Raw genomic sequence first — 56,075 nt, 5'->3', positions numbered from 1 at the left:
GGCGCCGATGATCGACCTGCCGGGCCACACCACGTCGTTTCCCGTCCGTGCAATGCTGAAGACGATGCGCCTGCTCGGGCAGGGTGGCCGCTACGTCCCCGGCGGCAGTGACCGTCTCACCGGGCTCGACCCTTTCATCAACAATCCCCTGACCAGCGATCCCGTGCGCTATGCGCGCAATGCCGCGATCCTGGAGGAGGATCCGACGCTCGGACTGGCGTCACCGACGGTCGCCTGGGCCGATACCGCCTTCCGCGCGATGCACACCTTCAAGCGCGTGAACTACCCTTCCCAGATCCGCCAGCCGATCCTGATGCTGGCGGCCTCCAACGACACCGTGGTCTCGACCGCCGCGATCGAGGAGTTCGCCTATCATCTGCGCGCCGGCTCCCATCTTGTGATCGCGGGCGCCAAGCACGAGATCCTGCAGGAGCAGGACCGCTACCGCTCCCAGTTCTGGGCGGCCTTCGACGCCTTCGTCCCGGGCACGCCGCTGTTCAAGTGAGGCAGCAGTGACTGTTTGGCTCGCGGAGAGTCCTCATTCGTCGTCATTGCGAGGAGCTCTTGCGACGAAACAATCCAGGCTGCTTCCGCGGAAAGAGTCTGGATTGCTTCGCCTCGCTCGCAATGACGGAGCAGGAGTCCGCTACAACGTCTTCAGATACTCGATCAGATCGTAGCGCTCGGCATCGTCCTTGAACATGCGGCCGATGACGCCCGGCCGTTTCGGCTCGCCCTCCCTAAGCTCGAAGGAATGGCCGAGCACGCTGTTGCCCTGGATTGGCTTGCCGTCAGATCCCGTCGCGGAGAACTCCGTCTCACCCGTCTTGCAACGGTCGTTGGCGATGACTGCGAAGCCGACGGTGTCAGGGTCATAGTCGCGGCGGCCCATACAGAATTTTTGCGGGCGCTCGCTCGCCGGCTTCAGCAACCAGTACAGCGAAGGCACCGAACCGTTGTGCAGGTAAGGCGCCGTCGCCCAGATGCCGTTCAGCGGGCGCGCGCGATAGCGCGGATCAGGCGCGGGATTGAGGCAGTTCTTGCGTGCGAGATTCCATATCTTCCCCCGCTCGGCCTCCGGGATTTTCTCGTCGTCCATCCATTTGCGCGCGACGAGATCGACCACCGTCATCAGGCCGAGCGCATAGACCATCTCGTTGGGCGAGGTGCTGGCGGTCGGGACATCGCATTGCCACCATTTCTGCAGGTCGGCCGTGTTCACCTTCAGGAAGCCGGGCACATCGACGGTCCTCTTGCCGAGAACAAGCGATTGTTCTGGATCCGTCTTGATCTCGTCGAGAGGAATCGTCACCGCGTTCAGAACCCTGCTGTCGCCGCTCGGCTCCCAGCGCTTCGACGACCAGAAGGCCGGGGTGTCGATGGCCGGCAGGTGGCAGCCGGAGCACATCTCGGCGTAGACGGCGCTGCCGCGCTCGACGCGATCGGGCTTGAGCTTCCATGCGTCGCCGAGGATCTGCGAGGGCCATTTCGGCGCGAGCAGGCCGCCGAACCTCGGTCCGCTGGAAGGATCGGCCGCCTTGAACGGATCGGGACCTCTCAGCATGTCCTCGATCCAGCCGAGCGTCCTGATGTTCACCGAGGAGCGCCACAGCCTGTCCTCCGGATAGGCGTCGGACAGGTTGAGGAGCGCCGTCACGCCGAGGGCTTCGCCGGCGTTGCGGATCAACGGCTGCTCGATCGAGGCATCGTATTGGGCGAACTTGAACCACGGCACGGTCCAGATCGCGGGGTAGCTGACCGGCGCGTCCTGGGCATGCAGGTTCTTCTCGAATCCCTTGACGCCGCTCAAAGCAAGGTCCTGCGAAAAGACCTGGTTGCCGATGCGGTTGAGAGCGTCGAGACGGCCGAACCCTTCCTCGGTGTCCTGTTGCTGCTTGCCGTCCCAGGTCTTCTTGCCCTCGATCGTCTTCTCGTAGTTCTTGGTCCAGTCGATCAGGAAGCTGCCGATCGCGCCGAGCTTCTGCTTGAGCGCGGCGCGGTCCGTCTTGCTGGCCTCAGGACCGAGCACGCGATCGGCAAAGCGCTGGAAGCGGAATGGGACGTACAGGGTGTAGGCGATCGACAGACCGGTCGCGAGCTCGAGCTTCTTCAGGTCGGTCATCGCCGCGCCGCCGTCGAAGCGGACATCGACGCCCTGATAGTGGATATGGCCGGTATGACATGCCGCGCAGGTCAGTCCGATCTTGTCCTCTTCGCGGCGGCCCGTCGCGGGATCGACGACACCGGTCATCCGTGCGAAGCCGACCGGCAGGCCGTCGACGTTCTCCGCCGGCGTCCATCTCGTCGACCAGTCCGACACCTGTGTCGTCTCGTAGACATTGGCGTAGCCGAAGCGGCGCAGCGTCGCCGTGTCGGTCTGGATCGTCTGCGGGCTCGGGATGAAGCCGAAGCGCTCGAGATAGGCGCTGTCCTTGACCATGCCCGGCTTCGAGAACAGGTGAAGCTGTGGCTGCTCCAGCGCCACGAACCACTCATAGGGCACCGGGAACGTCGCGGTGCCCTGGCTGGCATGGTGGAACCAATGCCGGTCCTTCAGCGACCAGTTCTGCTCGAGCCAGTAAGCTGCCTTCGTTTCAGGGACTGCAGGCAAGGGCGGCGGCAGCAGGTTTACAAGCACGCCCTTCTGGGGCAGCATGGCGCGGACCTGGTTGGGGAATTCGGCGACGGCCACCAGGGCGACCAGGCCAAGGCCGATGACGAACGCCGTGAGCGCGAACGCCCAGCGAAAGCGGAGCTGGCAGGCCGACAGCAGCGGCTGCGACAAGATTCGCTGGTTGATGCGGTCGGGGAATTTGCGCTGCTCGAACAGCGTGCGCACGTCGGCCACGCTGAGATAGCGCTCCTCATCCCGCTTGCCCTTGCCGATGATCTTCAAGAGGATGGGCCATTCGAATTTCATCAGCAACGGGTAGTACCAGCGTGCGGCGCTGCCGGCGCGCATGAGGTTGTCGCGCATGAAAGTCTTGATTTCCGCGGCGTTGAGGCCGGGCTCGCTGCTGCCGGTGTTCGGGTCGGTGTAGGTCCGGCCGAAGCTCGCGAGCCGCGCGATCTCGTCCTCGTTGACCTTGCCGTCGACGCCGAGGATGCGCGAGCCGGCGCCGCGCTTGTCGAGCGGGCCGCCGCGAAGCGCGTCGAGCTGCGCGCCCGACCAGATGCTCTTCAGGACGTGACGGAAGCCGTTGGCGATGAGCGCAACGCCGCGGACCTGGATGCGGGCCGAGACCTTCTTCAGCCCGGTCTCGCCGGTCGCATTCGCGATGGTCTGCGACAGCGTGTTGAGCGGGACAGTCCCGCCGTCGACGAAGCCTTCGCCGACGAGGCCGCGCAGGAACGGGCAGGGATTGTTCGGCGAGACCGGGATCGAGGGATCGAAGGGCGGCTTCGAAGCGGGGTGATGCATGGCCCAAATCCTGAAGACAGCGAATCGTGCAAGGCAGAGGCGCCGATCAAGCGCAAAAAGTCCTAACAAATCGACAGCAGACCATACTACTTCAGCGTGTGGCGAAGTGTGGCGGAATTCACTGTCGTGTCAATGAAGGCGGTGCGGGGCCCCAAGAGGCCACGCTTGAGGCTGCTGAGGAACCGCGATCTGCCGTTCAGGACTCGGCTGCGCGTTTGACGTCGCTCTGCACCAGGGTCAGCTTGCCGAGCGGCACGCCGGCCTTCAGCAGACCGTCGCGGTAATGGGCGATGTCCTCGGGCCGCTTCCAATGGAAGTTGCGCAAGTGCCTGTCGACATTCAGGGTTGGATAATTACCCATCAGCACGCCGACGGCCTCGCTCGCCTCGCCGCTTCGTCCCATTTGGGCCAATGCCGCGGCGCGGATCGCCAGCGCCTGCATGTGATTCGGATTGATGTAGAGCTGCTCGCGGGCCCACGACAGGGTCGCGTCATATTGGCGCAACAAGTAATGGCTGAACGCGTTCAGCGCGGCCCATTGGTAGCGCGGGTCGCTGTTGTCGCGTTGCGCGGCCATCGAGAACAGCTCGATCGCCTCGCGGTGCTCGCCGATGACGAAATGGCAGATGCCGAGCACGCCGCGTGCGCCATTGTCGTAAGGGTTGAGCGCGACCGCGCGCTTGGCCGCATCCATCGCCGCGTCGTAATGCCCCTCCATTGCATGCGCCCAGGACAGGATCGAGAACGCAAAGGAGGAGCGCGGGTCGAGCCGGACGCTGGTTTCGGCGAGGTTCATCGCCTCAGCCCACATCTCGCGCGTACCCTTGACCCAGCCGAACTGGATGCTCTGGATCTGGATCGTTGCCAGATAGGCGTGTGCGATCGACAATTTGGGATCGAGCCCGATGGCCTCCCGGAACAGGTCGACGGCGGCGGCCAGATCCTCCTTGGTCTGCCGGTAGTAATGCGACAGCCCCTTGAGGAAACGGTCCCAGGCGCTCACGTCGGTCGAGAGCCGCGCCGGCGCCGAGGCCTCGGCACGGACGATCTCGGTGGCGATGGCGGCGGACAGGTTGGTGGTGATCTCGTCCTGCATCGCGAACAGGTCGCCGATGTCGCGGTCGTAGCGGCCGGTCCAGAGCTGCTCGCCGGTCTCCGGCGCGATCAGCTCGGCGGTGACGCGAATCTTGGCGCCCGCGCGCCGCACCGAGCCCTGGATCAGATAGGTGGCGTCGATCTCGCGCGCGATCAGCCGGGTGCTTACGTTCTTGCCCTTGAAGGCGAAGGTCGAGTTGCGGCTCAGCACCCGATAGAAGGATTGCAGCGACAGCGCGTGGATCAAGTCCTCGGTGAGGCCGTCGGAGAAATATTCGTCCTGGGCGTCGCTGAGATTGGCGAAGGGCAGCACGCCGACGATCGCGGTGCGGTATTGCTGCGACAGCGCCGAGGCCTCCCGTAGCTCGGGGGCAAGCGCCGGCGCACCGTCGGGCATCCAGGTCCAGACCCCGATCGCATCCTTGATGTTCTTGAAGCGATGGTTGCCGGCATCGATCAGCGGCACCGAGAGATGCTTGCTCGCCTCCCGGTAGGCCTTGGCCGAGATGGCGAAGCCGCCGGGGCTCGCCACCGATTCCAGGCGGACGGCAATGTTGACATCGTCACCGAAGACCTCGTCCTCATCGGCGATGACATCGCCCATGTGGATGCCGAGTCGGAACTGCATGGCGCGATCGCTCGGCAGATGCCGGTTGCGCTCAGCCATCAGCGTCTGCATCGCCATCGCAGCCTCGGTGGCGCCGACGATCGAGGGGAACTCGAGCAGGAAGCCATCGCCGGTGTTCTTCACGACGCGGCCGCCGTGATTGAGGATGATGGGATGGATCGCGCTGCGATGGGCCTTGAAGGCGGCATGGGTGCCGGCCTCGTCGCTACCCATCATGCGCGAATAGCCGGCGACATCGGCGCAGACGATGGCGGCCAGACGTCTTTCCATATCCGCGAAGCTCCAAGGGACTTGTAAGGGACCTACGACCGGCCACGGCGTGGCAGTCGCCTCGAATCCTGGATTTCAAGAACCCTGCCTTTATAGAGCAGATAAGGCCAAGCGGAAGCATGATCCGCATTGCAAATTCGAGGTAAATCCTACGCAATCCCGGCGGTGGACGGGGACGGGCGAACCGTCTAAGCGGAACCAAGACCGCCCGGACGGGCCGCGGGGGCACTTTGCATGCTGGGCATTCACGAGATCGAACTTTTCATCCTGGCGGGCGTGCTGCTCAACATCACGCCGGGTCCGGATTCGGTCTATGTGATCGGCCGCAGCATGCAGATGGGGTGGCGGGGCGGCGCCGCGGCCGCCTTTGGCATCAGCTGCGGCTGCTTTGTCCATGTCGCGGGCGCGGCGATCGGGCTTTCGGCCCTGCTGATGGCCTCGTCGACCGCGTTCTCGATCCTGAAGCTGGTCGGCGCGGCCTATCTGGTCGTGACCGGCCTTCAGATGCTGTGGTCGCGCCCGGTGCTGGCGTCGGCGATCGACGAGCCGGTGCGGAGTTCCCTGCGGCGGGTCTTCCTCCAGGGTGTTTTCACCAACGCGCTCAATCCCAAGGTCGCGCTGTTCTTCCTGGCCTTCCTGCCGCAATTCGTCGCAGCCGATGCGCCGCACAAGCCGCTCGCCCTCCTGACGCTCGGCCTGATCTTCATCTCGACGGGGACGCTGTGGTGCCTGGTGCTCGCCGCGTTCGCCGCCAAGGCCGCGCACCGGCTGCGGCAGTCGGAGGGCGCCATCGCCTGGGTCAATCGTGCGCTTGGCGGCCTCTTCATCTATCTCGGCATCCGCGTTGCCATGCTGGAAAGCCGGTAAACCCATTCGAACGAATGAGGAGCGGCCCGATCGAGGCCGCGCTGGGGAGGGTTCGATGATTCGTGGCAGCTGTCTGTGCGGCGCCGTGCGTTTCGAGATCGACAAGGTGCGTGCGATGACGCACTGCCATTGCGCCAATTGCCGCAAGCTGACCGGCGCGGCCTTTGCCACCTACGCCCATGTCGACGCCGACAAGTTTCGGTTCGTCGCGGGCGAGGACATGACGGTGTCTTACGAATCCGCGCCGGGCAGTTTCCGCCATCGCTGCAAGACCTGCGGCTGCCTGACGCCGGGCAAGGCGAGCTACCTGCCGACCGTCAGCATCCCCGCCGGCCTGCTCGATGACGATCCGCAAGTCAGGCCGCGCCTTCACGTGTTCACCTCATCACGCGCGCCATGGTGGACGATCAGGGACGACCTGCCCCAGCACGAAAAATGGGTGCCGGGTTACGAGCCGAGATCGTAGGTTCTCAGGCGAATTCCTTCACCAGCGCGCTGCCCGCCAGATAAAGGCCGAGCAAAATCATCGCGATCAGGAGCCAGCGGCGAAACGCTTCCGCGGGCATCCGCGCCCGCACCGATTGGCCGATGAACATGCCGGCGAAGGCCATGGCAAGGCCCACGGTGCCCGGCACGGCATTGGCCGGTGTCAGCAATCCGGCGCCGGTCAAGTTGAAGGCGAGCGCCAGCGTTGCGGTCGTGAAGAACACGCCGAGCGCCTGCACCAGCTCGTCCTTTTCCATGCCGATCGCCTGCATGAACGGCATCGAGGGGATCACCTGCACGCCGGTCGAGGCCGAGATCACGCCGGTGACGACGCCGACCACGCCGCCGACCCACTTCTCGTTCCCAGGCGCGACGCGGAACTGGAATCTGTTCAGACCGATCACGGCGTAGATGACGAGCAGAGCGCCGAGCACGATCGTGCCGTAGCGCGCATGGGGACCGGTCAGCGCGCCGGCATTGAGCCAGCATCCGATCACGGTGCCGATCATCAGCGGCCACAGTCGCCTCAGGATGTCGCGCAAATAGGGGCCGACGAAGGTCTGCCAGATGTTGGTGACGATGGCGGGCACGATGACGATGGCAATGGCGCGGCTTGGGGTCATGCTGACGGCGAGCAGGCCCATGGAGACGGTCGGCAGGCCAAGCCCGACCACGCCCTTGACGAATCCGGCGATCAGAAAGACGGCAGCGATGAGAATGAGAAAAGGGTCGATCATGCCGCGCACATTGACCGATGCCGCGATCAGGCACAATCTGGAGGTTACGGAGAGAGCCTTCGTGAAGGACGAAGGCTAAGGGGACAAGGCATGCGCTTCGACCTCGTCGACCTCCAGCTCTTCATCGCGGTCGCCGACCAGCGCAGCATCACACGCGGTGCCGAGCGGTCGCATCTGGCGCTGGCCTCGGCCAGCGCGCGCATCAAGGGGCTCGAGGACGCGCTCGGCGTCGCGCTACTCAAGCGCGGGCGCCGCGGCGTCGAGCTGACCGCGGCCGGCGAGAGCCTGCTCGATCATGCGCGGCTCGTCATCCACCAGATCGACGCCATGCGCGGCGATCTTGCCGGTTTCGCCAGCGGCGTGCGCGCCAGCGTGCATTTCCTCGCCAACACCTCGGGGCTGTCGGAGCATCTGCCGAGGGCGCTCGCCGGCTTCCTGCGCGCCAATCGCGACATTGCCGTCGACATTGAGGAGCGCGAGAGCACCGACATCGCGGCGGCGATAACCGCCGGTGCGGCCGATCTCGGCTTCGCCGCCGAGCACGCGCTGCCAGACCATATCGAGCGCTTCATCTTCAGCGAGGATCGCCTGACGCTGGTCACCTCGCGCCGCGGCCCGTTCGCCGGCCGGCGTCAGATCGATTTCCAGGAGGCTGGGTCTTGCGACTTCGTCGGGCTGACCAGCGCCACCGCGCTCCAGGTTCACATCTCGAAGCATGCCGCGCGGCTCGGCATGCGTCCGCATTTCCGCGCGCGTCTGCGCGATTTCGACGCGATCTGCCAGATGGTCGCCGCCGATGTCGGCGTTGCGCTGGTGCCGGAGGCCGCCGCCCGCCGCTGTGCCAAACTGATGCCGCTCGCCATGGTCCGCCTGCGCGATGCCTGGGCCAACCGGAGGCTCGTGATCTGCGCGCGCAGCTTCAAGACGCTGCCGCGGCCGGCGAAGCTGCTGGTGGAGCATCTAAGGGCAGAGGCGGTGTGAAATAACTCAACGCCACCGCATCCGTGGTGCGCACCTCTCCCGCCCGCTATTGGTTCAAAAGCCTCAAGGCCTCTTCGTGAACCCGCGCGTCGCCGGCCGCGATGATGCGGCCGCCGCCCTGGGCCGGCTTGCCTTCCCACGTGGTGACGACGCCGCCGGCGCCGGTCACGATCGGGATCAGCGCCGCGATGTCGTAGGGCTTCAGTTCGGTCTCGACCACGAGGTCGACGTGGCCGGCCGCCAGCATGCAATAAGAGTAACAGTCGCCGCCGTAGCGCGACAGCCGCGCGCCCTGCTCGATGCGGCCGAAGATGGCGCGGTCGCTCTCGTTCATCAGCAGGGGGCTGGTGGTGTAAGTCGTGGCTTCCGAAAGCGAAGCGCAGCGGCGGACCTGGAGTCGGCGCTCGCCGGAGGGTCCCTTATAGTTGGCCGAGCCGTTGTCGCCGGCAAAACGCTCGCCGATGAAGGGCTGGTGCATCATGCCGTAGACTGGTGCGCCCTTGTGCAGCAGTGCGATCAGCGTGCCCCAGATCGGAAAGCCGCCGATGAAGGATTTGGTGCCGTCGATGGGGTCGAGCACCCAGACATAGTCGGCATCGTCCCGTTCGTTGCCGAATTCCTCGCCGACGATGCCGTGCTGGGGGAAATTGGCCTTGATCAGCCGCCGCATCACCGCCTCCGCTGCGCGGTCGGCCTCCGTCACGGGGTCGAAATCCTTGGTCTTGCTCTTGTCGTCGATCGACAGCGAGGTGCGGAAGAACGGCAGGATGGTTTCGCCGGAGGCGGTGGCGAGCCGTCCGATGAAGGCGGAAAAGTCGATCACCGTCACGGGAATCCTCGAAGCGAAAGTTTGGATGAAGCTCGCCTCCTGCCTAGCTCAATTCGCCTCCCGCGTGCAGCGCTGTCTTGATTTGCACCCTGGTATTTTGGATGCCGAGCGCTTTGCCTCGTCCCAGTCATCTGCTGGCCAAATATCGATCACAGAGTTGAAAACTTAGTTCCGAAGTTGCCTTGTTCGTATGCAAATGACTATCAACCCATTGAATTTCCTTATCAAAGGAACTGAATCTGGGTTTCTCTGGAAGCAAATGAGCCATGTGTGAATTGCATGGGAAACGGCTCAAAAGCTCTTGCACTTTGTGCGGCGCGGTCGCATATTGTTGCGGTGCGGTAGCGCTTGGCGTTACCGCTGCCCTCCTTGGGCGTTTCCTCCCTAGACTTGGGCCGCTTCTTCATCAGAAGCGGCCCTTTTTTCTTTGCACCTCTTTTTTCCGCTTCGAGGTGCACAGTGAGGCGAAGATGCGTTCGCACCAATCGCAGACGACGTGATCGTGCGAGAAAAGCCGGCGCCTATTCCGCCGCGGCCTGGAATGGGCCGAGATCGGCGAACGGAATCGTGGTTGCCAGCACGTCGGCGAGAATGCCGAAGTCCGAGGCCACTTGCGCAAAGCGTGCACTTCGCTCGCGTCGCCGCTCGTCCATGTAGATCGCGCGATTGAGCTCGAGCTGCACCGCGTGCAGCCCGCTTGCGGGATTGCCGTAATGTTCGGTGATGAAGCCGCCAGCATAGGGCTTGTTGCGGCCGATCGAATAGCCGAGGCCTGTCATGGTCTCCTCGACCCTGTCGGGAAGCAACGGCGTGCAGCTCGTGCCGTAGCGGTCGCCGATCACGACGTCGGGCCGGCGCGGCTCGTCCCTGCTGACGCCGACCGAGGGCATCGAGTGGCAGTCGACCAGCACCACGGTGCCGAACATCTGGTGCACCTTGTTGATCAGCCGGCGCAGCGCGCGGTGATAGGGCTTGTACAGCGTCTCGATCCGCCCCAGCGCGTCGTCGACCAGGATGCGGTCGCGGTAGATCTCCTGGCCGTCACCGACCACGCGTGGAATGGTGCCGAGGCCGCCGGCGACCCGCATCGAGCGGGTATTGGCAAAGCTCGGCAGCCGTCCGCTGAACATGCGGGGGTCGAGCTCATACGGCTCGCGATTGACGTCGACATAGGAGCGGGGGAAATTGACCCGCACCGTCGGAAAGCCACGATCGCTCAAATGGCCGATCAGTTCGTCCATGAACGAATCTTCCGACCGCCGCAGCGTCGGCAGGTCGATCCGTGAAGCGGCCAGGAATTCGTCCGGATAGGTCGAGCCGGAATGGGGCGAATTGAAGATGACAGGCGCGCGCCATTCAGCGGGCTCGAAGATCTCGAAGGCTGGCGACATGTCGCCGTCAAACCGGGTCATCTTCTCAGGCTTCGTCCCTTCGTGCCGCAGGACCCGGACAAGCTCCGGATCCAATGATTCGGCCGGTCGAACGGCTCTTATGTGTCGTCATTGTCCGGAATCGCAACCATTCTGCCAAGCGAAAAGATGTGATGGACGCTGGAACACGTCTTAACCGTGCGGGCATCGCGGCGAGGACCAGTCAGCCCGGCTCGATTGATTCGGAGCCCATTCCAGTCCACAAGGAGCTGGCAGCGCGGCCGGCGCAAGGTAAAGATTTTCACCCCAAATTTACCCTCTGTCGGGCTTAGTGACGTCTGCTGATATCCTCTGGGGATTCGACGTTTCCTGCCATGCCAAAGATCCTGCTCGCCGAAGACGACAACGACATGCGCCGTTTCCTGGTCAAGGCGCTGGAAAACGCCGGTTTCCAGGTCTCGTCCCATGACAACGGCATGGCCGCCTATCAGCGCCTGCGGGAAGAGCCGTTCGAGATGCTGCTCACCGACATCGTGATGCCGGAGATGGACGGCATCGAGCTCGCCCGCCGAGCCTCGGAACTCGATCCCGACATCAAGATCATGTTCATCACCGGCTTTGCCGCGGTCGCCCTGAACTCGGATTCGGACGCCCCCAAGAACGCCAAGGTGTTGTCCAAGCCCGTGCACCTGCGCGAGTTGGTCAGCGAAGTGAACAAGATGCTGGCGGCCTGAATCGGCCCCCTTCCGTCCTTGCGCCGGGTCCGCTGAGCCGTTATAGGGACCCCACCGATGAAATGACCTCTAGGGCACGTAGCTCAGCGGGAGAGCACTACCTTGACATGGTAGGGGTCACAGGTTCGATCCCTGTCGTGCCCACCATCTTCTTCAATGACTTAGGCACCCTGCGCCCGAGGCCTGAAGGGGTGGTTTCCACGAGGTTTCCACCGAAGGCCCGTTTTGGCGTGGGCTGCCCCCAGATTGGGACGGCCGCCGAAATGCTGCGCTCGATTTCCTGGTTCTCGGGAAGCGATACCGAAGCAAAGCCGGGCAGGGCAGAAGCAGTACGGCGTCGGGGCTCAACGGTAGTTGCGTTTGCCGGAAGGAAGCCAAAAGCGAGCGGGTTTCGACGTTCGTTGCTTGGCGTTCGCTAGTCGAGGCAAGTCGCGTCCCCCAAATCAGCGATCGTCCAAAGCAGGCAACCGCCTAGCTGGAGGAGTGCTCTTCTCGGACTTGCGCTCGGTCCATGGACGCGCGCCCCGGTTGCCACGGCCAGCGGCCCTCGATTTCGAGCGTCAGTGTCCAGCTCAGGAAGGTGCGGACCAAAACCAGTCCGGCGAGAAGGCCGAGGCTCACGAAGGTGAGTTCGATGGCGATCGTTTTCACGATGTCCGCCGCCACGAGCACCTCAAGGCCAAGCAACAGCGATCGACCGATGCTGATCTTGTAGCTGTCGTAGCGGGACGCGACGTTTCGTTCAAAAATGTACCGGGCGGACCAGATGATTCCCGCGACGATGATGAACACGCCGAAGATCTCGATCCCGACGCCGACAAGGTGAATCCACTGGCTAGTGGCGCTCTCGAAGGAGGGCGAAGGATCGGCGGTGGAATTCATGATTCGGAATCTTCGTTGCGCGCACAGCGCACCGTCACGATGGGTGTGGCGCGTCCACCCAGTGATCTATCATTGATCCACGGGTGCTGTACGCACCATTGATCAAGATCAACAAACCGCTCGCGATCGCGAAGATGCTGTCGCCTGCCGAGTGGACTGATCGGAATCCGGGCATTGTGAAAGGAAGTGGCATGCAGCTCTGGCTGATACCCACGCTTTACGCGATTGCGAGCGTCGCTGCCGGTTTTCTGGTGCCGCGCCTTGAATCGACGTTCCTGGCCGTCAGTCTCAATCTGTCGACGTCCTCCGCCCAGGCCTACCTCTCGGCAGTTGCTTCCGGCATGATGGCGCTGACCGGCATCGTGTTCTCGATCGCCTTCGTGCTCGTGCAGTTCAATGCCGTGGTTTATTCGCCCCGTCTCGTCGTGTGGTTTGCACGCGATCGGCTGCTGTTTCACTCGCTCGGCATGTTTGTCGCGACCTTCATGTACAGTCTCTCCACGCTGGCCTGGGTCGATCGTGAGGGTGCTCAGGGCGTGCCGTTTCTGTCGGCAGCGATCGTGGCAGCCATGCTGGTGTCCAGCGTGTTGATGCTTGCGCAGCTCGTCCAGCGTCTCAACAATCTTCAGATCATGCGGGTGCTGCAGGCGCTCGGCGATACGGGACGGCAGGTCATCGTCAGCACCTATCAATCCACCCCCTGGCCGACGTCGGGCAAAGCAGCGCGAGCGCAAGAGCACGGCTATTCGGCGGAGCTGACCGTCAAACATGTCGGGAAGCCGCAGTCGGTGACATCGATAGACATCGCCAAGCTGGTCGACCACGCCCGCCGGTTGAACGGTCTCATCGTGATCGAGTGCGGTGTCGGGGACACGCTGCTCGAAGATAGTGTGATCTTACACGCTCAAGGTACGACCACTCTCGTTCCCGAGAAGGAGCTCAGTGCATGCGTTCATCTCGACGAGCAGCGGACTTTCGAGCAAGACCCGAAATATGCAGTGCGGCTTCTCGTCGATGTTGCAATCAAGGCATTGTCTCCGGCCATTAACGACCCCACGACTGCGGTGCAGGCCATCGACCAGATTGAGGATCTGTTGCGCCGGCTGGCAAAGTGTGACCTGGAGGCCCGTCGGGCCTTCGACGAGGGCGGCATTCTGAGGGTAGTTTATCGGATGCCGACCTGGGAGGATTACCTCTCGCTCGCCTTCGACGAAATCCGGCAGTTCGGATCGACCTCCATCCAGGTGATGCGCCGCCTGCGCGCTGCTCTCGTTGAACTCGCCGAGTGCGTTCACGGGGAGCGTGCGAAACTCGTTCGCGCCTACCTCAATCATCTCGATTCCGGGATCGAGCGGTCGAGCTTCGATCCTCAGGACCGTGCGGCGGCCCGTATCGAGGACCGGCGGGGGCTGGGCCTGCCGCACCATCACGGGGCGGGAGCGGCAAGTCCGGCAGGCTCAGACGAGAAGGGGCGGGCGGTCTCGTGATCACGCAAGCAATCGGATTGACGCGCGCGAAACTGCGAGCCCCGCGCGTGGCGGCGGCGGCGGGGATCCTGTTTTCGATCCTGCTTCTCGCGGTATTCTGGTTGATGCGTCGGTCCGTGCCGGCCGATCCGCTCGAACCAGGTGCATGGCTTCACGGGGGGGCCAGCAACGTGGCCTTGGCATTGAACCTCGTGCCCTTTGCCGGCGTGGCATTCCTGTGGTTCGTCGGCTTTCTGCGCGACCGGCTCGGCACGCGCGAGGACCAGTTCTTCGCAACGATCTTCTTCGGCAGCGCTGTGCTGTTGCTCGCCATGTTGTTTGCCGCCGCCGCCGTCATCGGTGCCGTCATTCTTGCCTTCCACGCTGCGCCGAACGTGCTGATCAATTCCGCGACATTTCATTTTGGCCGCGGCCTCGCGTACGGAATGGTCAACATCTACCTCGTCAAGACCGCCTCCGTGTTCATGATGACGACGTCGACCATCGCCCTCTACACGGGGCTTACGCCGCGCTGGCTCGCCTTTGGTGGATACGCGGTCGCCGCCATTCTCCTCATCGGAAGCTACTACATCGACTGGAGCCTCGTCGTCTTTCCCTTCTGGGTGCTGTTCGTGAGCATCAACATCTGGCTCAAAGGAGATGAGCGAGAGGTGTGCCCGTGAAGACACTACGCCAGCTTCTCACTGGAGAGGAGTTGATCCGGCTCGTCATCCGCCTTGGATTGCTGGCTCTGCTGATCGTGTGGACGCTTGTTCTGATACGCCCGTTTTGGACGATCCTCGCCTGGGCCATCGTGCTTGCGGTCGCCTTCAACCCCGTTTTCATCAGGCTGGCGAAGACCCTCGGGGGCCGGCCAAAACTTGCGGCCGGACTTCTCACTGCAGTCAATCTTGCGGTCCTCATCGGGCCGGCCGCCTGGCTCGGCGTCGGCGCGGTAGAGGGGATCAAGGATCTTGCCGGACAGCTGTCTGCCGGTGAGTTCAGAATCCCGTCTCCGCCAGAGGCGATCAAGGGCTGGCCGCTGGTTGGATCGCAGCTCTACGAATTCTGGGACCATGCATCATCGAACATCCGCTCGGTTCTTCGCCAAGTGACCCCCTATCTGAAGCCGTTCGCCGGACCGCTTCTCGCACTTGCGGGCGATGCCGGCGTTGGCGCGATCAAGTTTCTGCTGTCGGTCGCAGTAGCAGGATTGATGATGCCGTATGGCCACCTGCTCGTGGCCGCAAGCAGGGGCTTCCTGTCGCGCATCGTGCCGGAGCAAAGCGAGTACTTCCTCGATCTGGCGGGCGCGACCATCCGCGCGGTATCGCAAGGTGTAATCGGTATCGCGGTCATCCAGGCCTTGCTGGCCGGCATCGGTTTCAAGCTGGCAGACGTCCCGATCGCTGGCCTTCTGGCATTCATTGTGCTGCTGCTGTCCATCGTGCAGATCGGCGCCGCGATCGTCATGCTGCCCGTAATCGTCTGGATCTGGACCGACAAGGACATTACCACGGCAGTTTTGCTGACCCTGTTTCTCGGGCTTGTCGGCATTCTCGATAACGTCTTGAAGCCGCTCGTGATGGGACGAGGGCTCACCACGCCGACGTTGGTGATTCTAATCGGTGTGATCGGTGGCACGCTGGCGCACGGAATCGTGGGTCTCTTCATTGGGCCGATCATTCTGTCCGTCGCGTGGGAGCTGACGGTGGCCTGGATACGCACCGGGCCAGCGTCGGAAGCAATCGTCGACCGTTGACCTAAGTCAACGTCCCCCGTTCGAACCGGCTCTTTCTATGAATGTGCGGACGAGAGAGGTCGGAACATGTCGATGGAAACTCCAGATCTGCCAGACGGTCCGATGTCCGGGCTCGTTGCTTCGGCGGTCGAATATATGATCGATGCAGGCCAGCGCAGTGTGCTGTTCCTGGACATCATGCGCCGGCGCGGCGACCAATACCGTGAACATGTCGCGCAGACGGCGCCGCATGTCCTGCAATACGCCGCCGAGTTGATCGTCGACGGCCGTAAGCTCGACGAACCGGTCAACTATGCCCTGGTCCGGATCATTCCTCCCAAGGGAGTCGAGATCGATCTCGAACAGCGGCCGTTTATCGTGGTCGATCCGCGCGCCGGACACGGCCCGGGCATTGGCGGCTTCAAAGCTGACAGCGAGATCGGGGTGGCGATGAAGGCGGGCCATCCCTGCTATTTCATCGGCTTTCTGCCGGAACCGATGCCGGGACAGACCATAGAGCGCATCGCGCGGGCCGAGGCGTTGTTCATCGAGAGGGTCGTCAGCCTGCATCCAAAAGCCGACGGCAAACCCTGCGTGATCGGCAATTGCCAGGCCGGCTGGGCCGTGATGATCCTGGCGTCCCTGCGGCCGGAACTGTTCGGGCCGATCATCATCGCCGGCGCGCCACTCGCCTATTGGGCCGGTGTGCATGGCAAGTATCCGATGCGTTACTCGGGCGGACTGCTGGGCGGAAGCTGGCTGACGGCGCTCGCCAGCGATCTTGGCGCGGGCAAGTTCGACGGCGCCTGGCTGGTGCAGAATTTCGAGAACCAGAATCCGTCGAACACGCTGTGGACCAAGCAGTACAACGTCTATTCGAAGATCGACACCGAGGCGAGCCGCTACCTCGAATTCGAACGCTGGTGGGGCGGGCACGTCAATCTGAACGCGGAGGAAATCCAGTTCATCGTCGATGAGCTCTTCATCGGCAACAATCTCGCCGCTGGCAACATCGAGATGTCGGATGGCCAGAAGGTCGATCTCCGCAACATTCGATCGCCCATACTGGTGTTCTGTTCCGAGGGCGACAACGTCACCCCGCCACAGCAGGCGCTGGACTGGATTCTCGACTGCTACGCGGACGTCGACGAGATCAGGGCCTACGGGCAGACCATCGTCTATACGGTTCACCAGAGCGTCGGCCATCTCGGCATCTTCGTCTCCGGCGGCGTCGCCAAGAAGGAGCACGCGGAATTCTCCGAGAACATCGATTTGATCGATGTGCTGCCGCCGGGGCTCTATGAGGCAACTTTCGAGGCCAAGGACGAGCAGACGACGAGTTCGGATCTCGTTGTCGGCAAATGGGTCATGCGCTGCGAGGCGCGGACGCTCGACGACATCCGAGCCATGGGTGGCAATTCACCGGAGGACGAGCGGCGCTTCGCCGCCGCCAAGCGCGTTTCGGAGATCAATCTGGCCGCCTACCGGAAGTTCGTCCAGCCCTGGATCAAGAACGTCGTGAGCGGGCAGTTGGCCGAAACGATGCGCAACCTGCATCCGCTGCGGCTGCAGTATGAGGCATTCAGCAGCCAGAATCCGCTGATGGCGACGGTCAAGTCCGCCGCGGAGGCGATCGAGGACAATCGCAAGCCGGCGTCGAAGGACAATCCATTCCTGGCGTTCCAGGAACAGATGTCCAAGCAGATCGTCCACGCGCTGGATAGCTGGCGGGACGCGACGGAGGCGCTGAGCGAAACGATCTTTCTCAATGTGTATGGATCGCCTGCCGTTCAGGCGGCGCTCGGGGTCGATCCGAAGTCGGAGCCCTCGCGCCGGCGCGAGATGTCGGCCGAGCACCGCGCGATGCTCGAGAACCGGATCGCCGAACTGAGGTCCAGGATCGGCGAGGGCGGCGCCCGCGAGGCGGCTATTCGCAGTCTGCTCTATATCGGCTCTGCGCGCGGTATGGTCGACGAACGCAGCATCGAGGCGCTGCGCCGAGTGCGCCAGGATTACGGCGGTCCGCGTCTGGCGCTCTCCGAATTCAAGATGCTGGTCCGCGAGCAGTTCTTCATGCTGCTGCTCGATCGGGAAGGAGCGCTCGCGGCGATCCCGAAACTGTTGCCCGAGGACATCAATCAGCGCCGGGCCCTGTTCGCGTCGATGCGTGACGTGCTCTCCGCCAGCGGCGAGATCAGCGGCGAGCCCGCGATCCGCCTCCAGCGGATCGCCACTATCCTTGGCATCGATACGGGAGAAGCGACCAATGTTGCCCCTTTCGATCCCAGGGCGAAAGCATCGTAGCGGCCGTTGAAAGCATCGGGAGCAACATCATGTCAGCCGATAAAGCGCAATCGCAATCTCCCGGCAAATATGACCGGTTGATCGCGAAGGCCAAGACCGTCCCTCCGGTTCCGACCGTCGTGGTGCATCCCTGCGACGAGACCGCCCTGCGCGGGGCCGTCGACAGCTCACAAGCCGGCATCATCCGGCCCACCCTGGTCGGACCCGAAGCCAAGGTCAGGGACACCGCAAGGAAATTCGGCCTCGACATCTCGGGGTTCGAAATCATCGATGCCGCGCATAGCGAGGAAGCCGCTGCCAAGGCGGTCGAGCTGATCCACGCCGCGAAAGGCGAGATGCTGATGAAGGGCAGCCTGCACACCGACGAGCTGATGCGTGCCGTCACGGCGAAAGCGGGAGGTCTGCGTACCGACCGCCGGATCAGCCATGTGTTCGTCATGGACGTGCCGGCTTATGCCGAGACCTTGTTCGTGACGGACGCCGCCATCAACATCTTTCCCGACCTCGACGCCAAGCGCGACATCATCCAGAACGCCATCGATCTCTACACACAGGCAGGTTTCGGCAAGGCGCCGCGGGTCGCTATCCTGTCCGCGGTCGAGACCGTCACTTCCAAGATTCCATCGACGATCGAGGCCGCTGCGCTGTGCAAAATGGCTGATCGCGGCCAGATCACCGGCGGTGTGCTCGACGGACCGCTCGCCTTTGACAATGCGATCGATATCGAGGCCGCGCGGATCAAGGGCATCAAGTCCGACGTCGCCGGCCGAGCGCAGATCCTGGTCGTTCCGGACCTCGAGGCCGGCAATATGCTGGCGAAGAATCTCGCTTATTTCGCGAAGGCTGATGGTGCCGGCGTCGTGCTCGGTGCCCGCGTGCCGATCGTCTTGACATCGCGTGCCGATACGCCGCGTGCGCGCATGGCCTCCTGTGCCGTGGCCTCGCTCTACGCCAATGCGCGTCGCCAGCACGCCCCAACAGTCGCGGCGTGATCGCCATGGATACGATCCTCGTCGTCAACGCCGGCTCCTCCAGCGTCAAATTCCAGATCTTCTCGGTCGAGAGCGAGGGCCGGTTGCGGCGGCAGATCAAGGGCCAGATGGACGGCATAGGCAGTCGTCCGCGGCTGAAGGCGAGCGGCGGGGGCGGCGACCCCTTGGCCGACCGAGCCTATCCGATCGAAGCAGTGCCGGACGTTTCAACGGCAATGGGCGTGGCCGGCGAGTGGCTGCGAGAGGAGCTCCGCATCCACCCGATTGCGGTCGGCCATCGCGTGGTGCATGGCGGTCCCGATTACGACAAGCCTGTCTTGATCGACCACGGCGTGGTAGCCCGGCTGGAGCGCTTCATCAATCTCGCGCCGTTGCATCAGCCACACAATCTATCGCCGATCCGTTCGATCCTGACGAAGTTTCCGAGCCTGCCCCAGGTCGCCTGCTTCGATACTGCTTTTCACCGCACCCACGGCGCGCTTGCCGACCACTATGCGATCCCGCATCAGCTTCACGCGGAGGGCGTGCGACGCTACGGCTTTCACGGCCTGTCCTATGAATACATTGCGAGGACCCTGCCGAGTGCCGCGCCTGACATCGCGAAACGCCGGGTGATCGTTGCTCATCTCGGCAGCGGCGCCTCGATGTGCGCACTGATGGACGGACGAAGCGTCGAGAGCACCATGGGCTTCACCGCGCTCGACGGTCTGCCGATGGGAACTCGTCCGGGCCAGCTAGATCCCGGCGTCGTGCTCTACCTCATGTCCGAGAAGGGAATGTCGGCCACGAAGGTGCAGGACTTCCTCTATCGCGATTGCGGCCTGAAGGGCCTTTCCGGCATCAGCAACGACATGCGCGAGCTGGAGAAGAGCGAGGATCCCAAGGCGAAACTCGCTATCGACTATTTCGTGTACCGGATCGGCCTCAGCGCAGGCATGCTCGCGGCCGCCCTGCAGGGCCTCGACGCCTTCGTCTTCACGGCCGGCATCGGCGAGAATTCCGCAACCGTTCGCGCGCGCGTGGCTGGGCAACTCGGCTGGCTGGGCGTGACGCTCGATCAGACGGAAAATTCGCGCCATTCGCGGCTGATCTCGCGCCCTGAGAGTCTCATTCCGGTCTATGTGGTGCCGACCGACGAAGAGCTGATGATCGCGCAGCATACGCTGTCGCTGCTGATGAACACACCATCGAGCAACCCCAAACAAGAGAGGGTGTCATGATTCCCGTATACCCGGAGACCAAGGTTGCCCTGAAGGGCAAGAAGGGACTCGTGGTCGGCATCGCCAACGACCAATCCATCGCCTGGGGCTGCGCAAGGGCCTTCCGCGCGTTGGGTGCCGAGCTGGCGGTCACCTATCTGAACGACCGCGCCAGGAAACATGTCGAGCCGCTCGCGCAGGCGCTGGAGGCTCCGATCTTCATGCCGCTCGACGTCATGGTCGAAGGCCAGACCGAGCAGGTTTTTGAAAGGATCGCGAAGGAGTGGGGGCAGCTCGATTTTCTGCTGCACTCGATCGCCTTCTCGCCCAAGGAAGCGCTGCACGGTCGCGTCGTCGACGTTGGCCGCGAAGGTTTCCTCAAGACCATGGAGGTCTCCTGCTGGTCCTTCCTGCGGATGGCCCATCTGGCCGAGCCGCTGATGAAGAACGGTGGCACGATGTTCACCATGACCTACTACGGCAGCCAGATGGTGGTCGAGAACTACAACATCATGGGCGTTGCGAAAGCGGCGCTGGAATCCGCCGTTCGTTACGCCGCGGCCGAGTTGGGCCCGAAGGGGATCCGGGTGCATGCGATCTCGCCGGGACCGCTGGCCACCCGTGCAGCCTCCGGCATTCCCGAATTCGACGAGCTGATGGACAAGGCCCAATCGAAGGCGCCGGCGCGCAGCCTGGTGAGCATCGACGATGTCGGCAACGCCACCGCATTCCTGGCGCTCGACGGGGCCAAGCTGATGACCGGTGGTGTGCTCTACATCGATGGCGGCTATCATATCATCGATTGAGGCAGACCGGTCGGATACTGGAGGTAACATGCGTATCGCCGTGCTGAGCACGTTGTTGCTGGTCATCGGTTCTGTATCGAGACAGGCCCAGACCTATGACCCACGGTATCCGGTCTGCATGAAAGTCTATGAGGGGTCTGTGGGCGGCGGTGAGTGGATTGATTGCAGCTACACGTCGATCCCGCAATGTCGGGCGTCAGCATTGGGCCGGGCGGCCATGTGCGAGATAAATCCGTACTTCGCTCAGGCGCAAAGGCGCCCCTTCGGAAGCTACCGCGACTACCGCGAGCCATATTGACTGGTTGGTGCGCCTGCCAGCACCTACCGGTAGTGCAGTGCGATCAGCTCGGCGACACAGGCCGGCCTTTTGCCGCCTTCGATTTCGATTACGAGATGATAGTTCACGCGCAGGCCGTCGGGTGGTACGTCCTCCGTTTCCGCGATGGTAACGCGCCCTCGTAGCTTGGATCCCGCTGGCACTGGCGCCAGGTAGCGGATCCGGTCCGCGCCATAGTTCAACGTATTGCGCAGGCCTTTCAGTCCGATCACGGATCGAATGAACAGTGGCGCGAGCGCCAGCGACAACAATCCGTGCGCGATGGTCTTGCCGCCGGGCATTTCCGCCTTGGCGCGCTCCTGATCGACGTGAATCCACTGCTCGTCGCAGGTGGCTTCCGCAAACTGATTGATGCGCTCCTGGCTGATCTCGATCCAGTCGCTGACACCGATTTCGGTGCCGACCGCCGCCTTGATCTCCTTGAAGTCGCTGAATATCCGCATGTTGCCTCGCCCGCTCAAATCTTCATTTCGGGGACGGTACCGCCAACGACGAGTTCGGCCTCCGTGACCGCCAGGACCTCTCCGACGCCGATGCCTGGAGCGGTCTCGAGCAGCGTCGCCTTCCCATCGGGAAAGCCGATCACGGCGAGATCGGTGACGACCAGGCTCACCGGCCGCGAAGAGGTCAGGGGCAGGTTGCATCTCTCTACAATCTTCGATTTGCCCTTGGCCGCGTGCTGCATGGCGACGATGACGCGCTTCGCACCGCTGACGAGGTCCATCGCGCCGCCCATCCCCGGGACCATCTTGCCGGGGATCATCCAATTGGCGAGAAGCCCGTGCGCATCAACCTGCAGGCCGCCGAGCACGGTGACATCGACGTGCCCCCCGCGGATCAAGCCGAACGACATCGCACTGTCGAACGTGCTTGCGCCCGGCAGCGCACTGATCGGCCGGCCGCCGGCGTCGGTGAGGAGAGGATGCTCCAGGCCCTGCTCGGGGATCGGGCCGGTGCCGATCAATCCGTTCTCGGATTGGAAAAACACTTTCAAGTCGGGCGAGACATAATTGGAGACGAGCGTCGGAATGCCGATGCCGAGATTGACGAGGTTGCCGGGCCTGAGTTCCTGCGCGACGCGCCGGGCGATGATCTCCTGTGCGTCCATGAATTCACCCGTTCGAATTGGTGATGAGATAGTCGACGAGCGGTGCAGGCGTCATCACGTGATCGGGCGCAATGACGCCAACGGGCACGATGTGCTCCGCAGTCACGATCACGGTATCGGCCGCCATCGCCATCACCGGGTTGAAATTGCGGGAAGTCAGCGCGTAGGCGAGATTGCCGAGGTAGTCGGCGAGGAAGGCATGCACCAGCGCGAACTGCGCGCGCAGCGCGGTTTCGAGCAGATACGGCTTGCCGTCGACCTCGATCTGGCGCTTGCCTTCCGCGACCAGCGTGCCGACGCCGGTCGGCGTGAGCACGCCGCCGAGCCCGCAGCCGCCGGCGCGAATACGCTCGGCGAAGGTGCCTTGCGGAATCAGATCGATCGCGACCTGGTTGGTCAGCATCTGCTGCTGCGCCTTGGGATTGAGGCCGATGTGGGTGGCGGTCAGGCGCGACACCAGCGCTGCGTCGAACAGCTTGCCGACGCCTTTACCGGGCGTGGCCGCATCGTTGCTGATGATGGTGAGGTTGCTCTTTTTCTGACGAACGACCTCGTCGAGCAAACGTTCCGGTGTACCGACCCCCATGAAGCCGCCAATCATGATGCTCGCGCCGGTTGGAATCATCGCGACGGCTTCCTCGACGGATACGGCCTTCATGGTCGGAGCTCCGGTCAGTTCGTCAGCCGAATGTTGGCGGGCGGCGGGCTCGATCCTTTGATTTGGGTCAAGGCTTCGCATCATTCTCGCTGCGCGAAATACCGATGCTCTCCAGCATCTCGCGCCATAGCTTGCGCACCTCGGCGTGGCGCCGTTCGAGCGTGGTGCTCACCGCATCGCGAAACGGCATGAGGCTTTCGCCCTTCAGGAACATGATTTGCGCCTGCAACAGTCGGCCACTCTCGAACTCGACGCGACGCAGCGCCATCGCGAAAGGATCGTTCGCGTTCGCCTCCAATGGAAGCAGCGCCGCCGGCCTGATGCCGGCGTGGACAGCGTGAGCGAGTGTCGCAAGATCCACGGCAAGAGCCAGGGTCGGATCTGGAATCCCCTCCGCCGGTGAAGGAAACCAAGCGGTCTCCCAAGTCGCGGCGAGATAGGCCAAGGCGAGGTCAGGCGTCCAACTGGTTGAGCGCAGGAGCAGAGAAACGATCTCGGACTCGTTGTAGAACTGCGCGTTCAATTCGGCTTGCCAGGCTGATTCCAGCCTCGGAGGCAGGGCGAGAGCGAAGCGACGCCCAAGCGCACCGTGAGCCGAGACCAGGAAGCTCGCGACGCGGGTCTGCTGCCGGGCGGGCACGCGGCCCTCCGCATCCATCGGGCCGAAGAACGCGCTCATGCGGTTGTCCCCTGGACTGGAATCGCACGGAGATGATCGTAACCCGCTGGAAACGGCATGAGCTCGCCACCGGCCTCTTCCGGGGCGATCCAGACGGCCTTTTTGCCCTGCCAGCGCCCGGCCAACACGTCATCGGCGAAGCGGGCGAGCAGATCGGCCGTCAGCGCCGGCTTCTCCAGCGTGAAGGCATGATAGGCCCGCGGGACGATGACGAGGGTGCTGTCGGGAATCTGAACGCGCAATGTCTCGTGCAGGGCGCGCGGGGTGAGGAAGTCGAACTCACCGTTCAGGATCATCGTCGGCACGCCGATCGACGGCAGTTGCGACGTGAGCGGTTGGAAGTCGAGAAAGGACTCCATCAGATTCTGCAGGGCGTAAACGTCGTTGACGAGCCAGCCCTGCCGTTTCACGCTGTCGAGCTTGTCCAGCACCGGCGCGAGCCATTGATCGGAGACATTCATCGGCAGCAGCAGATCCTGCAGATAGCTCGTCCCGCCGAGGATCAGGCCGGCGCGCAGCGCGTTGCCGAGCAGGAAAAGTTGCGGTGGCAGCTCGGCAAAGCAGCTCATCGGCACCAGCCCGGCCAATCGCTCGCCATGTGCAATGGCATAGCGCAGCGCGATCAGACCGCCGAAGCTGATGCCGCTCAGGAACACGGGCCCGCTGCCGAGCTCCTGGATCAGGAGGTGCAGGGCTGCAACCTGATCGTCCTGGCTGATGAAGAGGGCGGGCTTGTCGGACTCGCCTTGACCGAGCAGATCGAAGGTTGCGACGCGGAATCGCCGTGCGACGAGCGCGTCGCGATAGGCGATCCATAGCTCGGCATATTGCGTGAGACCGTTCACGAGCACGTAGGCCGGCGCGCCGGCAGGGCCGTCAAGCTCGTAGCGAATCCGGTACGAGCCGTGGCTGAGGAAGGGCATTGCGGCGATCCGGCGGGTAATTTGGTGCCGAAGCATCCTCGATCGGAAGTTTGGCAATCCGTTGAGTTAAGTCAAAGGATGCCGCGTGGCCGCTCCTAGCCTTCGATCAGAACATTTGCCGGAGGAATCTGCCATGAATGGGAGGCAGGCCATGCGTCGTCTTCTCGTGAGTTTTCTGCTGCTGCTGGTCGGCACCTCGCTTGCGCTCGCGCAGCCATTCACGCGCCGCTCGTCGCAGATGCAGCATGACGAGCTGAAGAAGACCTACGAAATTGCGAACTTCCGTCTCGGCGGTAAATACGACCTCGCCGATCCCTCGAAATGGGAGAATGGCGGTGAGGGCGGCGTCACGCTGGAATCACTCGGGGCCGGCAAGCTGCGTACCGCCTACATCGCGGTCGGAACGCCGCGCCGCAACGGGGCCGGGGAGATCACCAACGCCGTGATCATCAACTCCTACTACTCCGGCGATTCCACCGACATGTACGAGCAATGGGTCAAGGGCGCTGCCTTGTCCGGCGGTGTGCCGATCATCGGCCCGGGCCGGCCGATCGATACCGATCGCTATTATGTCGTCATGGTCGACCCGCTCGGCACCTGGGGTGCGAGTAAGCCGTCGGACGGGCTCGGGATCAAATTCCCGCAATACAGCTATTACGACATGGTGCAGGCCAATTACCGCATGCTGCGTGATGGCCTGAAGATCACGCACGCGGCGCTGATCACCGGCGTCTCCATGGGCGGCACTCAGACGTATGTCTGGGGCGTCATGCATCCGGAATTCATGGGCGGGCTGATGCCGATCGGCGGCACGACGCAGTCGGACGGCGACGATCCCGTCGGCAACTGGACCTTCCAGATGATGACGGCGGCAATCCAGTCGGATCCGGTGTGGCAGCAGACCAGGGGCGACTATTACAAGCTGCCCAAGGAGAAGCACCCCGTTCCGGGTCTCGCGTTCGGCTGGTCGATTCTCGGCATGACCGGCTACGATTTTGCCTTCCGTACCACTCAGAACTGGAGTGCGGTGCAGCCCGAAATCTTCTACTGGGATCCGCCGAACGAGAAGGCGGCGCTGAACGTCATCAATCGCGCGAAGCTCTACGACGCCGTCGATCTCGTCTGGCGCAACCGGGTTGGCGAGACCCACAACGTCAATCCCTATCTCGGCCGCATTCGCGCGCGCACGCTGGTGATGCACATCACCAACGACCTCTGGCTGAACTTTAAGCTGGCCGAGAAGGCCGTCGACCGTGTTCCAGGCGCAGACCTCATCGCTCAGGAGAGCCCGGTCGCGCATTACGGTGTGTTCCCGATCATCAACCAGCGCAAGAACGAGCCGAAGTTCGTCGCCTTCATGGATGATGTGGCAGCGCTGGATCGCGCGCAGACGTTCGAAGACAAGAACTATCGCGTGCCCGGTGTGGCGGAAAACATCGATCCGAGGAAGTCCTTCTGGAAGGAGTTCGTGACCTACCCCTATCCGGTCAAATACGCCAACGCGAAGGACAGGAGCGGCAACTCCTGGCAGATCGGCTACATGGACGAATATGCCGGCACCGACAAGGACCCGAAGGTTCTTGTCATCATCCACGGCAAGGGCGCGTTTGCCGGGCACTACGGCAACGTGATGCAATATGCCTTGCGCAGCGGTGTGCGTGTGATCGCGCCCGATCTGCCGCACTACGGCATGTCGGGACCCGGCAATCTCGACAAGAGCCCGGCCCGCACCATGCAGGACATGCGCGAGGTCATCCATGACCTCGTGGTCAACCAGCTGGGCGTGAAGAAGGCCTTCTATCTGGGTCATTCGCTTGGTGGCCAATTCGTGATGGGTTACGCTCTGACCTGGCCGGATGCGGTGCAAGGTCTCGCACTCGAGGCGCCCTCGGGCCTCGAGGAATATCCGCGCGACATCACAATCGCCAAGGACAAGAAGGCCAGACTGTTCGATTCGGCCTTCGACCACGACTTCGACAAGTGGAAGGCGACCTGGGGCCCGACAGGGATCCTCGAGGCCGAGATGAAGCGTTCGGAGCAGAATGTCCGCGACTTCTTCTACTTCAAGAAGCGCGATCCCGAGACCAACGTGGTGTCCGCGGCCAAGAGCGGCTACTTCTTCAGCGACAGCGAGTATGCCCGCTTCCACACCGAGCAGCGCGTCGGCTTGATCAAAGGCGATCCGAAGGAGCTCGAACAGTGGTGCAACGTCTTCATCTACGACATCTACACCATCGGGGCCGAGCTTCAGCAGGATGATCCGAAGAACCTTTACGAGCGGCTCACCCAGATCAAGGCGCCGATCTTCCTCTCATTCGGCGACAAGGAGCCGTTCATCCCGACGCCCGCCTTCAACGGGCTGACGGATCTCGGGCGGGACGTGATCACGCCGTTCATGACGCGGATGACCAATGCCGGCAACCGGCCGATTCTGAAGATCTATCCCGAGACCGGGCATTTCATCCATACCGACAATCCGGTGGAATTCCCGGCCGACGTGGTGGACTTCGTGACCAGGGGGACGGTGGATACCTCTTCTCCGCTCGGCACGGACCGCATGATCAAGGGCGCGGTGGTCTCGGCTTTGCCGGTGGCGCCGACGCCACCCGGCGCCGCCCCCACAGCCGGCCTGAACAAGTAGGATAGGTCATGACAAAGGTGCAGGCGGGCGAGGTCCAGTTGGGTTGGCGGCAGTGGGGAGCAGGCGACGTCACCGTCGTCTTCATCCACGGCAATCTGGCCAGCAAGGACTGGATCGAACTCGCCGCACCGCTGTTTCCCTCAGGGCTGCGCGTGATTGGGATCGACTGGCGCGGTTGCGGCGACAGCGACCGGCCGAAGCCGGTTGCCGACTATTCCAACTACTCGATGAAGCAACATGCGCAGGACCTGCTGGCCGCGCTCGATGCGCTCGGCATCGCGTTCTGCCACCTCGCCACCCACTCCACCGGCGGTATCATCGCTGCGCGGATGCTGCTGATGCACCCGGAGCGGTTCGGGAGGGTATTCGCGCTCGACCCCGTCACGCCGCTCGGCATGGCCTTCAACGCCGACCAGATCGGTGTCTTTCGCGCGATGATGGCGAGCAAGGAGGTGACGCGGGCGGTGATGGCGACGGCGGCGTCTTCGCTCTTCGTCCCCGAGAGCCTTGCGCCAGACGCGGTGCCGCGGTTTCGAGAGGGGCTTGGAGACATCCAGCCGTTGTTCGAGCGCATCCTCGATCAGACCTTTGGTGTATCCGAAGGGATCTGGATCGGCACGCCCATCAACCTCAACCGCGAGTGGGAAGGCAAGGAGCTGGAGCGCCGGATGGCCGAGATCAGGCATCCGCACCTGGTGCTGTGGGGAGAGCGGGATGGGTGGATCCCGCCGGCGGATCTGCGAGCAATGGCGGCGGCGATGCCGGATTGCCGGCTGGTGATCGTGCCCGGCGTCGGCCATTCGATGAATCTCGAGATGCCCGCCCTTTATGCCGGCTATTTCGGTGCCTGGTTCGGAGGACTGGCGAGATAGCAGCATCGCCATCGGCAACAACCGCGTGAGGAGAAACCATCATGGCCGGAACGACCAAGCTCTCCGTCGAGAAGGCGCTCGAAAAGTTGCGCGGCGATGAGCCGCCGAAAACCAAGGCGGAGCAGGGTGACGAGAAGGCCGAAGCGCTCAAATTGGAGATAAAGCGTATGAGAGCGCAAAGGCGGCGCCTCGATCCGACTTCCCGCAAGGACAGTTGAGCTACGTTCGCTTCGGATGGTACTCCAGTTCCTCGCTGGCGGTCTCGTCAGCGCCATCAACATCATGATCCACGCGATCGTGACGGTGGGCGCCGTCAGCATCGCCCGAGCCGTCGGGCTAAGCAACACCGCGCGACCGAGGCTGCAATTGATGGCCGTGATGGTCGCAACGGCAGCGGTGCTCATGCTCGCGCACACGCTGGAAGTTTTGGTCTGGGCGGTCGCCTACCTGGTTCTCGGCGCTGCGCCCGCCGGATCCGATCTGCTCTATTTCGCCTTCGTCAATTACACCACGCTGGGTTATGGCGATATCACGCCGCTTCAGGCTTGGCGGCTGATCGGGCCGATGACCGCCATGAACGGCATCCTTCTGTTCGGCTGGTCGACCGCCGTGCTGTTCGAGGTCCTGCGCAAGACTCTGGAGCATCTTGCGACGGCCGAGGCTGACGCACTCAGCCCTGCAGATCGATCGTGGTGAGCCTGCGACGGTCCGACAGCACGATCTGGCGTTGCGTATTCCCCAGAAAGCCGATGATGCCGAGTTCATGCAACCGCGATAGAGCGCGCGAGACCGTCTCCAGCGTCAGGCCGAGATAGTCGGCAATGTCGCGGCGCGACATCGGCAGAGCTATCACGCCGGCTCCGGTCAGGCGCTGGTCCATCTCGAGCACGAAAGCGGCGACGCGCTCCAGCGATGTCTTGCGCCCCAGCAGCAGCATGTGGTCTTCGGCGTGCTGGAGGTTGTTCGTCGTCATGTTGAGCAGGTTGTTGGCAACGACGGGATCGCTGTCGGCCACCAACTCCAGGGTTTGCCGGCGGATCAGCCGGACGGTGGTGTCCACGATCGCCTCCGCCGTGAAGCGGTGCGAATTGCCGTTCTCCAGTCCGAAGATATCGCCGGCGAGGTGAAATGCGCCGATTTGGCGCCGCCCGTCAGAGAGGAGCTTGTAGCTTCGCACCGCGCCCGTCTTGACCTGATACACGTAATCGGCGGGCTCCTTCTCGCCGTAAATTTCGGTTCCTTTCCTGTAAGCAAATTCGCTCAAACTAACTGTCGCATTCGAGCCGCTGGTCATTCCAAGGTCGCGAAGTGAATTCGGACGGTGCGTGGAATCGGTTGTGATGCGCACAAACATGGCCAACTCCTCAACGAATCGTTGAATTGGTCTCAGATCAGAATCGACTGGAATTCCAATGCGGGAATGCGCCGCGCTATCCCATTCCCGCCAGGGTTGATTTACGACTAAAGAAGATATTCTCGTCCATTGTCTCTGGGGACATTGTACCTTGGGACAGGGGCGAAGTCGCGTGCGCGGAATGAGAAGACCGACAAGTGATATGCACGACTTGAAGCGATGTTTCGATTTGAACCGTTTTGCTGTGCACAATGTCGTTCAGATTGACGGAGTTGCCTCTGATTTGACTGACTTCGCTGGCGTCTAGCACAAGGGACGCCCGGCAAGGGTCTCGCGGCTAAGAGGTGGAATTGCCTGGCCTGGTTCATGTGGTAGATGACGATGCGTCGTTTCGGACGGCGATAGAGCGCCGGCTGAGGCTGGCGGGTTACGACGTCGCAACGTATTCATCGGCGGAGGAATTGCTCGGGCGTCTGCCGAGCGTCGAGCAGCCCGCTTGCGTGCTGCTCGACGTGAAGATACCGGGCTTGAGCGGTCCCGATCTACAAAGCCGGTTGATCGAGATCGGTTCGACGTTGCCGATCATCTTTGTTACCGGCTATGCGGATACCGCGACGACCGTGCGTACGATCAAGGCCGGGGCCGAGGATTTTCTGACGAAACCGGTCTCGTCAGAGCAATTGATCGATGCGATAGAGCGCGCCATGTCGCGCCAGAATGTGTCGCAGAGCCAGCGCAGCAGGCTCGACGCATTTCGCGCGCTCGTGTCGTCCCTGACACCCCGCGAACGGCAGGTTTTCGATCTGGTCGTGCATGGCAAGATCAACAAGCAAATTGCGCACGAACTCGGAACGACGGAGCGAACGATAAAAGCACATCGACACCAGGTGATGGAGAAGATGCGGGTCCATTCGCTCGCAGAACTTGTGTCGATCGCGGAGCGACTTGGCTTGGTTGATCCGGACGGGCTCAAAGAATAGGCATTCGGCCTGTAGCCATGAACTCGTTCATCGCCTCCGTCGAGGCGGTATGCGGGCGCGCGGACCAGCGGGCCCTGCTGTTGCCCTGGCGCGCCGCCGAACAAACGTCGGCTCCCTTTTCCCGCTGCTTAAATTGGAGCTCTGTTGATCTTTGTCAACGGTCTGGCGACGGCTGACCTCACGTTAGCTCTCATCACCACCAATTGGGAGGGACGAGCATGACTCGAATTGCCAAGCGGCTTGGACTGATCGCGGTTGCATCGATCTTTGTGGCAGCTCCGCTGTCACTCCGACCATCATCGACAAGCCTGCTCACCGTATCCCAGGATAGTGCCGAAGCCAGGGTTGGGCGACCGCTGACGCCAATGAGCGTGGCGGGCGTCAATCGCCGTGTGCATCGCCGCGCCTATTATGGCGCTGCCGCCGCGGGAGCTGCGGCTTATGGGACGTACCGCTATCGGAGAGCCTGCGGGTACTATCCTTATCCGCCTTGTTACTGAGGTTCGCGGGGCGCCGCGTGCATAGCCAGCGATGGACACGTGCGCTGTGCCCCACGTCGTGCCGTTCGTAGTTGCCAAATAGGAGGTGCTCTTGAAGCCGTCCCAATTTTTCACCTCGGTCGCCCTCAGTGCCTGCCTCGTCATTCTAGGTCTCTCGGCCAGCAGTGGCCCGGCAGCCGCAGTGGTGTACTGCCAGTACATCGACTATCCGCCGAGTTGCGTCGCCAGACCGGGCGTCGTGCTCAGGCCGCGACCGGTCGCCCGTGCAGCCGCTCGCGAAGCGGTGCGGCCGGGAACACCGATGAACCGCGGCGGCCCAGTGAACCGGGTCGGGCGCCGCTGAATTCAGCGCTCCGGCCTGCGCGAGGACAGAACCCCGGCCTTGAGCCGGGGTTTTGTTTGACCGGTCCGATGGAGATCGCTGAGGAGAATTACGGAGGCCGCCCAGAATTTGCGTCAGATCAATCTTGCTCCCCCGACCTCGAACTAGCCTTCGCCAACGCGTGCGGCGATGTCCAGAACGGACACAAGTGGAATGGGCAGCATCATGCTTTTCAAGACACTCACGTTGCATTCACTCATCTACATCGCGGGCATGACGACCGCGATGGCCGTTCACCAGGCCATTCCGCTGCCTGGCCTTTCGGCAGGATCTCAGTCCGCCCTCGAACAGAACGCAAATCGCTCGGGGAAGAGCGACAGGCTGCCGACGGTGCAATTGAAGCGGAGAGCGCTGGACAAAGTGCCGGTGCGTCTGCAACCGCGAGACCTGCTCAAATCCGGCAAAGCGGCCTGCAAGCCTCCCATCGACGTGCCGGGTCGGTGCTTTGCGGAGGCGACGCCAGTCCAGAGGCTCGGCTAGGATCGTTAGCATCCGCCGAGATGGCGCCCTCAGGGCGAGATTTCAATCGTTGTATTCTGAGATCCCTGAGCCTGGATCAATTCGAACAGTGATTGTGCTTGGTCCGGCGCCAACCGGATGCAGCCGTGGGACACAGGACGTCCAAGATTGCGCACCTCGAATGTCCCATGAATCGCGTATCCGCCGTGGAAGAAGATCGAATAAGGCATCGGTGTGAAGTCGTAGAGCTTCGAGTAATGCATGCGCTGGAGAGAATAAGGCCGATACGTGCCGGTGGGCGTGCGATATCCGCGCCGCGCCGTCGAGACTGGCCAAGTCACATACTCGGTCCCGTCGACGGCGACCAGCATCGTCTGGGTGGAAAGCTGAACTCGCACCGTGACGGCTGCGTGAGCGCTTTGAGCGGCAATGCCGAGGAGCAGAAGCACGGTCAAGATCAGGGATGCAGGCAAGCGTGCAGGCATTTCGTTTTCTTTTCAAGCATTCGCAAATTACGACAGAAAGGTGGCGCCCAGATGTGATCAGGCCGGTCGCTTGTCGGCGTCGATCTCGCGGCGGGACGCAACCCCGAGAGTTGCTGCAAGCTAAGTGAGTTTCGGCGTGCGTTGTTGATCAGACGCAAGCCCGCGCCTTTGCAGCTCCCTATCGGTTTTTAGCAATCCGATCCGGGAGAATACGTAGGCGGGGACTCAAATTGCTGCAGATCAAATTCGCTCGGCAGCCGTCTGCCTAACATTCGTGCATTGTTAATTCAGTCGGAGTTTTTCAGATGCTGCTCAGGACCAACACCTCCAGCATCCGTCCGGTTGACGGGCATCTCGCAGCACTCGCAGGCGAGCGCGTGTTCTGCAGTGAATTTCGATACCGCAGAGGAACGGAAGTCTTCGGCGAAGGAGAGGAGACGGAGTACGTCTATCAGATCATCTCCGGCGCAGTACGCACCTACAAGCTGCTATCGGACGGCCGTCGCCAGATCAGTTCGTTCCACCTGCCCGGCGACATGTTCGGGCTCGATAATGGCGCATCCCATCGATTCACTGCTGAAGCGATCGTTGAAACCAGGGTGCGTATCACCAAGCGACGGAGCCTTCTCGAGACGATGCGAAGCCGGGAGTCGGGCGCCTCGATATTTCTTGGTCTCGTGACGCGGAACCTGCAGCATGCGGAAAATCACATGCTTCTGCTGGGACGAAAGACGGCACTGGAGCGCGTGGCCGCGTTCCTGCTCGAAATCGACGAGCGGCTCGGCCATCCCAAGGTCTTGGTGCTGCCAATGAGCCGTCGCGACATCGCCGATTATCTCGGATTGACGCTTGAGACGGTCTCGCGCACCTGCTCCACGCTGCGCGACCGGAAGATGCTGAAGTTCGAAGGGGCGACTCAGCGGCAGATCGTGTTGCTCGACCGCAATGGACTTGCCGAGTACGACGCCTGAGAGCACCTGCGAGGCGGCGAGCCGGTTCATTCCTCGATGTCTTGCTCGAGCGTCTGCGCCGGCGGTCCGTTGTGAGCGACGCGGAATTGCGAGAGAGACATGGAGGTCGTGAGCGACAGCAGATTGGAGTCGACAACCTCCAGCGTCAGAGTCTTTCCCGCTTCCATCTCTTTGATCAGCTTCGGGCTCGCCACGTCGCCTGCGATGCAGCCGTTGCTGAGGCACCAACTGTAGGGAATCGGATTGATCGCGCCTGCATCAACCTTCAGCTTGGCGGGAATTCGCAGATACATGCCGACGGGGACGAAGATCTGCACGCGCGCATTGCCGCCTTTCTCTCGTTCGATCAGATCGATCCGAACCGCCATCTGCCCGGTCTCGTAAGTCCCCGAGATCGAGGTCCTGCATAGCAGAGGGGCCCCGGCTGCCTTGAAGCAGAGCTTCTTCCACTCGCCGTACTTGATGTCGCTCGCGGACCGCTGCCCGCGCGGCGTGATCTCCGCACTCACGGGTGCGGTCACGAAGATGGCCGCCAGCAGAGCCGCAAACCAAGTCCTGCCAATCCAATTGCGAGCGAAGTCACGATTGCGAAGATGCATCTCTATCCTCCTGACACCAGCAATGGCCGTCACTTCAGGGCGTCGAGAAATCCGGTGACAAGTGGTGACCAGATTGGAATCGCATCGGGCGAGCCGACGAAATAATGCCCCTCGTTGCCGAACGGCGGCATCAGGTGGTATTCGGCCTTGCCGCCGCCGGCAGTGAAGGCCCGATGCATCCGCTTCGACAGAGCCGGGCCGAAGAACGTGTCGTTCTCGATGTAGATCCACAACATCGGCACCCGCGAGGTGCGGCCGAACTCGCCTGTCGTCTCGACCAGCCTGTCGGGCGCGCAGTTGTTGTTCGGCTTGCCGCCGACCCGGCCGCCGCGGCCCGCGGCGAAGGTGATGATGGCCTTCACCTGCGGCGGGTTGAGGCTCGACAGCGCAATGGAGGCCCAGCCTCCTGCGGATTGTCCGACCACGATCACGCCGTCAGGCAGGACGCGCTTCTCGGCAACCATGTAGTCGATGATCCAGAGGTCGACCTGGGCGACAGCGAGACCCGCATCATGGAAGTTCGGATTGGTGCACTTGCCGACCTTGGAGAAGAACGGGCCGTACATCCCACGCTCGGGAATGTCGATGGCGGAGGCGCCGTATCCGGTGCCGACCGGCGCCACCACGAGATAGCCTTGCCTGGCGAACCATTTGGCGGCGTCGCGAAACTCGACCAGCGGAAAGAAGCTGCGTTCGGTCGGGTTGAGCGACACGCCGTGGTTCATGATCACCAGAGGGAAGGGGCCGTCGCCCACGGGGCGCACCAGATAGGCGAACATCGGGAGCGGCAACGGTAGAGCCCAGATCTCTTCGTGAATGCGTCGTGGGGCGGCTTGATCGTCGGCACCGGCCGGCACAATCAAGAAAGCCAGCAACAGCAGCGCCGCCCACAGCGTTCGTTTGACTGAGGAATACGACGGCATTCCATCCTCCTCATCCGGCAAAAGTCGCGGCTACGATGATCGGGCCGAGCACCGTCAGAACGACGTTCCCCACTGCATAGGGCACGGCGACGCCGAGCACCGGCGTCTGGCTTTCGGCGACTTCGCAGGCGCCCGTGACGGCGGCGTCGACTGTCATGGCTCCTGCCAGTGCGCCGCAGGCGACGACTGGATTCATGCGCAGCACGTGATAGGCGAACAGCGTCGCCACCATCAGCGGCACAAGCGTGACGACAAGACCCATGCCGACCAGCAAGAAGCCATGCGCCTGGATCGCGATCCAGGCGGCATGGCCGTTGCCGAGGCCGATGGCGGCAATGAAGCCGCCGAGGCCCAGGTCGCTCAGTGTCTGCTGCGCGGCGGGCGGCATCGCACCCATCGTCGGCCAGCGTGACCGCAACCAGCCGCAGACGAGGCCCGCGATCAAGGCGCCGCCTCCGCCGCCGAGCGTCAGCGCGACGCTCCCGAACTTGAAGCTGAGCAGGCCGGCCAGCAGGCCGGCGGCAATGCCGGCCGCGAGAAAGGCGATGTCGGTGCGGTCGCCGGCGCGCAAGATCTGTCCGACTTGCGCGGCTGCGCGTTCGATGTTGCGGCTGGTGCCGACCAGCGTCATGACGTCGCCCACATAGATGCGCGTGTCCGCACTAAGAGGCACCTCGCGCCCCATCCGCGTCAGGGTCCGCAGGAACACGCCGCGCGCATTGCTGCCGACGCGATCGGCCACGTCCTGGACCGAACGGCCGTGGAGCTTGCGGTTGTCCACCAGCACGTCGACCACATTGCCCGGCATCGCCTTCAGGATCTCGTCGGCGTCGATCTCGGTGCCGATCACGGGCCGTGCGGCCACGATCACCGCTGTCCGCCCGGCGATCACGATGTCGTCGTCGGTCTCGAGCACGGTGTCCAGATGCGGCTCAATGTCGGCTCCGTGACGCACGATGCGCTCGATCACCGTCCGGCTGCCGATCTCCCCCTCGATCGCCTTCACGGTTCGGCCCGCGGCCGCCGAGACGCGATAGGCGCGCGCCTGGAATTTGCGATAGTGCAGGTTCTCGGTCTTGGGAGGCTCGCCCCCGGCAAGCTCGATCTCGAGCTTCTTGGCTTCGTCCTTGAGGTTGACACCCATCAGCTTGGGCGCGACGAACGGGACGTAGAGGAGCGTCAGGATGTATCCGAGAACGTAGGTGACGGCGTAGCCGGCAGCGATATTCGCCTCTTGCTGCTCGAGCAAAGCCTTGGACAGCCCAAGTTGCGCCAGGGCACCCGAGGCAGTGCCGATGACGGAGGATTGCGTCAGTGCGCCCGCGGCGAGGCCAGACGCGGTGCCTGGGTCGAGCCCCACCGTAAAGGCAAATGCCAGAACGATGATCAAGCCCGTGCCGCCGAGCACGAGCGCCATGGCGACCTGGGCCAGAGTGCGGATGCTCAAGGATGCGAAGAATTCCGGTCCGGATTTGTAGCCGATCGTGAATACGAACAGGCTGAACAGGATGACCCGCAGCACCGACGGAAACGCGAAGCTGCCGAGTTGACCGATGAGCACGGCAGCGATGAGCGTGCAGGCAGTGGTGCCGATCGAGAAGCCGCGGATCCTGATGCGGCCCAGGATCGTGCCAACGGCGACAGCAAGCAAAAGAAAGATTTCCGGAGCGGTGGAGATGATCCACCTGACGGTGTCCATGGTCGCTATTCCCCGGCGCTTGGTTCCGGGTGAATTTGAATCCTCAAAGCCGCTCGGAGGTTTGATTCAAGTCAAGCCTTTCCTCCGCTCGGGCGCCGTCAATAGGCCAGTGCCAGATCGGCGACACACGACGTATCGGATATGAGCTCACTGGGGATTGCCGCTGCTCCATTGCTGCGTCGCGACGAGACGATCGCCGTCGCGCTGTTGCTGGCGTTCGCGGGTGGCTGTCTCGATGCCTATACCTGGATCGTTCACGGCGTGATGGCCAACGCTCAGACGGCGAATCTCGTCCTTCTCTGGGTCTACGGAATGGCCGGCGAGCGGGCGAGAGCGATGCAATTTGTCCCTCCGATCATGGCCTTCGCGCTCGGCATTGTGGTCGCTGCTTGGCTGCGCCGCGCTGCGGGGGAGAGAGCCAGCGCGATCAGTACGTTGATCGAGATCCTCGTTCTGATCGCTGTCGGGATCCTACATAATCGGATGCCCGAGATTGCCGGCACGTTGGGAATTTCATTCGTCGCCGCAATGCAGGCGGCGGTCTTCACCAGGGTCGAGGGCGCGACGTACAGCACGGTGATGATCACCGGTAACATGCGCCAAGCGATCGAGGGCATCTTCGCAGTGGCTTCCGGCGGCGCCGCGGTTGGGACGTTGCGGCGGTCCGGCATCTTTACGGCCGTGTGCGGCGCCTTCGGCCTTGGCGCCGCCCTCGGTGCTCTGATGACCAAGGCCGCCCCGGACCTCGCGCTAGGGCTTCCTGTGGTTGCCTTGCTGATCGTTCTATTGCGGTGCGAAGTCGTGCGCTCCGAGGCGAGCCCATGAAGCCGCCGTCTGAACCGCGGGTTGGCTGGACGCGTCTGTTTTCGCCGTTTAGTTGGCTTTCCGGGTATCGGATCGCTTGGCTCTCCTCCGACGCAGTGGCGGGCGTGACACTGGCCGCGTACGCGATTCCAGTGTCGCTCGCGTATGCGGGCCTTGCTGGCTTACCGCCGCAGACCGGGGTTTATGGCTATATTCTTGGTGGCATCGGCTATGCGCTGCTCGGATCGTCGCGCCAGCTTGCCATTGGTCCGACCTCGGCCATCTCGCTGATGATCGCGGGCACCGTCGGTTCGCTCGCAGCAGGCGATCCGGTTCGCTATGCGCAAATTGCAAGCCTAGTCGCCTGCGCAGTAGCGCTGCTATGCCTGATCGCCTGGCTGTTCAAGCTCTCGAGTCTCGTCCGCCTGGTCAGCGACAGCATCCTGGTCGGCTTCAAGGCGGGTGCCGGGCTCACCATCATTATGAGCCAATTGCCAGCTCTGTTCGGTGTTTCTGGCGGCGGTCGCAATTTCTTCGATCGGGCAATCCACATCGCAGGCCAGTTTGGCGATACAAATCTGCTCGTATTGACGGTCGGTGCCGTTGCGCTCCTGCTGTTGCTGCTCGGCGAGCGGCACCTGCCGGGCCTGCCGGTGGGCATCAGCATCGTGGCACTCTCGATCGTGGTGGCCACGCTGCTTGGGTTGCCTGCCATGGGCGTGCCGGTCACCGGCAAGATCCCCGAGGGTCTGCCGACCCTTGCCGTTCCGACCTTCGGCTTGGTCGAGCCCGAAGAGCTGTTTCCCATTGCGGCGGGTTGCCTGTTGCTGGCCTATATCGAAGGCGTGTCGGCCGCGCGCAGCTTCGCTGCCAAGCACGGATATGCGCTCGACGTCCGGCAGGAATTCCTTGGCCTGGGCGCCGCCAACCTTGCCGCGGCATTCGGCCAAGGCTATCCCGTCGCTGGCGGCCTGTCCCAATCGGCCGTGAACGACAATGCCGGCGCACGGACACCGCTGGCGGTGATGATCTGCTCCGTCACCTTGGCGCTGTGTCTGTTGTTCTTCACCGGCCTCCTGACCAACCTGCCGAAAGCAGTGTTGGCCGCCATCGTATTTGCAGCGGTGTACAGGCTGGTGGACATTCCCGCGCTGATCCGCATGTGGAAAGTCAGCCGGATCGATTTCTATGCAGCGGCCATCGCCCTGATTGCGGTGCTGCTGCTCGGAATTCTTCAAGGCGTGCTGCTCGCTGCGATCGCGTCGATTTTCCTGCTGCTGGCGCGGGCGTCGCAGCCGAATATCGCCTTTCTCGGCCGCCTGCGGGGAACCGGCCGCTACTCCGACAGCGCCAGGCATGAAGGGGTCGAGCCGCTGATTGGTGTGATCGCTTTCCGCCCTGAAGCCTCGCTGCTCTACATCAACGCAGAGACGGTCCTGGAGGCAGTGTTGAACGCGCTGGGGAAATCGGCTGAGATCAGGCTGGTCGTCTGCGATCTCTCGGCATCGCCCTATATCGATCTCGCCGGCGCGCGCATGCTGCACGATCTCTACGACGAGCTCGCCTCTCGTCACATCGCACTCTGCATCGTCGGCGCGCACGCGCAGCTGCGCGACCTCCTGCGTGCGGAAGGGCTGGCTGAAAAGACCGACAGCTCACAGTGGTTGCGGACGCTCGACAGCGTTCTTGGCGGCCCTGACCAAAGAGGGCGGTGAGGTCCTTTTTGCGCTGCGGTACGCGCGCTCTGAAGACGGCTAATCAGAAGCCTCGGACCGTTGACTTGAATCAACGAAGCCTACGAGCGGAAGGCCACGATCCCGCGTCATTTGCCGAGGACCGGGAGAGAGACATGCCCAAGGAAGCCAAGCCCGCACAGAAGCGTATCGATCAATTCTTCTCTGGTCCTGGCGGCCGGGCAGACGATTGGCGTGACCTGGTGGAGGCAGCGAAGGTCTGGGCCCGAGCCGGAGATCGCGCGAAATACGATGCCTTGCTGACCGATCTTTCCGTGACGGAAGAGTTCCACGGCTATCCCGGCCTGCACTTGATGGCGGCGTTGCGGGAGGCCGCGTTGGCGGGTGATGGACAAACCTCGCTCGCCCTTGTGACCCGGATCGCACAGGCGCTTGCGACGCGATCCTTCCGCCAGCATGCCGGCGACTGGAATCCCAAGGACGAGAACAATGGCGAGATGCCGGACCTGTTGCCGCCGACCTTCGGCTCGCACACAGCGCGCCGGCCCTATTTCGAGACCCTGATCGTCACGGGCGTGTCGTCCAACAATTGGCCGACGCTCGCCGCCGAGTGGCGCAAGCTGCGTCGGCCGGCCGATTCGTTCGTCTACGAGCCCGTCATCGTCGGCAGCCTCGAAGACGCCTTCTGCGCGACCATGGTCAATCCCAACATCGCGGCTGTCGTCATCAATGAAGGCTTCGCTCTTCGCTCGCGGCATAACGCGCCTGTGCTCCGGACGATGACGGCGTCAGCCAACCTCAATGAGGAGACCGACGCGTCGGCGCTCCGGCTCGCCCATATCATCAAGCGCGTCCGTCCCGAGCTCGACATCTATCTCATGTCCAATCGCGATGTTGAGGAGATGGCCGGCGACCCACAGGCCAACGTGGCCCGCCGCATCTTCTACTCCATCGAGGAGATCCTGGAGCTGCATCTGTCGATCCTCGAAGGCATCCAGGACCGCTACGACACCCCGTTCTTCGACAATCTGAAGAAATACGCGCAGCGCCCGATCGGGACCTTCCACGCGCTGCCGATCGCGCGCGGCAAGTCGATTTTCAAATCCGACTGGATTCGCGACATGGGCGAGTTCTACGGCCCGAACCTGTTCCTGGCCGAGAGCAGCGCCACCACCGGCGGTCTCGACAGCATGCTGGAGCCGACCGGTAACATCAAGAAGGCGCAGGAGAAGGCGGCGCGGGCGCTCGGCGCCGACCGTGTCTTCTTCGTCACCAACGGCACATCGACGTCGAACAAGATGGCGGTGCAGGCGCTGCTCGCGCCCGGCGACATCGCAATCGTCGACCGCAACTGCCATAAGTCTCATCACTACGGGATGGTGCTGGCGGGTGCGCAGCCGCTCTATGTCGAAGCGTTCCCGATGACGGAATATTCGATGTACGGCGCGGTGCCGCTGCGGACGATCAAGCAGGCGCTGCTCAACGCAAGGGCCGACGGCCGGCTCGACCGCGTCAAAATGCTGGATCTCACCAATTGCACCTTCGACGGCCACATCTACAACACCCGCCGGGTGATGGAGGAATGTCTCGCCATCAAGCCCGACCTGATCTTCCTGTGGGACGAGGCCTGGTTCGGCTTCGCGCGCTTCTCGCCGTTCCTGCGTCGCCGCACCGGACTTGGCGCCGCCAACGAGATCGAGGCGTGGATGCGAGATCCGAAATCGGTCGCGGCCTATGAGAAGCAGCAGGCCGAGCTCGGCAAGAATCCGTCCGACGAGTTGCTGCTCAAGACCCGGCTGATCCCGGATCCGCGTCAGATCCGCCTGCGCGTCTACCAGACCAACTCGACCCACAAGTCAATGTCGGCGATCCGCCAGGGCTCGATGCTCACGGTCAAGGATGTCGAATTCCACACGGTCGAGCAGCAATTCAAGGAGGCGGTGTTTACCCATGCCTCGACCAGTCCGAACCAGCAGCTGATTGCCAGTCTCGACATCTCGCGGCGGCAGATGGAGCTGGAGGGATACGGCCTCGTCGCCAATGCGATCGAGATCGCGTTCGCGATCCGCCAGGCGGTCAACAACAATCCGCTGATCTCGAAATATTTCCGCATCCTCGGTGCCGACGCCATGGTGCCCGCGCAATACCGCCAGAGCGGCTTTACCGATTATCTCGCCAACGGCGTGAATTGGGCCAACACACTGAAGAGCCTGGACGACGACGAGTTCTGCCTCGATCCGACCCGCATGACGCTGGTCTGCGGCACCGCGGGATTCGACGGAACCCAGTTCAAGGGCATCCTGGCGAGCGAGTACAACATCCAGGTCAACAAGACCTCGCGCAACTCCGTCCTGGTCCAGTCCAACATCAACAACACCCGAAGTGACGTCGCGCACCTCATTCGGGTACTGGCCGAGATTGCCGGCGAGGTCGATCGTGGTCTGGTGCAGGGCGGAGCCAATGCGAAGAAGACGTTCGAGACCCGGGTCAACAGCCTGATGAGGGACGTACCCGATCTGCCGAACTTCTCGCATTTCCACCCGAGCTTCCGGGGCGATTCCGGCACCAAGACCAACGAGGGCGATATCCGCGGCGGCTTCTATACGGCGTATGACGCGGCCGGTTGCGAATTCATCCGCCTCAGCGATCCCGAGATCGACCGCCGGCTGAAGGCGGGGCCGGACCTCGTCTCCGCTAGCTTCGTGATCCCGTATCCGCCGGGCTTCCCGATCATGGTGCCAGGCCAGGTCATCACCCAGGAAACCATCGACTTCATGCGCAAGCTCGATGTGAAGGAGATCCATGGCTACGATGCCAGGGAAGGTCTGAAACTCGTGCGCGCGGAAGCCCTGGCGAAGATCGGCAGGCCCAAGCCCGCCGGGGCGCCGAAGCTCAAGGCTGCATCTTAGAGGGGATCGAACATGCTGGGCTTTTTCACATTCCTTCAGCAGTACCCCTATCTGCTGCTGTTCTTCGTTGTCGGTCTCGCGGTCTATATCGGCCGAGCCAGCATCAAAGGCTATGGTCTCGGCATGGTCGCCGGTGCCATCGTGGTGGGTGCGGGCCTGTCGGTGTGGGCCTCAACTTACGGCGTGAAGCTCGAGCTCAACAACTTCGTCAAGAGTCTCTTCTACTACCTCTTCATGTACGGTGTTGGCTTGCGCGTCGGCCCCTCCTTCATCAACAGCCTGAAAGGCGACGGCCTCAAGTTCTGCATTCTCGCCGTCGTCTCGAGCGTGCTCGGCCTTGCGCTGGTGGTCATCGGAGCGAAGCTGTTCGCGCTGCCGACCGGTGCGGCCGGCGGCATGCTGGCAGGATCACAGACCATGTCGGCTGCCATCGGCTCGGCCGAGCAGGCCGTCACCTCCGGCGTCGTCAAGCTGCCTGCGGGCATGAAGCCAGAGGACGCATCCGGCATGATCGCGCTGTCCTACGGCATCACCTATATCTGGGGCACCGTCGGCATCATCCTGATCTGCAAATATCTGCCGCGCTGGTGGGGGGTCGACGCGAAGGCGGCGGCCAAGCAGTATGAGCGCGAGTTCGGCGTCAAGGATCTCGAAGGCGGCGGCCTCACCGGCTATCGCCAGTTCGGGCTGCGCGCCTATCGGCTGGAGAACCCCGCAACCGCCGGCATGACCATCGCAAAGTTCCGCACGGTGAATCCGGAGTACCGGATCATCAATGTGGGACGGAATGGCGAGCCGCAGGGTGCCGATGCCGACCTTGTGCTGCAAAAGGGAGACATCGTCGCACTTGGCGGCTCGACCGAGCATCTCACCGACAAGATGGGCCTGATCGGTCCCGAGGTTGCCGACGCCAAGACGCTCGGCGTTCCCATGGACCAGGCGGACATTCTCGTCACCAACAAGGACATGGTGGGACGCACGTTCGAGTCCTTCCGTGACACGGCGATCGCCGGCCAATTGCAGGTCACCAAGGTCGAGCGCGGCGGCGTGCAGATTCCGGCCGGGCTGAAGACCAAGCTGGAGCGAATGGACATCGTCTCGGTGGTCGGCCTGAAGTCCGCCGTCAACGAGCTCGGCGAGATGTGGGGTCGCATTGCCCGGACCAACACGTCGACCGACCTGCTGACCCTGTCGGTCGGTATGATCATCGGCTTCCTGATCGGCATGGTGGAGTTCCCGGCATTCGGCGCCAAGGTTGGTCTCGGCAACGCCGGCGGCCTGTTGCTGTCGGGCGTGATCGTCTCCTCGATCGTGTCGCGGCTGCGCTTCTTCGGCAATACGCCGAACGCGGCGCGCAACGTGCTGGAGGATCTGGGTCTCGTGGTGTTCGTCGCCATCGTCGGTGTCAATGCCGGCGCAGGTCTACTGGCTCAGCTCACCGGTGCGGTCGCGCTGAAGATCTTCATCGTCGGCTTCATCGCCTGCACGATCCCGCCCTTCATCGTCTGGGCGATCGGCTATCACGTGTTCAAGATCAATCCGGCCGTATTGATGGGCGGTGTGGCCGGTGCGCGCTCGCACTCCGGTCCTTGCCGTGAGGCCGCAGTGGAGATCCAGAGTTCAGTGCCCTGGATCGGTTTTCCGGTCGGCTACGCCGTTTCGGGCATCCTGCTCACCGTGTTCGGCTACTTCGCAATGCTTCTGGCTCAATAGGGAGCCAAATTCAGGGGAAAATCATGAAGAAACTCGTTGCTATTGCTGCTTTGCTCCTCGGTGTCGCAAGCTTCAGCGCGCCGGCGCGGGCCGAGACCGGCCAGGTCGCCGTGGTCTTCACCAAAGGCGGCTTCATCGTCGGTGTGGGAGGCGGCGAGGGCGTGCTGCACCTGCGCGGCAAGAATTATCCGTTCACCGTATCCGGCATGAGCGTCGGTTTGACCGTGGGTGCCTCGACGACCAAGTTCGTCGGGCGTGCCTTGAACTTGCGGGGCCCGGCGTCGATCGAAGGTTCCTACGCGGTGGGCGGGGCCGGCGGCGCTGTTGCGGCAGGTGCGGGAGCGGTTCAGTTGCAAAACGCGAACGGCGTGATCCTGCAACTCAGCGGGCCGAAGGTTGGGGCTGAGGTGTCGGCAGCCGTCGGCGGGGTTACGATCCGGCTGAAATAGGCCGTACGCCCAGAGAGAACAGGCCGCGCATTTGCCCGGCCTGTTCTCTGTTCGATCTGGATCCTCGTTCAGTACCGCTCTTCCACGAACTTCATCCCGTTCAGGCTCGCCTGGTCGTTGTAACGCCCTTTCCCGGAGCGCGGCGGCAGCTTGACCTTGTCCCTCTTGATGCGCTTGTACGGGATCGAATCCAGAAGATGCGCGATGCAATTGAGCCGCGCCCGCCGCTTGTCGTCGGACCGAACGATGGTCCACGGCGCATGCTCCGAACTCGTGGCTCCAAACATCAGATCGCGGGCCTTGGAATAGTCGTACCAGCGCCGATACGACTCCGTGTCCATCGGGCTCAGTTTCCACTGCCGCAATGGATCGTCGATCCTGGCTCGAAACCGCCGCTCCTGCTCCTCCATCCCGACCTCAAGCCAGATCTTGATCAGGATGATCCCGCTCTCGACGAGATGCTTCTCCATCTGCGGGCACAGCGTGAGGAACCGCTTGTGGTCCTCCGGAGAGCAGAAGCCCATGACGTATTCCACGCCGGCGCGGTTGTACCAGCTCCGGTCGAAGATCACGACTTCGCCGCCGGCCGGGAAGTGCTGCATATAGCGCTGGATGAAGAGCTGCGACTTCTCACGGTCGGACGGCGCGGGAAGGGCGACCACGCGGAACACGCGTGGGCTGACCTTCTCGGTGATCGCCTTGATGGTGCCGCCCTTGCCCGCGGCATCGCGGCCTTCGAAGAACACCACGACGCGCAGCTTCTTCTCCTTCACCCATTCCTGGAGATGGCAAAGCTGGACCTGGAGCTTCTCCAGCTCCTTTTCGTAGGTCTTGCGCTTCATCCGCGCCCCAACCTCGCCCTTTGCCATGCTCTGCCTTTCGTTTTGTCGGATCGGATCCGGGCGGATCAGCACTCAATCACCCCAGGAAATCGCGACGCCGATGTCGCCCGGCATGCCGCCGGGGAAATCGATGATCTGGTAGCTGATGCGATAGCCGCGCGGCTTCAGATAGTCGGTCCAGAGCTGGAAGATTTCCTTCGGAATGCCGGTCAGCGTCTTCTCCCAGCCCGCTTCCTGCTGGTTGATGGCGCGACCCTTGTCGGTGCACAGCGTATTGGGAAAGCGATAGACCTGCACCTCGGTCAGCCCGTTGCGCACCGCACGCTGAATGATGGACGCGGCAAGCTGGATCTTCTCTTCCTCGGTCTTGCCGGACGGTTTGCTCAGCCGCTCGATCAAGGCACGCTTTTCATCCTCCGCCGCAGCGGCGAGCCGGGCATATTCCTCCGCCTTTTCGGCTTCCTTGAGGGCCGCTTCCTTGCGGATCTGGTTGGCATTGGGGATCAGGGTGTCGAGATTGGCGGACATTGCCGATGCCTCCTGCTATGTTTCAGTGCTCGGGCAAGGCTAGGTCGGGCGGCCGTCATTCCGTTGATTCAAATCAAGCAAAGCAGAACCGGGGTTGCCAGAGTAAGATAGAAGCCACGGCGGCTGGGTCCCCGATCAGGAGGGCGCGTTGAGCGAGCAGCTTCATCCGATGGCACCGCACCATTTGCCATTCTACATCACCGCGCCTGGCGAAACAGACGTGCTGATGATCGTGACGGGAATCATCCTGATCGCGGCCGTTTTCGCGGTGGGTCTATTGTATTGGCATCTGCACAGCTTGCCCGAGCGGATGGCTCACAAGACCCAGAAGCTGCAATTCGAGATCGTGGCCGTGCTGGGACTTCTCGCTCTGTTCACACACGAGCATCTGTACTGGATCGCGGCCTTGGTCCTTGCGCTGATCGAGCTGCCGGACTTCGGAACGCCGCTACGAAGCATTGCCGGATCGGTGGAGAAGATCGCAGACGGCACGTCACCGAATCCTGCAAACGAAATATCGCAACCAGGTGCGGTGGCGGCTCCAGCAGCGATCAGTCTGAACGAACCGGAGGTTGAGACCGACCATAAGGTGCGTAGCCATGCTTGAGCTCATCATCTGCTCGTTGCTGACCATCCTTCCGGACTATCTCTACCGGCGCTTTGCCCAGGGCAAACGGTTCGGCAAGGAGATCACGCTCTTTTCCGTGTGGTACGAGCTTCGCTGGGGTATCACCGGCTGCCTGATGCTGACCGTGGGTCTGATCACCAGCGTCTTCTTCTTTCATCCGGCGACTTCCAATGCGGCGTTGCTGTTTCGAACAGTCCCGATCCTGCCCGAGGGATCGGGCCGTGTCGCCGAGGTCAATGTCGGCTACAGCCAGGCCGTGAAGAAGGGCGACATCCTCTTCCGGCTGGACAATTCGAAACAGACGGCGGCGCTTGAAACGGCCAAGCGCAAGGTCGCCGAGGTCGATGCGTCAATGGCGTCGGCGAGGGCCGATGTCGTCAAGGCCGAGGCGCAAATTCAGGAAGCCAGGGCCAACTACCAGCAGGCCAAGGACGAACTCGAAGTCAAGACTGAGCTGCAACGTCGCAATCCCGGGATCGTGCCGCAGCGTGATATCGAGAAGCTTCAGGTCCTGGTCGACCAGCGTCAGGCCGGCGTCGACGCCGCGACCGCCGCGAAGGAAGCAGCGAGCTTGCAGGTGTCGACGCTGCTGCCGGCGCAGAAGGCGAGTGCGGAGGCCTCGCTGGCCGAGGCGCAAGTCGAGCTCGACAAGACCTTCGTGCGTGCAGGCGTCGACGGACGCGTCGAGCAATTTCTCGTTCGCACCGGAGACGTCGTCAACCAGCTGATGCGGCCCGCGGGAATTCTGATTCCTGACGGCGCCGGCCGAGAACGGCTGCAGGCCGGCTTCGGCCAGATCGAAGCAGGCGTGATGAAGGAGGGCATGGTTGCCGAGGCAACCTGCGTTTCCAGGCCATGGGCTGTGATTCCTCTGGTCGTGACCGCTGTGCAGGACTACATCGCGGCCGGCCAGTTTCGGGCCGGCGAACAGCTCATTGAGGCGCAGAACCTCGCAAAGCCAGGGACAATTCTGGTGTTTCTCGAGCCGCTCTACAAAGGCGGCCTTGACGGCGTCACGGCCGGCAGCACCTGCATCGTGAATGCCTACACCAGCAACCACGAAGCGATCATCGATCCCAAGACGTCGACCGGCCGGCGGATCGTCCTTCATGCCATCGACGCGATCGGATTCGTCCATGCGCTCTTGTTGCGCATCCAGGCGCTGTTGCTGCCGTTCAAGACCCTGATCTTCAGCGGTGGCCATTGATCCGAAACGAACTGACTGGAAGGAAACGATGCATGTCTGGGAGTTGGAAATCGCCTGCCGCGGTCGCGCTTTCGTTAAGCGCGATCCTTGCAATGAACGGGCGCGCCGGTGCGGTCGACCTGAACGGTGCCTGGGCTACGAGCGCCGATCAGTGCGACAAGGTGTTCACCCGCGAAGGAGGTAAACTTGGCTTTACCGAGATGTCCGAGGTCTATGGCGGCGGTTTCATTGTTGATGGCGATCAGCTCATCGGCAAGTCCGCGCGCTGCAAGGTCAAGGTCAGAAGGGACGTCGGCACGAGCGTCAATCTGATCGCGACCTGCGCCACCGACATCATGCTGTCCAGCGTTCAGTTCAGTGTGAAGGCCCTGGACGCGAACAGCATCGCCCGCCTCTTTCCAGGCATGGAGGACATGGAGATCAGGTACAACCGCTGCCCAATGCGATAAGGCCGTGCAACAAGAAGAATTGCGCCACAGCGACTGGTGCGGTCGCGCTCGGATTGTGCTGTGATGGGGCCGTTTGGACGAGACCGCCGGAGAGAAGCATGAGCGGGCGCAATTCCATTGCGTCGATCAAGCCGCGAGACGTTGCGGCTACGCTGCTGTGGCTCGGAGTGGTCCTTTGGTGGTTGAACCTTCAGCTCGGCCAGGTAGCTGCTGCCGAGCAGCGCGACGTCGACCGCCGCGAACCGAAGCGCGTGTTGCTGCTGCATTCGTTCGGCCGCGACTTCCTGCCCTGGAGCGAGTATGCACGGAGCATCAAGGCCAATCTCGAGCAGCGCTCCCCGTGGCCGCTCGACATTCAGGAGCATACCCTGCTCACCGCGCGGTTCATCGCGCCAGGTCCTGAAGGGCCTTTCGTCGAATATCTCCGCTCGATCTACGAGGGCCATCCGCCTGATATCGTGATGAGCATCGGAGGGCCTGCCGCAGGATTCGTGCAGAGGCATCGGGCGGAGCTGTTCCCGAAGGCGCCGATGGTCCTCACGACGGTGGAAGAACGGCTGATCGACCGGGCGAGCCTGACCGAGAGGGATGCCGTCGTTTCAGTCCGCCACGATTTTGTCGCGGCATTCCGCAACGTGCTTCAAGTGCTCCCGGACACGCGAACAATCGCCCTCGTGATCGGAGCGTCCAAGTTGGAAAGATTTTGGCTTGAAGAGGTCAAGAAGGATATCGGACCGCTCGAAGAGCGCGTCTCGTTCGTCTGGTATGGCGATCTACCTTTCGACGAGATCCTGAAAAAGGCCTCGGTGCTTCCGCCGCACACGGCATTATTTTGGGGCTTGATGTCCGTCGACGCGGCCGGCGTCGTTCACGATGGGGAAAGCGCGCTGCATCGCCTCCGTGCCGTCGCAAACGCTCCCATCTTCTGCTTTGAGGAGTCCTTCTTCGGGCGCGACATCGTCGGTGGTCCCATGCATTCCATTCCCGAACTCGGCCAAAAGACTGCCGATGCGGCGCTCCGAATCCTCGGTGGCGAGAAGCCTGCAGACGTCAAAATCGAACCGATCGCATATGCTGTGCCAAAATACGACTGGCGCGAATTGCAGCGGTGGGGAATCAGCGAGAGCAACCTGCCGCAAGGCAGCGAGGTTCTGTTTCGTGAGCCGCGCATCTGGGAAAAGTACCGCTGGCAGTTGGCGCTCATCGCGGCGGTGATCCTCGTTCAGGCAGGACTCATCAGCGGTTTGCTTCATGAGCGCCGGGGCCGACGCCTTGCCGAGGTTGAGTCCCGACAGCGATTGGCCGAACTCGCGCATGTCAACCGATACTCGGCCGTCGGCGAACTGACGGCGTCGATCGCGCATGAGCTAAACCAGCCCCTCGGTTCGATTCTGACCAACGCGGAGACGGCGGAGCTGATGCTGAAGGGCTCGTCGCCCGATCTTCAGGAGATCCGCGAAATTCTCGCCGATATCAGGCGTGACGACCAGCGTGCCAGCGAGGTGATCCGCCGGCTGCGCAGTGTGCTCAAGAAGGCGCCGTTCGAGATCAGGGATATCGAGCTGAAGGAAACCGTGCGAGAGGTGATCGGCTTTGTTGGCGATGTGGCGTCGGGGCGCAACACTGTGCTGAGCTTCCATGCGCCACCCGATCTGGAGCTGAACGTCAAGGGCGATCCCATCCAGCTGCAGCAGGTCGTGCTCAATCTCATCCTCAATGCGTTGGACGCGATTTCTGAAGTTCAGAGAGGCAAACGGGAAGTCAGCGTGATCATGGGCCGCTCTGCCAATCACGCGGAAATTCGTGTTGGAGACACGGGACCTGGGATCGCGGTCGCCGATCTCAAGACCATCTTCGATCCCTTCTTCACCACCAAGCCGGAGGGCATGGGGATGGGGCTGGCGATCGTCCGGACGATCGTTGAGGCGCACCACGGCACGATTTCCGCGGAGAACCAGCCGTTCGGCGGTGCGCTGTTCACGGTTCGACTCCCGCTCGCGGGCTAGCATCCCGCGTTGCAGCAGGCGACGCGCTCGTTTCGTTGATTTTTGTCAATGAACGTACCGCTCTCGGTCTCATGGTCCCGACAGGACTGAGATGGAGGATGCGATGTTCCGCCGCAGCAAAAGTCTAGTCGTGCTTGCGCTGTTGCTGGCAACGCCCGTTTGCGCGTCGGCCCAGACGACCGAAAAGCCGGTCGCCGCCCCGCAGGCGCAGCCGGCGGCTGCGCCGACGGCCGAGCTTCTGAAGCCCGAACAGCTGGAGGCCCTGGTCGCGCCGATCGCCCTCTATCCCGACGAACTGCTTGCGAACGTGCTGGCTGCCTCGACCTATCCGCTGGAGATCGTGCAGGCCGACCGCTGGCTGAAAGAGCGCAAGAGCCTCAAGGGCGATGCGCTGAAGGCGGAGGTGGACAAGCAGGGCTGGGACGATAGCGTCAAGGCGCTGGCCAGCACCGCCGACGTCCTCACCATGATGAGCGACCAGCTCGACTGGACCAAGAAGCTCGGCGACGCCTTTCTCGCGCAGCAGCCCGATGTGATGGATGCGATCCAGCGCCTGCGCACCAAGGCCTATGACAACAAGAAGCTGGTCACCACCAAGCAGCAGAAGGTCAGCGTCCAGTCTCAGGAAGGCAAGCAGGTCGTTGTGATCCAGCAGGCTGATCCCGCAGCGATGTACGTTCCGTACTATGATCCGGCGACCGTCTACGGCAGCTGGCCCTATGCGGAATATCCGCCTTACTATTGGGGCTATCCGTCCTATATCGGTGCGGGAGTGGTTGCGGCCGGCATCGCATTCGGCACGGCCTGGGCGATCGGGCGCTGGGGCAATTACTGGGGCGGCGGCTGCAACTGGGGCAATCGCAACGTCTACGTCAATCATCGGACCACGAACATCGGCAATGGCTGGCAGCACAATCCCGCGCATCGCCAGGGCGTTCGATACAGCAACACCAACGTTCAGCAGCGCTTCGGCAACAACAATCTGAAGGCGGGCGCATCGGACCGGATGGACTTCCGTGGCCGTGACGGCAACCAGGTGCTGCGTCCCAATCAGGGCGCAGGAGACCGGGCGGGAGATCGCGCAGGCGACCGTGCTGGTGACCGTGGCGGTCCGGGTGATCGTGCTGGCGACCGGGCCGGAGATCGCGCGGGTGACCGCGCCGGCGGTCGTGGCGATCGGCCTGGCGGCGGCGACCGTGCCGGTGCCGGGGATCGCGCCAAGGGCGGCGGCGATCGGGCCAAAGCCGCTGCAAAGGGTGGTGGCGACCGCGCCAAGGCCGCGAGCCGCAGCGGCGGTGCAGCCAACCGCAGTGGTGGCGGCAATCGCGGCGGCGCGATGAACGTCTCGTCCGGCCGATCGGCGGCCGCGGCATCCGCGCGCGGCAGGTCAAGCATGGCGAGCATGCCGCGTGGCGGCGGCGGCCCGAGTATGGGCGGCCGAGGTGGTGGTGGCGGAATGGCGGCGCGTGGTGGCGGCGGCTTTGGTGGAGGCGGCCGCGGAGGTGGCGGCGGCCGGCGCTCGGATGTCACGCTGAAGCACGACATCGTGCTGCTCGGTCGTCTCGCCAACGGCCTCGGTTACTATCGTTTCAGCTATCTCGGCAGCGACAGGGCCTATGTCGGCGTGATGGCGCAGGAGGTCGAGCAGGTGATGCCGGGCGCTGTGACCCGTGGCCGAGATGGTTATCTGCGCGTCTATTATCACAAGCTCGGGCTGACATTCCGCACCTACCGGGATTGGCTCGCTGACGGCGCGAAGCTCCCTGCGGAGGTGCTGCCATGATCGGGCTGAAATCGTTTCGCCTTACGGTATTCCCGGGCATCACGGCGCTGGCGCTTGTTGGCTCCGCGGCTCAGGCGCAGCAATCCTACAAGACGCCGGAGGACGCGGCCGCAGCGCTCGCAGTCGCGGTCAAGAGCGGACCGGACGACATATTGAAAGTGCTGGGCAGGGCCGCTGACGATATCGTGTCCTCGGGCGACGAGATCGCAGACAACGATATCCGCCAGCGGTTCACCTCGATGTATGACGCCAAGCACGGCATCAAGGCGCAGGGCAACAAGAGCGCGACCCTGGTGCTGGGACCGGATGAATTCCCGTTCCCAATTCCGCTGGTCAACACCAGGACGGGCTGGGAGTTCGATACCGACGCGGGGCGCATCGAAGTGCTTCGCCGTCGCATCGGGCGCAACGAGCTGGACGCGATCCAGACCGCGCTCGCTTTCGTCGATGCGCAGAACGAATATGCGGACAAGGACCGCGGCGAGGGTGTCGGCGTCTACGCGCAGCGCATCGTCTCGTCGCCCGGCAAGAAGGATGGGCTGTTCTGGCGTGACGACAGCGATCCGAGCCCGCTCGGCCCACTGGCGGCGCAAGCCTCGAGTGAGGGCTACAAAGCCGGTGAGGGAATGACGCCCTATCATGGCTATTACTTCCGGATCCTCAGGGGACAGGGACCCGATGCCCCGGGCGGCGCCATGAACTATGTCGTGAAAGGCAAGATGATCGGCGGCTTCGCGCTGATCGCCTGGCCGGCCGAGTACGGCAATTCCGGCGTGATGACCTTCCTGGTCAACCATGCCGGGGTTGTCTACCAGAAGGACCTGGGCAAGCGCACCGACTTCGTGGCCAGGCGCCTCACGCTGTTTGATCCCGACCAGACCTGGAAGAAAGTCGATGCTGCGAAGCCGTGAGATGATGGGCACCACGCTGCGGTCGATCGGACAGCTTGCCGCGATCGCGCTATTCGCCGTCACCGTTCCGGCCGCTCCCTCGCTTGCGCAAGCTGCCGGCCATGTCCGGGTCAAGATCGTGAAGGCGGGGTTGCTGTTGGGGGGCGGCGCTGGAAGTGGTGTATTGAGCTATCGCGGCCGTAGCTATCCCTTCCGCGTCACAGGAATAAGCCTCGGAATCACGGCCGGCGCGACTGCCGGCCGCCTGGAAGGCTGGGTGTCCGGGATCAGAGACGTCCGCGACTTCGCCGGCACCTATAGTTCGGTTGGCGGTGGTGGCGCTCTCGTCGGCGGCGTGGGCGGAGTCCACCTACGAAACGACAACGGCGTCGTAATGGTCCTGCAAGGCCCCAAGGCCGGGTTGGAGATGGCCGCCAACCTCAGCGCGATCACGATTTCGCTGAAGTGAGCTGACTTGAATCCTCCTGCTTCAGTTCATCTGAGCCGCTTGTCGCGCTGCTCGCTGCTTCCGGACGAACGGCTGCTGGCGCAAGCGGCGGCATCGTTGGTCCGCTTGCCGTCCCCGCGCAACGCGTATGTCGCCTTCACTCCGTCATTGCAAAACCAAGGGGCCGATGACGGGCTCTGCGACGCAATCCAGGATCGTTCCGCGGTGGCAGTCTGGATTGCTTCGTCGGAAGAACTCCTCGCGATGACGACGTCGGGGTAGCGGGCGCGCTTTCAGCCAACGAGATACTTGGCGACCGCCGCTTCATCCCATTCGATGCCGTTGCCCGGCTCCTCGTTCGGCAGCGCAAAGCCGTCCTTGATATGCAACCGCGTTGCCAGAACCGCGTCGGCCCAGTCGACATATTCCAGCCAATGCGCCGTCGGCGTGACGCAGAGCAGGTGCGCGCTGATCTCCGAGAACAGGTGCGTGGACATCTCGATGCCGGCGGCGTGCGCCAGCGAAGCGGCGCGGAGCCAGCCGGTGACGCCGCCGATGCGCTGGACGTCGGGCATCACGTAGTCGCACGCCTCGGCCGAAAGCGCGGACTGCATCGAGAAGGCGCTGTCAAAATTCTCGCCGATCTGGACCGGTGTCCGCAGCGCGTCGGCAATGCGGGCGCAGCCGGCATAATCGTCATGGCGGATCGGCTCCTCGATCCAGACGAGGCCCTCGTCGTCGAGCATCTCGCCGCGACGGATCGCCTCTGTCACCGTCAGCGCCTGGTTGTAGTCGCACATCAGCGTGACCTGATCGCCGACGGCCTTGCGCACCGCGCGCACGACTGCGAGATCCTCTCGCGCATCGGGCCGGCCGACGCGGATTTTGGCGGCCTGAAATCCTTCAGCCAGCAGCTTATGGGCTTCCTCGACCGCGGCGCCCGCCGGCATGATGCCCAGCCCCTTCGAATTGTAGGCCCTGACCGGTTTCGGCGCGCCGCCGAGCAGGCGGGCCAGCGGCAGGCCGCGTGTGCGGGCCAGCGCGTCCCAGGCCGCCATATCGATGCCGGATTGCGCCAGCCGTTGCAGACCGGCAAGGCCAAGCAGCGTGAAGCGCTGGGTCAGCTTTCGTTCGATCTCGAACGGCAGCAGTTCGTCGCCGGCGAGCAGGTCTGACATTTCCGTGACCATCGCCGTCAGCGGCTTCAAGGCCGAGGGCGTGATCGAGAACAGATAGGCGTGCCCCATCGCGCCCTGGTCAGTCTCGCAGTCGATCAGCACCAGCGGCGCTTTGGCGACCGCCCCGGTCGAGGTCTGGAGCGGCAGGTTCATCGGCACGATCACGGGGCGCGCGTGGAAGCGTTTGATGCGAATGGTTTCGGTCATGGGATCTCCCGGCGGAGCGGATGCAGACGGGGCTGATCTTAAACATCCGTGATGAAACGAAAAGGCGTTTGGCCCGACCACCATAAAATGGGGTTGCGCGGGCCTGCAATTGTTGGCTCTGTGCCCGCATTCCTTGCCACAGATCCCGACGGATTTGCGACAAAATCGCACACAGCGGAGCCACAGAGTGAAACAAGAGATCGCCGAAGATCAGCGCAAGAGCGGCATTCTCACGGGCGCCGTGATCGCCTTCCTGCTGCTCGCCCTGCCGCTCGCGGTGTGGCTGGACCTGACCGAGCTGAGCAAGACGGCGCTGCGCCGGCAGGCTGCCGATCTCAACTCCGTGATATCGAGCGTCCGCAGCTATTACGCCTCCAACGTGGTCGGGCGCGTGCTGGCCAACCGTGATGGCACCACGAAGGTCGTGCACAATTACGAATCCATCCCCGGCGCGATCCCGATTCCGGCGACCCTCTCGCTCGAGCTCGGCCGGGTGATCGGCGCGCAGCAGGAGAACATCACCTACCGCTTCGTCTCGGACTTCCCGTTCCAGAACCGTGCCCCGCACCAGCTCGACAAGTTCGAGAAGGACGCGCTCGATGCGCTCCGGAAGGACCCCGAGCAGAAGATCGTGGAGACCGAGACCTCGCTGTTCAACGACAAGGTCCGCCTGGTCGCCCCCGTCACCATGGGGCCGGCCTGCGTGAGCTGTCACAACAGCCACCCCGAAAGCCCGAAGACGGACTGGAAGGTGGGGGATGTCCGCGGCATCCAGGAGGTGATCATCGCCCAGCCGATCGCCGCCAACATATTCTCGTTCAAGTTCCTGCTGGCCTATTTCCTGATCGCCGCCGGCAGCGGCCTGTCGTTCCTCTCGCTCCAGCGCCGTCAGGCGCGCCGCATCAAGGGCATGAACAAGGAGCTCGAATCCGCCAACGACTTCCTCGCCTCGCTCTCGATGAAGATCTCGCGCTACATCCCGCCCCAGGTCTACAAGAGCATCTTCTCCGGCCAGAAGGACGTCACCATCCACACCGAGCGCAAGAAGCTCACCATCTTCTTCTCCGACATCCAGAACTTCACCGCGACCGCCGAGCGGCTGCAGCCGGAGCAACTGACCCAGCTCCTCAACGAATATTTCACCGAGATGTCGGCGATCGCCCACGACTATGGCGGCACCATCGACAAGTTCATCGGCGATGCCATGCTGATCTTCTTCGGCGACCCCGAGACCAAAGGCGACCGCGCCGATGCGCAGGCCTGCCTCCGGATGGCCTGGCGCATGCAGCAGCGCCTCGCCGAGCTCAACGGGAAATGGCGCGCCTCCGGCATCGAGCAGCCGTTCCGCTCGCGCATGGGCATCAACTCGGGCTATTGCAATGTCGGCAATTTCGGCAGCACGGACCGCATGGACTACACCATCATCGGTGCGGAGGCGAACCTTGCCGCGCGCCTGCAATCGATCGCCGAGCCCGGCGGCATCGTGCTGAGCTACGAGACCTTCGCGCTCGTCAGCGACATCGTCCGCGCCCATGCGCTGCCCGCGATCACCATGAAGGGGATCAGCCGGGAGGTCATTCCCTATTCGGTGGACGCGCTGAACGAGGCGGCGGAGAACAGCGGCATCATCACCGAGCGTGCGCCGGGCCTCGAGCTCTATCTCGATCCCGCCGTGGTGAAGTCAGGAGATGCCGCACGCGTGCGCTCGCTGCTGGAGAACGCGCTCGCCTCGCTCAAGCCGGCGTGAGGGGGGCGGCCGCGTGTAGCGTTCGTTTCGATCGCGAGAGTCCCCGTGCGGCACCCCTCTCCCTAACCCTCCCCCGCAAGGGGGAGGGAACATACCTTTGTTGTGGCGCGAGCTCGTTCTCATCATTGCCATGGCGTAGCGAGGCACAGTGTAACGGCGCATCCGGCTGCGCTCCCTCCCCCCTTGCGGGGCAGGGGAATCGCATGTGGATTTGA

53 protein-coding genes and 1 tRNA gene (1 of these 54 running past the window's edge) are annotated in these 56,075 nt (G+C 63.0%); 35 read left to right on the top strand and 19 right to left on the bottom strand.

Annotation, left to right across the window (positions count from 1 at the left end; all coding sequences use genetic code 11):
* On the top strand, positions 1-505 hold the 3' portion of the coding sequence (locus IC50_RS16990) for an alpha/beta fold hydrolase (RefSeq protein WP_035706957.1). The gene continues 443 nt to the left of window position 1, outside the view; the window shows 505 of its 948 coding nt (coding positions 444-948); its start codon lies off the left edge, out of view; its stop codon occupies positions 503-505.
* 141 nt (positions 506-646) lie between these two features.
* On the opposite strand, the gene IC50_RS16985 is transcribed toward IC50_RS16990, so the two are convergent.
* Entirely contained in the window at positions 647-3,421 is a 2,775-nt protein-coding gene (locus IC50_RS16985; RefSeq protein ID WP_035706950.1) for a di-heme-cytochrome C peroxidase, read from the bottom strand.
* 196 nt (positions 3,422-3,617) lie between these two features.
* Positions 3,618-5,414 carry an adenylate/guanylate cyclase domain-containing protein gene (locus tag IC50_RS16980; protein ID WP_035706947.1) on the bottom strand — a complete coding sequence of 599 codons (1,797 nt, stop codon included), beginning with the start codon at positions 5,412-5,414 and terminating at the stop codon, positions 3,618-3,620.
* Between the two features lie 234 nt (positions 5,415-5,648).
* On the opposite strand from IC50_RS16980, the gene IC50_RS16975 reads away from it, so the two are divergent.
* Both IC50_RS16975 and IC50_RS16970 read left to right on the top strand, forming a co-directional pair.
* Positions 5,649-6,281, top strand: a complete 633-nt coding sequence (locus tag IC50_RS16975; RefSeq protein ID WP_035706946.1) for a LysE family translocator — start codon at positions 5,649-5,651, stop codon at positions 6,279-6,281.
* Positions 6,282-6,336: 55 nt separating this feature from the next.
* Positions 6,337-6,747: a GFA family protein gene (locus IC50_RS16970; RefSeq protein ID WP_035706945.1), complete on the top strand. Its 411-nt coding sequence runs from the start codon at positions 6,337-6,339 to the stop codon at positions 6,745-6,747.
* 4 nt (positions 6,748-6,751) lie between these two features.
* On the opposite strand, the gene IC50_RS16965 is transcribed toward IC50_RS16970, so the two are convergent.
* Positions 6,752-7,504: a sulfite exporter TauE/SafE family protein gene (locus IC50_RS16965; RefSeq protein WP_035706944.1), complete on the bottom strand. Its 753-nt coding sequence runs from the start codon at positions 7,502-7,504 to the stop codon at positions 6,752-6,754.
* A gap of 90 nt (positions 7,505-7,594) precedes the next feature.
* Here IC50_RS16965 and IC50_RS16960 point away from each other — a divergent pair, with 90 nt between their 5' ends.
* Positions 7,595-8,485 carry a LysR substrate-binding domain-containing protein gene (locus IC50_RS16960; protein ID WP_035706941.1) on the top strand — a complete coding sequence of 297 codons (891 nt, stop codon included), beginning with the start codon at positions 7,595-7,597 and terminating at the stop codon, positions 8,483-8,485.
* Between the two features lie 46 nt (positions 8,486-8,531).
* Here the strand turns inward: IC50_RS16960 and hisN are convergent, their stop codons facing one another.
* Both hisN and IC50_RS16950 read right to left on the bottom strand, forming a co-directional pair.
* Positions 8,532-9,314: a histidinol-phosphatase gene (gene hisN, locus IC50_RS16955; protein WP_035706938.1), complete on the bottom strand. Its 783-nt coding sequence runs from the start codon at positions 9,312-9,314 to the stop codon at positions 8,532-8,534.
* 521 nt (positions 9,315-9,835) lie between these two features.
* Positions 9,836-10,726 (bottom strand): N-formylglutamate amidohydrolase, encoded by an 891-nt coding sequence (locus IC50_RS16950; RefSeq protein WP_035707002.1) that lies wholly within the window; start codon positions 10,724-10,726, stop codon positions 9,836-9,838.
* Between the two features lie 332 nt (positions 10,727-11,058).
* Between IC50_RS16950 and cpdR the strand changes: the two genes are divergently transcribed.
* Complete coding sequence (gene cpdR, locus IC50_RS16945) at positions 11,059-11,418, top strand: cell cycle two-component system response regulator CpdR (RefSeq protein WP_007597092.1); 360 nt, start codon at positions 11,059-11,061, stop codon at positions 11,416-11,418.
* A gap of 72 nt (positions 11,419-11,490) precedes the next feature.
* Positions 11,491-11,565: transfer RNA gene (locus IC50_RS16940), tRNA-Val, on the top strand.
* 324 nt (positions 11,566-11,889) lie between these two features.
* Here the strand turns inward: IC50_RS16940 and IC50_RS16935 are convergent.
* Positions 11,890-12,300 carry a DUF1622 domain-containing protein gene (locus tag IC50_RS16935; RefSeq protein ID WP_063826469.1) on the bottom strand — a complete coding sequence of 137 codons (411 nt, stop codon included), beginning with the start codon at positions 12,298-12,300 and terminating at the stop codon, positions 11,890-11,892.
* A 98-nt stretch (positions 12,301-12,398) separates the two neighbouring features.
* Between IC50_RS16935 and IC50_RS16930 the strand changes: the two genes are divergently transcribed.
* The 8 genes from IC50_RS16930 (at position 12,399) to IC50_RS16895 (ending at position 21,106) form a co-directional block, all read left to right on the top strand.
* The gene (locus IC50_RS16930; protein ID WP_035706935.1) at positions 12,399-13,787 is read left to right on the top strand and encodes a DUF2254 domain-containing protein; all 1,389 of its coding nucleotides are present in this window, start codon (positions 12,399-12,401) and stop codon (positions 13,785-13,787) included.
* Between the two features lie 47 nt (positions 13,788-13,834).
* Positions 13,835-14,449, top strand: coding sequence for a hypothetical protein (locus IC50_RS16925; RefSeq protein ID WP_244429602.1), 615 nt, complete (start codon positions 13,835-13,837; stop codon positions 14,447-14,449).
* Complete coding sequence (locus tag IC50_RS16920; protein WP_035706994.1) at positions 14,446-15,528, top strand: AI-2E family transporter; 1,083 nt, start codon at positions 14,446-14,448, stop codon at positions 15,526-15,528. The genes IC50_RS16925 and IC50_RS16920 overlap by 4 nt, the downstream gene beginning before the upstream one ends.
* Before the next feature lie 66 nt (positions 15,529-15,594).
* On the top strand, positions 15,595-17,811 hold the full coding sequence (locus IC50_RS16915; RefSeq protein WP_035706932.1) for a DUF3141 domain-containing protein: 2,217 nt from the start codon (positions 15,595-15,597) through the stop codon (positions 17,809-17,811).
* 29 nt (positions 17,812-17,840) lie between these two features.
* Positions 17,841-18,803, top strand: coding sequence for a phosphate acetyltransferase (locus tag IC50_RS16910; RefSeq protein WP_035706929.1), 963 nt, complete (start codon positions 17,841-17,843; stop codon positions 18,801-18,803).
* Positions 18,804-18,808: 5 nt separating this feature from the next.
* Positions 18,809-20,023 (top strand): acetate/propionate family kinase, encoded by a 1,215-nt coding sequence (locus IC50_RS16905; RefSeq protein WP_035706991.1) that lies wholly within the window; start codon positions 18,809-18,811, stop codon positions 20,021-20,023.
* Complete coding sequence (fabI, locus tag IC50_RS16900; protein WP_035706926.1) at positions 20,020-20,808, top strand: enoyl-ACP reductase FabI; 789 nt, start codon at positions 20,020-20,022, stop codon at positions 20,806-20,808. The genes IC50_RS16905 and fabI overlap by 4 nt, the downstream gene beginning before the upstream one ends.
* 28 nt (positions 20,809-20,836) lie before the next feature.
* Entirely contained in the window at positions 20,837-21,106 is a 270-nt protein-coding gene (locus IC50_RS16895; RefSeq protein ID WP_035706923.1) for a DUF3551 domain-containing protein, read from the top strand.
* Positions 21,107-21,129: 23 nt separating this feature from the next.
* On the opposite strand, the gene IC50_RS16890 is transcribed toward IC50_RS16895, so the two are convergent.
* From IC50_RS16890 to IC50_RS16870, 5 genes are all read right to left on the bottom strand, one after another.
* The gene (locus IC50_RS16890; protein ID WP_035706920.1) at positions 21,130-21,588 is read right to left on the bottom strand and encodes a MaoC family dehydratase; all 459 of its coding nucleotides are present in this window, start codon (positions 21,586-21,588) and stop codon (positions 21,130-21,132) included.
* 14 nt (positions 21,589-21,602) lie between these two features.
* The gene (locus IC50_RS16885; protein ID WP_035706917.1) at positions 21,603-22,253 is read right to left on the bottom strand and encodes a 3-oxoacid CoA-transferase subunit B; all 651 of its coding nucleotides are present in this window, start codon (positions 22,251-22,253) and stop codon (positions 21,603-21,605) included.
* Between the two features lie 4 nt (positions 22,254-22,257).
* The gene (locus IC50_RS16880; protein WP_035706914.1) at positions 22,258-22,911 is read right to left on the bottom strand and encodes a CoA transferase subunit A; all 654 of its coding nucleotides are present in this window, start codon (positions 22,909-22,911) and stop codon (positions 22,258-22,260) included.
* Positions 22,912-22,978: 67 nt separating this feature from the next.
* Positions 22,979-23,434 (bottom strand): hypothetical protein, encoded by a 456-nt coding sequence (locus IC50_RS16875; RefSeq protein ID WP_244429601.1) that lies wholly within the window; start codon positions 23,432-23,434, stop codon positions 22,979-22,981.
* 152 nt (positions 23,435-23,586) lie between these two features.
* The gene (locus tag IC50_RS16870; protein ID WP_035706907.1) at positions 23,587-24,513 is read right to left on the bottom strand and encodes an alpha/beta fold hydrolase; all 927 of its coding nucleotides are present in this window, start codon (positions 24,511-24,513) and stop codon (positions 23,587-23,589) included.
* A 133-nt stretch (positions 24,514-24,646) separates the two neighbouring features.
* Between IC50_RS16870 and IC50_RS16865 the strand changes: the two genes are divergently transcribed.
* Genes IC50_RS16865 through IC50_RS16855 form a run of 4 tightly spaced genes read left to right on the top strand, consistent with a single transcriptional unit; the run spans position 24,647 to position 28,722 of the window.
* Positions 24,647-27,154 (top strand): alpha/beta hydrolase, encoded by a 2,508-nt coding sequence (locus IC50_RS16865; protein ID WP_035706903.1) that lies wholly within the window; start codon positions 24,647-24,649, stop codon positions 27,152-27,154.
* 8 nt (positions 27,155-27,162) lie between these two features.
* Positions 27,163-28,026: an alpha/beta fold hydrolase gene (locus IC50_RS16860; protein ID WP_035706900.1), complete on the top strand. Its 864-nt coding sequence runs from the start codon at positions 27,163-27,165 to the stop codon at positions 28,024-28,026.
* A 41-nt stretch (positions 28,027-28,067) separates the two neighbouring features.
* A complete protein-coding gene (locus IC50_RS42490; protein ID WP_193374125.1) occupies positions 28,068-28,244 on the top strand; it encodes a hypothetical protein in 177 nt (58 codons plus the stop codon).
* Between the two features lie 16 nt (positions 28,245-28,260).
* Positions 28,261-28,722: a potassium channel family protein gene (locus IC50_RS16855; RefSeq protein WP_035706897.1), complete on the top strand. Its 462-nt coding sequence runs from the start codon at positions 28,261-28,263 to the stop codon at positions 28,720-28,722.
* Here IC50_RS16855 and IC50_RS16850 read toward each other — a convergent pair.
* Complete coding sequence (locus IC50_RS16850; protein ID WP_035706894.1) at positions 28,697-29,380, bottom strand: helix-turn-helix domain-containing protein; 684 nt, start codon at positions 29,378-29,380, stop codon at positions 28,697-28,699. The two genes, IC50_RS16855 and IC50_RS16850, sit on opposite strands and share 26 nt — an antisense overlap.
* Positions 29,381-29,730: 350 nt before the next feature.
* On the opposite strand from IC50_RS16850, the gene IC50_RS16845 reads away from it, so the two are divergent.
* The 3 genes from IC50_RS16845 (at position 29,731) to IC50_RS16835 (ending at position 31,722) form a co-directional block, all read left to right on the top strand.
* Positions 29,731-30,360 (top strand): response regulator transcription factor, encoded by a 630-nt coding sequence (locus tag IC50_RS16845; protein WP_035706988.1) that lies wholly within the window; start codon positions 29,731-29,733, stop codon positions 30,358-30,360.
* Between the two features lie 642 nt (positions 30,361-31,002).
* Positions 31,003-31,203, top strand: a complete 201-nt coding sequence (locus IC50_RS43105; RefSeq protein WP_085973805.1) for a hypothetical protein — start codon at positions 31,003-31,005, stop codon at positions 31,201-31,203.
* Between the two features lie 192 nt (positions 31,204-31,395).
* Positions 31,396-31,722, top strand: coding sequence for a hypothetical protein (locus IC50_RS16835; RefSeq protein WP_035706888.1), 327 nt, complete (start codon positions 31,396-31,398; stop codon positions 31,720-31,722).
* A gap of 29 nt (positions 31,723-31,751) precedes the next feature.
* Here the strand turns inward: IC50_RS16835 and IC50_RS16830 are convergent, their stop codons facing one another.
* On the bottom strand, positions 31,752-32,186 hold the full coding sequence (locus IC50_RS16830) for a L,D-transpeptidase (protein ID WP_035706884.1): 435 nt from the start codon (positions 32,184-32,186) through the stop codon (positions 31,752-31,754).
* A 305-nt stretch (positions 32,187-32,491) separates the two neighbouring features.
* On the opposite strand from IC50_RS16830, the gene IC50_RS16825 reads away from it, so the two are divergent.
* Positions 32,492-33,157 (top strand): helix-turn-helix domain-containing protein, encoded by a 666-nt coding sequence (locus IC50_RS16825; RefSeq protein WP_035706881.1) that lies wholly within the window; start codon positions 32,492-32,494, stop codon positions 33,155-33,157.
* A 26-nt stretch (positions 33,158-33,183) separates the two neighbouring features.
* Here IC50_RS16825 and IC50_RS16820 read toward each other — a convergent pair whose 3' ends face one another.
* From IC50_RS16820 to IC50_RS16810, 3 genes are all read right to left on the bottom strand, one after another.
* Positions 33,184-33,678, bottom strand: a complete 495-nt coding sequence (locus IC50_RS16820; protein ID WP_244429600.1) for an invasion associated locus B family protein — start codon at positions 33,676-33,678, stop codon at positions 33,184-33,186.
* Positions 33,679-33,785: 107 nt separating this feature from the next.
* The gene (locus tag IC50_RS16815) at positions 33,786-34,679 is read right to left on the bottom strand and encodes an alpha/beta hydrolase family protein (RefSeq protein WP_035706878.1); all 894 of its coding nucleotides are present in this window, start codon (positions 34,677-34,679) and stop codon (positions 33,786-33,788) included.
* 10 nt (positions 34,680-34,689) lie between these two features.
* Positions 34,690-36,378, bottom strand: coding sequence for a TrkA C-terminal domain-containing protein (locus tag IC50_RS16810; protein ID WP_035706875.1), 1,689 nt, complete (start codon positions 36,376-36,378; stop codon positions 34,690-34,692).
* Between the two features lie 141 nt (positions 36,379-36,519).
* On the opposite strand from IC50_RS16810, the gene IC50_RS16805 reads away from it, so the two are divergent.
* From IC50_RS16805 to IC50_RS16785, 5 genes are all read left to right on the top strand, one after another.
* Positions 36,520-37,203 carry a YoaK family protein gene (locus IC50_RS16805; RefSeq protein WP_035706872.1) on the top strand — a complete coding sequence of 228 codons (684 nt, stop codon included), beginning with the start codon at positions 36,520-36,522 and terminating at the stop codon, positions 37,201-37,203.
* Complete coding sequence (locus tag IC50_RS16800; RefSeq protein ID WP_035706869.1) at positions 37,200-38,897, top strand: SulP family inorganic anion transporter; 1,698 nt, start codon at positions 37,200-37,202, stop codon at positions 38,895-38,897. The genes IC50_RS16805 and IC50_RS16800 overlap by 4 nt, the downstream gene beginning before the upstream one ends.
* Before the next feature lie 134 nt (positions 38,898-39,031).
* The gene (locus IC50_RS16795) at positions 39,032-41,785 is read left to right on the top strand and encodes a decarboxylase (protein WP_035706866.1); all 2,754 of its coding nucleotides are present in this window, start codon (positions 39,032-39,034) and stop codon (positions 41,783-41,785) included.
* A gap of 12 nt (positions 41,786-41,797) precedes the next feature.
* Complete coding sequence (locus IC50_RS16790; RefSeq protein ID WP_035706863.1) at positions 41,798-43,498, top strand: aspartate:alanine exchanger family transporter; 1,701 nt, start codon at positions 41,798-41,800, stop codon at positions 43,496-43,498.
* A 23-nt stretch (positions 43,499-43,521) separates the two neighbouring features.
* On the top strand, positions 43,522-43,947 hold the full coding sequence (locus IC50_RS16785; protein WP_035706860.1) for a hypothetical protein: 426 nt from the start codon (positions 43,522-43,524) through the stop codon (positions 43,945-43,947).
* 68 nt (positions 43,948-44,015) lie between these two features.
* Here IC50_RS16785 and ppk2 read toward each other — a convergent pair whose 3' ends face one another.
* Together ppk2 and IC50_RS16775 are read right to left on the bottom strand one after the other, a co-directional pair.
* Positions 44,016-44,816: a polyphosphate kinase 2 gene (gene ppk2 / locus IC50_RS16780; RefSeq protein WP_035706984.1), complete on the bottom strand. Its 801-nt coding sequence runs from the start codon at positions 44,814-44,816 to the stop codon at positions 44,016-44,018.
* Between the two features lie 45 nt (positions 44,817-44,861).
* Positions 44,862-45,317 (bottom strand): hypothetical protein, encoded by a 456-nt coding sequence (locus IC50_RS16775; protein WP_035706857.1) that lies wholly within the window; start codon positions 45,315-45,317, stop codon positions 44,862-44,864.
* Between the two features lie 148 nt (positions 45,318-45,465).
* Between IC50_RS16775 and IC50_RS16770 the strand changes: the two genes are divergently transcribed.
* From IC50_RS16770 to IC50_RS16740, 7 genes are all read left to right on the top strand, one after another.
* Positions 45,466-45,924 carry a hypothetical protein gene (locus IC50_RS16770; RefSeq protein WP_035706854.1) on the top strand — a complete coding sequence of 153 codons (459 nt, stop codon included), beginning with the start codon at positions 45,466-45,468 and terminating at the stop codon, positions 45,922-45,924.
* Positions 45,917-47,152: an HlyD family secretion protein gene (locus IC50_RS16765; RefSeq protein WP_035706851.1), complete on the top strand. Its 1,236-nt coding sequence runs from the start codon at positions 45,917-45,919 to the stop codon at positions 47,150-47,152. Before IC50_RS16770 ends, IC50_RS16765 begins: the two co-directional genes overlap by 8 nt.
* 92 nt (positions 47,153-47,244) lie before the next feature.
* Positions 47,245-47,601 carry a hypothetical protein gene (locus tag IC50_RS16760; RefSeq protein ID WP_085973798.1) on the top strand — a complete coding sequence of 119 codons (357 nt, stop codon included), beginning with the start codon at positions 47,245-47,247 and terminating at the stop codon, positions 47,599-47,601.
* A gap of 530 nt (positions 47,602-48,131) precedes the next feature.
* Complete coding sequence (locus IC50_RS16755; RefSeq protein WP_333938100.1) at positions 48,132-49,607, top strand: HAMP domain-containing sensor histidine kinase; 1,476 nt, start codon at positions 48,132-48,134, stop codon at positions 49,605-49,607.
* A gap of 103 nt (positions 49,608-49,710) precedes the next feature.
* Complete coding sequence (locus tag IC50_RS16750) at positions 49,711-51,390, top strand: DUF3300 domain-containing protein (RefSeq protein WP_035706981.1); 1,680 nt, start codon at positions 49,711-49,713, stop codon at positions 51,388-51,390.
* Positions 51,387-52,301, top strand: a complete 915-nt coding sequence (locus tag IC50_RS16745) for a DUF2950 domain-containing protein (protein ID WP_035706843.1) — start codon at positions 51,387-51,389, stop codon at positions 52,299-52,301. The genes IC50_RS16750 and IC50_RS16745 overlap by 4 nt, the downstream gene beginning before the upstream one ends.
* The gene (locus IC50_RS16740; RefSeq protein WP_035706840.1) at positions 52,285-52,749 is read left to right on the top strand and encodes a hypothetical protein; all 465 of its coding nucleotides are present in this window, start codon (positions 52,285-52,287) and stop codon (positions 52,747-52,749) included. Before IC50_RS16745 ends, IC50_RS16740 begins: the two co-directional genes overlap by 17 nt.
* Before the next feature lie 272 nt (positions 52,750-53,021).
* On the opposite strand, the gene IC50_RS16730 is transcribed toward IC50_RS16740, so the two are convergent.
* Complete coding sequence (locus IC50_RS16730; RefSeq protein ID WP_035706834.1) at positions 53,022-54,113, bottom strand: enolase C-terminal domain-like protein; 1,092 nt, start codon at positions 54,111-54,113, stop codon at positions 53,022-53,024.
* 187 nt (positions 54,114-54,300) lie between these two features.
* Between IC50_RS16730 and IC50_RS16725 the strand changes: the two genes are divergently transcribed.
* Positions 54,301-55,860, top strand: a complete 1,560-nt coding sequence (locus tag IC50_RS16725) for an adenylate/guanylate cyclase domain-containing protein (RefSeq protein WP_035706831.1) — start codon at positions 54,301-54,303, stop codon at positions 55,858-55,860.
* Positions 55,861-56,075: the final 215 nt, after the last annotated feature.

This window comes from Bradyrhizobium genomosp. I (2014), assembly GCF_000261685.1.
Taxonomy (GTDB): Bacteria; Pseudomonadota; Alphaproteobacteria; order Rhizobiales; family Xanthobacteraceae; genus Bradyrhizobium.
The sequence above is the reverse complement of the archived record's forward strand: the minus strand, read 5'-3'. Positions and strand labels throughout refer to the sequence as shown.

Excerpts from the sequence above, each read along its gene's own strand:
- IC50_RS16985 (WP_035706950.1), bottom strand. The coding sequence starts at position 3,421 with ATGCATCACCCCGCTTCGAAGCCGCCCTTCGATCCCTCGATCCCGGTC.
- IC50_RS16980 (WP_035706947.1), bottom strand. The coding sequence starts at position 5,414 with ATGGAAAGACGTCTGGCCGCCATCGTCTGCGCCGATGTCGCCGGCTAT.
- IC50_RS16975 (WP_035706946.1), top strand. The coding sequence starts at position 5,649 with ATGCTGGGCATTCACGAGATCGAACTTTTCATCCTGGCGGGCGTGCTG.
- IC50_RS16970 (WP_035706945.1), top strand. The coding sequence starts at position 6,337 with ATGATTCGTGGCAGCTGTCTGTGCGGCGCCGTGCGTTTCGAGATCGAC.
- IC50_RS16965 (WP_035706944.1), bottom strand. The coding sequence starts at position 7,504 with ATGATCGACCCTTTTCTCATTCTCATCGCTGCCGTCTTTCTGATCGCC.
- IC50_RS16960 (WP_035706941.1), top strand. The coding sequence starts at position 7,595 with ATGCGCTTCGACCTCGTCGACCTCCAGCTCTTCATCGCGGTCGCCGAC.
- IC50_RS16950 (WP_035707002.1), bottom strand. The coding sequence starts at position 10,726 with ATGACCCGGTTTGACGGCGACATGTCGCCAGCCTTCGAGATCTTCGAG.
- cpdR (WP_007597092.1), top strand. The coding sequence starts at position 11,059 with ATGCCAAAGATCCTGCTCGCCGAAGACGACAACGACATGCGCCGTTTC.
- IC50_RS16935 (WP_063826469.1), bottom strand. The coding sequence starts at position 12,300 with ATGAATTCCACCGCCGATCCTTCGCCCTCCTTCGAGAGCGCCACTAGC.
- IC50_RS16915 (WP_035706932.1), top strand. The coding sequence starts at position 15,595 with ATGTCGATGGAAACTCCAGATCTGCCAGACGGTCCGATGTCCGGGCTC.
- IC50_RS16910 (WP_035706929.1), top strand. The coding sequence starts at position 17,841 with ATGTCAGCCGATAAAGCGCAATCGCAATCTCCCGGCAAATATGACCGG.
- IC50_RS16905 (WP_035706991.1), top strand. The coding sequence starts at position 18,809 with ATGGATACGATCCTCGTCGTCAACGCCGGCTCCTCCAGCGTCAAATTC.
- fabI (WP_035706926.1), top strand. The coding sequence starts at position 20,020 with ATGATTCCCGTATACCCGGAGACCAAGGTTGCCCTGAAGGGCAAGAAG.
- IC50_RS16895 (WP_035706923.1), top strand. The coding sequence starts at position 20,837 with ATGCGTATCGCCGTGCTGAGCACGTTGTTGCTGGTCATCGGTTCTGTA.
- IC50_RS16890 (WP_035706920.1), bottom strand. The coding sequence starts at position 21,588 with ATGCGGATATTCAGCGACTTCAAGGAGATCAAGGCGGCGGTCGGCACC.
- IC50_RS16885 (WP_035706917.1), bottom strand. The coding sequence starts at position 22,253 with ATGGACGCACAGGAGATCATCGCCCGGCGCGTCGCGCAGGAACTCAGG.
- IC50_RS16880 (WP_035706914.1), bottom strand. The coding sequence starts at position 22,911 with ATGAAGGCCGTATCCGTCGAGGAAGCCGTCGCGATGATTCCAACCGGC.
- IC50_RS16870 (WP_035706907.1), bottom strand. The coding sequence starts at position 24,513 with ATGCCCTTCCTCAGCCACGGCTCGTACCGGATTCGCTACGAGCTTGAC.
- IC50_RS16865 (WP_035706903.1), top strand. The coding sequence starts at position 24,647 with ATGAATGGGAGGCAGGCCATGCGTCGTCTTCTCGTGAGTTTTCTGCTG.
- IC50_RS16860 (WP_035706900.1), top strand. The coding sequence starts at position 27,163 with ATGACAAAGGTGCAGGCGGGCGAGGTCCAGTTGGGTTGGCGGCAGTGG.
- IC50_RS42490 (WP_193374125.1), top strand. The coding sequence starts at position 28,068 with ATGGCCGGAACGACCAAGCTCTCCGTCGAGAAGGCGCTCGAAAAGTTG.
- IC50_RS16855 (WP_035706897.1), top strand. The coding sequence starts at position 28,261 with ATGGTACTCCAGTTCCTCGCTGGCGGTCTCGTCAGCGCCATCAACATC.
- IC50_RS16850 (WP_035706894.1), bottom strand. The coding sequence starts at position 29,380 with ATGTTTGTGCGCATCACAACCGATTCCACGCACCGTCCGAATTCACTT.
- IC50_RS16835 (WP_035706888.1), top strand. The coding sequence starts at position 31,396 with ATGGGCAGCATCATGCTTTTCAAGACACTCACGTTGCATTCACTCATC.
- IC50_RS16830 (WP_035706884.1), bottom strand. The coding sequence starts at position 32,186 with ATGCCTGCACGCTTGCCTGCATCCCTGATCTTGACCGTGCTTCTGCTC.
- IC50_RS16825 (WP_035706881.1), top strand. The coding sequence starts at position 32,492 with ATGCTGCTCAGGACCAACACCTCCAGCATCCGTCCGGTTGACGGGCAT.
- IC50_RS16815 (WP_035706878.1), bottom strand. The coding sequence starts at position 34,679 with ATGCCGTCGTATTCCTCAGTCAAACGAACGCTGTGGGCGGCGCTGCTG.
- IC50_RS16810 (WP_035706875.1), bottom strand. The coding sequence starts at position 36,378 with ATGGACACCGTCAGGTGGATCATCTCCACCGCTCCGGAAATCTTTCTT.
- IC50_RS16805 (WP_035706872.1), top strand. The coding sequence starts at position 36,520 with ATGAGCTCACTGGGGATTGCCGCTGCTCCATTGCTGCGTCGCGACGAG.
- IC50_RS16800 (WP_035706869.1), top strand. The coding sequence starts at position 37,200 with ATGAAGCCGCCGTCTGAACCGCGGGTTGGCTGGACGCGTCTGTTTTCG.
- IC50_RS16795 (WP_035706866.1), top strand. The coding sequence starts at position 39,032 with ATGCCCAAGGAAGCCAAGCCCGCACAGAAGCGTATCGATCAATTCTTC.
- IC50_RS16790 (WP_035706863.1), top strand. The coding sequence starts at position 41,798 with ATGCTGGGCTTTTTCACATTCCTTCAGCAGTACCCCTATCTGCTGCTG.
- IC50_RS16785 (WP_035706860.1), top strand. The coding sequence starts at position 43,522 with ATGAAGAAACTCGTTGCTATTGCTGCTTTGCTCCTCGGTGTCGCAAGC.
- ppk2 (WP_035706984.1), bottom strand. The coding sequence starts at position 44,816 with ATGGCAAAGGGCGAGGTTGGGGCGCGGATGAAGCGCAAGACCTACGAA.
- IC50_RS16775 (WP_035706857.1), bottom strand. The coding sequence starts at position 45,317 with ATGTCCGCCAATCTCGACACCCTGATCCCCAATGCCAACCAGATCCGC.
- IC50_RS16765 (WP_035706851.1), top strand. The coding sequence starts at position 45,917 with ATGCTTGAGCTCATCATCTGCTCGTTGCTGACCATCCTTCCGGACTAT.
- IC50_RS16760 (WP_085973798.1), top strand. The coding sequence starts at position 47,245 with ATGAACGGGCGCGCCGGTGCGGTCGACCTGAACGGTGCCTGGGCTACG.
- IC50_RS16755 (WP_333938100.1), top strand. The coding sequence starts at position 48,132 with ATGGTCCTCACGACGGTGGAAGAACGGCTGATCGACCGGGCGAGCCTG.
- IC50_RS16750 (WP_035706981.1), top strand. The coding sequence starts at position 49,711 with ATGTTCCGCCGCAGCAAAAGTCTAGTCGTGCTTGCGCTGTTGCTGGCA.
- IC50_RS16745 (WP_035706843.1), top strand. The coding sequence starts at position 51,387 with ATGATCGGGCTGAAATCGTTTCGCCTTACGGTATTCCCGGGCATCACG.
- IC50_RS16740 (WP_035706840.1), top strand. The coding sequence starts at position 52,285 with ATGCTGCGAAGCCGTGAGATGATGGGCACCACGCTGCGGTCGATCGGA.
- IC50_RS16730 (WP_035706834.1), bottom strand. The coding sequence starts at position 54,113 with ATGACCGAAACCATTCGCATCAAACGCTTCCACGCGCGCCCCGTGATC.